The sequence below is a fragment of the uncultured Bifidobacterium sp. genome (genome assembly GCF_959020155.1).
GTDB lineage: Bacteria > Actinomycetota > Actinomycetes > Actinomycetales > Bifidobacteriaceae > Bifidobacterium.
Window position 1 is genome coordinate 1 of the sequence record NZ_CAUERC010000010.1, and the last position, 50,201, is coordinate 50,201.

Genomic DNA, 50,201 nt, shown 5'->3' on the forward strand with positions numbered 1-50,201 from the left:
TGGGCACATGATTTGATTAGAATGGTGAAACGTGACGACAAGCGAAGCAACTATGCAATCCGAGCAGTCAGCCGGATCGGGCGAGTCCATGGCAGCCAAGCGCGCCAGATTTGAACAGCTCGCCATGCCCGCCGTCAATGCACTGTACCGGCAGGCGATGAGGCTGACCAACAATCCCGATGACGCGCAGGATCTGGTCCAGGACACCTTCGAACGCGGGTTCAAGGCCTTCGACTCATTCCAGCCGGGCTCCAACTTCGAGGCGTGGATGACCACCATCGAGCGCAATGCCTACTTCAACCAGTATGCCAAGGCCAAGCGGCGCCCGCAGCGTGCCAACGACTCCACCGGCGAATACGACGACTGGGACATTTACGATGCCGCCGAACATACGTCGGACGGGCTCAAGTCCGCTGAAGAGGAATATTTGGACGCCTTCGCGCCCGAGGAAATCATGGCCGCGCTCGCCAAACTCTCGCCGGAACGCCGGCAGGTGTTCATCGACGCCGCCATCGACGGCAAGTCCTACCAGCAGGTGGCCGATGAGCAGGGCGTGAAAATCGGCACGGTGATGAGCCGCCTGAATCGCGCCCGCACGCAACTCAAGCGTGAGCTCGCCTCGTATGCGAAAGAGCGCGGGTACGTGACTGGTTCGTCGGCTGGTTCACCATCCGCGAAGTTGGGCGAAAACGTTGGTCGAATCGCCGATTCCGGCCATAATGGAAGTAGTGAACAAACTGTTGGTAGCAATGGCGACACGCAAGCCGCAGTGAGACATAGTCATGCGACTGGCGCCCGCACGCCACAACAGTCAAGCAAGCTTTCGGGAAAGGAGATCTGATGAACGATCAGCCGGTAGAGCGTACTCGCCATATCTCCATAACCCGTACGGGGGCCGATGGCATGGTCAGCCAGACCGAAGTGCATATCACGGCGGTGCATCATCGTTCAGTGGATACCGGCTCGGCCTCTGCGTCGGTCCAGGCGGACGTGCATATCGTTACGGAGGGCGACTGTTTTGACCCCCGTACCTGCTGCGACGAGCGTGAACAGGCGTTGATTGCCGCGTTGCGTGCCTACTTGCGCCCGGATGTGGCACCCGAATGTCTGATAGCCCGGCTCAAGGCCACGCTTGATCACTGCTGCGGCGAAGATAAGTAACGACATATACAACAAGGCCCGTCTGATGTATCATCAGACGGGCCTTGAGCGTTCCATAAGAAACGCGAAGAATCAGGCGTTAGGACGCTTGCCGTGGTTGGCGGCCTTCTTACGACGATTCTTGCGCTTACGTCCGCGCATGCCCATGATGGACTCCTTTGCTGCAGTAAAAAAATAAGCCTTCGGAATTATGCCACATGAGCACGACGTGATGCAACACGGGTGTCCATGTGGCGATGAGCGTCAGGCTTGGCTATTCGGTTTTTCAGATTTGTTCGGCGTGGAAGGTGACCACGGTGGTGTAGTCATCGCCCGGCTCGAGCACAACCAGATCCTTGCCGGTGCGGAAGGCGTCGGCGTAGGCGGTCATCGGTTCGACGGCCACGCCGGCCTGACGAGCCTTCTCGCCGATTTCGTTGCCGGTGCACACCTGCCAGGAGTTGATGGTCTTGTCGCCAGTCAGCGTGACCTTGATGCCGTCGGGGCGGGTGAACACGGCGGAAGTGCTGCCGTCTTCACCGCGGTTGGTGATATCGGTCCAGGCATCGTCGAAGCCACGTCCCTCCAGCGTGGGGTTATCGCGCAGGTCGAAGATGCCGGAAACCGGCTCTTCACCGGTGGGCAGCAAGTGTTCGTCTACGGTCACGTGGGTGTCGCAGTGCAGCTCAAGACGGCAGGGCTCGTTGTCGGCGGTAATGGCCTGACCGGTGGCGTGCTTGCCGTTGGCCAGCCACGGGTGGATGCCAAATGCCCACGGTGCCTTCACGCTGTCGTTGTTGTGCACGGTGAAGGTTTCCGTGAGACCGTTCTCGTCAAGTGCATAAGTGGCGGTGATGGTGATATCAAACGGGTAGCCGGCGATGTCGGGGGAGCGCCAGGAGAGCGTCACGTGTGATTCCTGCAAATCAACGAGCTCCCACATGTAGCGGTAGGCATAGCCGTGCAGGGAGGATTGGCGGTCGAACTCGTCGATCGGCATCTGGTAGTCTTCGCCATCGAAAGAATACTGACCATTGGTCACTCGGTTCGGGTACGGTGCCAGCACCCAGCCGTTGCAGCAGGGAATGACCTTGTTCGGGTCGAAGGGGACGATGAGGTCTTCGCCGCGCCACTTCAGCTCGCGCAGGCTGGCACCCAGTTCGGTGACGACGGCACTCCATTCGCCGGACGAGATGACATATTGGTTACCAGTGCGAGGCTTCAAAGCCATAGTGCACACTCCTTTGTGGAACAAATTGTTATCGCTCACAATCGTATCGCATAAGTCCCAAGACGCGGCGGCACATAAGGATAAAAAATTGGCTCCCCTCTGGAGGGGAGCCAGCGTAACAGAACTACTTCTGGACTACTTCGTAGCGGACCACAGTGGTGTAGTCGCCGTTGGGGGCGAGCGTCACCAAGTGGTCACCAGTGCGGAAGGCATTGGCCGGGGCGGTCATCGGCTCGACGGCGATGCCATACGGATGCTCGGCGAACGGTGCGCCAGTGGCGGTGTAGCACTGCCAAGCATTAATCGTCTCATCGCCAATGATTTTCACTTCGATACCGTCCGGGCGGGTGAATGTGGTGGTGGTCGTACCATCGGCGGCACGCTCCACGTCAACCCAGGCATCATCAAAGGCGCGGCCTTCGAGCGTCGGGCCATCGTTCAGGTCGTAGATACCGGTAACCGGTTCGGTGCCGGTGGGAATCAGCGCCTCGTTCACCGTCACATGACTGGCGGCCTTAATCTGCAGGTGGCAGGCGGCGGAGTCGGCATCGCGTTCGGCGGCAGTTGCGCCCTGCTTGCCGTTGGCCAGCCACGGATGCAGGCCGAGAGCCCACGGTGCCGGTTCGTCGCCATCATTGCGGGCATTGACGGTCGCGGTCATGCCGTTGTCGCCGAGTTCGTAGGTGACGGTCACGGTCACATCGAACGGGTATCCGTCCAGGTTGGGGAAGCGCAGCGAAAGCGTCACGGCGCTATCGGTCAACGATTCAAGCTTCCACATGTAGTGGTAGGCGTATCCGTGGTTCGCATTGTTGCGCGGTGCGGGATGATATTCGTTAACCGGCGCGCAGTAATGCTTGCCATTGAAATCGTATTCGCCGTTTTCGATGCGGTTTGGCCACGGGGCCAGCACATAACCGTTACAGGTGGGGGTCAGGTCGTTGACGCCGAACGGGCAGAAAATTTCCTTGCCTTGATAATCGAATCGGCGAATCTTGGCGCCGAGTTCGCAGATGACGGCGGAATAATCGCCATAGTGAATCGAATACTGATTTCCGGTGCGTGGTGTTTTACTCGTCATGGAATCACTCCCGTAGTGAGGTTGGTGGGCCGGTAGCTCCTGCTATCGCTGGCCCCAGTCTAGCGCGTCTCCTCTATCGAGGCGGGGATTGGCGATATGCGGCATATAATAAACAATTCGTATAAACACGGTAGCAATACGTGGAGTGACGAGTCTCACACCATCATGCGAGAAGCACGTGGATTCCTTGGAAACCGGTGATTTGTGGGAGACGCGGAAAAGTTGTGACGGCAGATTCCTGTAATCCCTGCCTTACACTGGAAAACACTATTGACGTTCAGGAGGTTCCGATGACCAAAAGCGTTGTGCTCGCTGATCCGCGAGGCTTCTGCGCGGGTGTGGACCGTGCGATTCTTACCGTACAGACCATTCTCAAAGCCGCGGAGGCTTCCGGAAAGCGGACGCGCGAGGATGGGCTGCCCCCGGTATATGTGCGCCGGCAGATCGTGCACAACAAGCATGTGGTCGAGGACTTGGCCGGGCAAGGCGCGGTGTTCGTCCAGGAATTGGCGGAGATTCCGGATGCTGCTGCCCAAGCGGGTATTCCGGTGGTGTTTTCCGCCCATGGCGTATCTCCGGTAGTGAAGGCGGAAGCCGGACGTCGTGGCATGCATGTGGTGGATGCCACCTGCCCTCTGGTGGGTAAGGTGCACCGTGAGGTGCTGCGTTTCGTGCGCGAGGGGTATGAAATCGTCTATATCGGGCATAAAGGTCACGATGAAGCGGTCGGTGTAGTGGGGGAGAGCCCCGAACACGTGCACTTGATCGAGCATGAATCGGATGTCGATTCGCTGGATTTTGCGCCCGACACCAAGCTGGTGCTGCTCTCGCAGACCACGTTGAGCGTGGACGAGACCGCCGATACCATTGCCGCGCTGAAGGCCAAATTCCCTTGGATTCAAGAGCCGCCGAGTTCGGATATCTGCTATGCCACGTCGAATCGTCAGGCTGCGGTCAAACTGGTGGCCCAGCAGTCCGATTGCGTGGTGATTGTCGGATCGGCCAACTCCTCGAATTCCGTGCGACTGATGGAGGTGGCGCAGGAGGGCTTGGGGGAGCGCGGCAAAGCGTATCGCGTGGATGATGCCAGCGAGCTTGACCCGGCATGGTTCGAGGGTCTGGAATCCGTAGGTATCTCCTCGGGTGCCTCCGTACCGGACGAACTGGTGTCCGGTGTGATTGACGCTCTGCAAAACTTGGGCTTCACCGGTATGAAGTCCGTCGAAACCATCAAAGAAAACATGCACTTTGTGCTGCCGGCGGAGTTGCGCAGGAAGAAGTAGTCATTCTTGGCTCCCCTCCGTGAGGGGAGCCAAGAACGGTCACCACGTGCCGATTGGTGCGGCAACGGCGTTCAAGACCTTGAGCAGGTCCTGTGGATTCACGCCCACAGACAGGCCTCGCTTGCCGCCGGAGACCAGAATTTGGTCGAATTGCAGGGCGCTTTCATCCAACACAGTCTTATGACGTGTCTTCTGGCCTAACGGCGAGATGCCGCCAACCACATAACCGGATTCACGCATCGCCACCTTGGGATCGGCCATAGAGGCCTTCTTGGCACCTACGGCTGCAGCCAAGGCTTTCAAATCCATATGACCGCTCACCGGTACCACGCCCACCACGCGTTCGGCACCGGTGTCCGCCATCAACGTCTTGAACACCTGATGCTCGTCGAAGCCGAGCTTGGTGGCCGCCTCCACGCCGTAGCCGTCATCCATATGGTCGTTGGAGTGCTCGTATTCGTATACGTGGAATTCCACGCCCGCCTTCTCCAGTTGGACTGTCGCCGGAGTGGAACCCGCGCCCTTATCATGCTTGCTTTTCTTTGCCATGATTACCGTTCTACTACGAAGAAACCCCCGCACAAGGCGGGGGTCTCACAGCTTAGTTCTCAAACGAACCGTAGCGGCCTAGACCGCAATGGTTCACTCGGAGATCTCAGCGAAGTACAGCAGGGTACGGATCATGTTGGAGGTGAAGCCGTACTCGTTGTCGTAGAAGGACACGGTGCGAGCCAGGGTCACGCCATCAATGGTGTTGACGTCGGTCTGGGTCGGGTCGAACACGCCACCGTGGGTGTCGCCGAGGATGTCGGAGGAGACGATGCCCTCATCGTTGTAGCCGTAGTAATCGGTGTCGGAGAAGGCAGCCTTGAAGGCGGCGTTGATCTCGTCGGCGGTGGTCTCGGTGTTCAGAACGGTGGTCAGCTCGGTGACGGAGCCGTCCGGAACCTGGACGCGCTGGGCGTGGCCCTGCAGCTTGCCGTTCACGGACGGAACGACCTTGCCGATGGCCTTGGCAGCGCCGGTGGAGTGGGCGATGGTGTTGATGGCGGCGGCGCGCAGGTTGCGGCCGGTCTTGGTGCCACGCGGGCCATCGAGCAGCATCTGGGTGCCGGTGTAGGCGTGGATGGTGGTCATGAAGCCGGCCTTGATGCCGAACTTCTCGTCCAGCAGCTTGACCATGGCGGCCATGGAGTTGGTGGTGCAGGAACCGGCGGAGACGATCACGTCGGAAGCCTTGAGGATGTCGTGGTTCACGCCGAACACAACGGTCGGGGTGGTGTCATCCTTGGCCGGGGCGGAGATCAGGACCTTCTTGGCGCCAGCGTTGATGTGAGCCTGGGACTTCTCGGCGGAGGTGTAGAAGCCGGTGCACTCGAGCACGTACTCAACACCGTCGTTCTTGACCCACGGAATGTTGTTGGCGTCCTTCTCGGCGTAGACCTTGTATTCCTTGCCGTCGACGATGATGGAGTCTTCGGTGGCCTTGACGTCAACCGGAGTGCCATCGTCATGACGGAAGGTGCCGTGGGTGCTGTCGTACTTCAGCAGGTAAGCCAGGGTAGCCGGGGTGGTCAGATCGTTGATGGCGGCAACTTCAATGTCACCAGCCTGGCCGCCGCGAGCCTGCAGCTCGAAGATGCGACGGAAGGCGAGACGACCAATGCGACCGAAGCCGTTGATACCAATCTTAACTGTCATGTAATTCTCCCTTGTAGGGTGGCCTTGGCGCGCTTTGGCGCACCGGGCCATTGTTTACCAACAGTTGCTACTGTAATGCCGACTCTGTACACATGGCAACGTTTCAGCGTGCGTTTTGGGCAAAAATGCCGTATTTTCTGTGAGCGCTCACAATTCGGATTGCCCGCAACCGACATGTGATTTTTCCTCTCCTTTGGAGGAATGTCTCGAATCATCATGAGCAAGCGCGCGGCATGCAAGTCAGCGAACCAGCAGCTTGGACACTGCGGTGTCCAGCTCGCCGATATCGCCGCCAAATTCGTGGAATCGACTCACCTGAGGCAACGCCACCTCGATGGGGAAGGTGACGATCAGTGTGCCGTGCTCCACGCTGATGGCCGCGTCCACGCCGTCGCGGAACTCGTTGCTGACCCCCTGCACCACCGTATTGGTCAGCGTGCCGTCTTTAAGCTCATATTTCAGCCCCGGCTCGTTCACGCCAAGCGAAACATCGGAGTGGGAGAACGCAGACACCATGCGGCCGTCCTCGGGCACCGGATGCGCGGGGAACGAAAGCCTACCATCGGTGATGGCCGTGACGATGAGCCCATCACCATACAGATACCCGCTTGCCCCATGCCGGGCCAATAATGCCATCAGTTGAATGCCGGAAATCGTATGGTCAATGCGGCCGCCCAAACCGCCATAGACATGGAATTCGCGGCAACCCGCCGACCAACCGACCTTCAGCGCGGAGAGCATGTCCGGATCGTCCTTCAGCGCGGGCAGCGCGATGGTGCGCACATCGGTGCGGGGCGGCCGGCCCTCCAGCGAATCGAAGTCGCCCACCACCACATCGGGCACGATACCCAACTGGCGCGTATGGTCGAGCCCGCCATCGGCCGCAATCACATACGCGCCGGCCGGCACCACGGGCGTGCCCGCATAGTATTCGCCCGCACCAAAAATCACGCATACCTGAGTCATGATGCCTACTGTAGCCGGTATCCACCCATCGGCCGGGAAAATGCTGATAGGCTACGCATCAGAACAGTAGTCGATAGGCGCACAGGCAGGGGAGCGGAGCGATGGCACAGATCACCGAGGCAAGCGAACGGCCGATTCTCAAATCAAAGATATTCCTCTACATCACCGAATTCTTCTCCGGCATGTCCGCTGATCTACTTCATCTCGATCAAGGCCAAGCGCATCGCCTGCGTGGTCAGCGCCGTGATCTTCGTGGCCACGTCCTGCGTCTCGCCCCTGACCGGCTTCGCGTTCTGGGAAACCAACCTGGCCTATGAGGGCGAGTCCATCTACAACTACCTGCAGGTCAAGAACCTCTCCGACCGCACGATCCTGTCCACCAACGTGCTGTTCGGCGTGCAGTCCGTCACGATGAAAGACAAAGGACTGACAGGTATGTACTACGACACGGCCCTGGCTGCGCCGGCGCTCGCCGACAATGCCAATTCCGCGCTGATCCTCGGCATGGGCACCGGCACCTACGCCCGCCAGCTGAAGCAGTATTATCCGAAAATGAACATCACCGGCGTGGAGATTGACCAGAAGATCACCGATCTGGCCGGCGAATACTTCGATGAGCCCGCCGACATCCCCGTGACCACGTATGACGGCCGAGCCTGGCTCGCCGCCTCGCATGACAAGTACGACGTGATCATGGTCGATGCGTATCAGGACATCACCATTCCCTTCCAGATGAGCTCCACCGAGTTCTTCACCATGGTCAGAGAGCACCTGAACCCCGGCGGCGTGATGGTGGTGAACATGAACATGATCTCGGACGGCCAAGGTTCGATCAACGAGGCGTTGAGCGATACCATCGCCAGCGTGTTCGGCAATGGGAACACACTGACGGCCGACGTGCCGAACACCACGAACCGTGAACTGTTCGCCAAGAAGCCGGGTTCCGGCTCCGAAGAGAACTCCATGCAGCAGGCCTCCAAGGCGCTCAACCTGCGTGAGACCACCTACGAGCGCACCGGCAGCGAAGATCTCGAATGGTATATGGAAGAGGTCGCCTCTCGATTCCGGAAGGTGAACGAACCGGACTCAGCGTCGACTATTCTCACCGACGACAAGGCGCCGGTCGAAGTACTCGGCATGCATGCCATCGATCAAATCATCGCCGATGAGGCCGGCCCATATCGGCAGATTCTCAAAGACGAAGGCTTCGGCGGTCTGCTGCGCGCCGTGCAGTAGGTTCGACACACGGACCGCGAATGTCCGGGCGTATGGTAGACTTTCTATTTGGCTTGAGAAATCAAGAAAGCGGGGCAACCCCACCTGGAAGCCTTTCAAGGCCTCGGGTTCAAGGCAAACAGCCTAGCGATTGCGATATACAACGCGTAATCAGGAATGACGCAAAGAACTGATATGCGTCTGCAGAAGCTGAGCGCATATTGGCGCGGGCTTTGGCTTGCCATGAACCCAAAGCATTGAACAGGACTCCAGCAAAGGCCCTCGCCACGGAATTGAAGTAGAGGATTGGAGTCATCATCAGCGACGAACCACGTATTAACGACGAGATTCGCGTCCCGCAGGTACGCCTGATCGGCCCGAAGGGCGAGCAGGTGGGCGTCATCGCGACTTCCGTCGCGCTGAACCTGGCCAAGGAGGCAAACCTCGATCTCGTCGAGGTGGCCCCGAACGCGAAGCCTCCGGTCGCCAAGCTCATTGATTACGGCAAGTTCAAGTACAACGAGAAGATCAAGGCTCGTGAAGCTCGCCGCAACCAGAGCACCGCGGAAATCAAGGAGATTCGTTTCCGCCTGAAGATTGACGACCACGATTTCGACGTGAAGAAGGGCCATGTGACCCGCTTCCTTAACGGAGGCGACAAGGTCAAGGTCACCATCATGTTGCGCGGTCGTGAGATCTCCCGCCCGATTGGTGGCGTGGAACTGCTGCAGCGTCTGGCCGACGATGTCGAGGAATACGGCACCGTCGAGTCCAAGCCGAAGCAGGAGGGCCGCAACATCATCATGACCCTTGCGCCGAAGGGCAAGAAGGTGCACACCCAGTCCGAGCAGCGTCGTCGTGGCGCCGAGTCCCGCGCCGAGCGTCAGGCTCGCCAGGCGGCTCGTCTCGCGGCCAAGCAGGAGTCTCAGGCTCAGGCCGCGGCCGACGCGCAGTCCGCGATTTCTCAGAAGACTTCCGACAAGAAGCAAACCAGCAAGGAGGGCAGCAATGCCGAAGATGAAAACTAATTCCGCCGCTTCCAAGCGCGCCAAGATCACCGGCACCGGCAAGGTGAAGCATGTCGGTTCCGCCATGCGCCACAACCTCGAGCACAAGTCCGCTCGCAAGCGCCGTGAACTGTCCGCCGACGATGTGCTGCGCGGCGGCCAGGCCAAGAAGCTGCACCAGCTTCTGCAGAAGTGAGCATAGGGCTTACCCGGAAATAACAAGACTTTAGAAAGCTGAGGAATAGATTATGGCACGTGTCAAGCGCGCAGTGAACGCCCACAAGAAGCGTCGCGTTGTTCTCGAGAGGGCTTCCGGCTACCGTGGCCAGCGCTCCCGCCTGTACCGCAAGGCCAAGGAACAGCTGCTGCACTCCTTTAACTACAACTTCCGTGACCGCAAGGCTCGCAAGGGCGACTTCCGCAAGCTGTGGATCCAGCGCATCAATGCTGCCGTCCGCGCTGAGGGCATCACCTACAACCGCTTCATCCAGGGCCTGCGTCTCGCCGGCATCGAGCTGGATCGTCGCGCTCTGGCTGAGATCGCCGTCTCCGACCCGGACACCTTCAAGACCATCGTGGACGCCGCCAAGGCCGCCCTGCCTGAGGACGTCAACGCTCCGGTTGAGGCCTGATTGCTTGAAGTCGTGACTTCACACTAGAAACCCCGCTTCCGAGCGGGGTTTCTTTGTACCATGGGCACTATGACCAACGGATTCACCAGACTCACCGAGCAGTTCCTCGTCCACATCGGCGTGGAGCGAGGGCTCGCCACGGCCACCGTCACCGCCTACGAATCCGACATCGCCAAATACATTGATTGGCTCGAAACCCGCGGCATCCACGAACCGGACGCCATAACCAAACAAGACGTCGAAGACTACATCGCCGCCCTTGACCAGGCGGGGGAGTCCGCCCGCTCCAAAGCCCGAAGACTGGCCTCGATCCACGAATTCCACCGTTTCGCGCTCGGTCAGCACGCGGTGACGGCGGATGTTTCGGCCGCAGTCAAGGCGCCCAAAGGCGCCAGCACCCTGCCCGACGTACTCACCGTGGACGAGGTAACCCGTCTGCTCGACGCGGCGGCAGTCGGCGGCTCAACCGATCCGGTGGTATTACGGGACAAGGCCCTGCTCGAATTCATGTACGCCACCGGCTGCCGCGTCTCGGAAGCCACCGGTGCGAATCTGGACGACATCGACCTGGACGAGCACATCGCGCGACTCATGGGCAAGGGCTCCAAGCAGCGGCTTGTGCCATTGGGCAGTTACGCATGCCGGGCCATCACCGCATACCTCAATGCGGGGCGTGGCGAGTTGGAACAGCGCTCCAGCGCCAAGATTCCCGAGAGGCGCGCACTGTTTCTCAACAAACGCGGCAAGCGCATCTCGCGGCAATCGGTATGGGAAATCGTCAAAGCAACCGGGGAGCGGGCCGGCATCACCAAACCACTCCATCCGCACACCTTGCGCCATTCCTTTGCCACGCACCTGATCCAAGGCGGCGCGGACGTGCGCACCGTGCAGGAACTGCTCGGGCACGCCAGCGTGACCACCACGCAGATCTACACGCACGTAAGCCCTGAAACCCTGATCGAAACGTATCTGACCTCACATCCCAGAGCGCGGTGAGACACACCATTTTGCGACGCGTCCGCCCATAGCGGAATCGCGGCGGGGGAGCACCAAAGTCGGCCGGAAATTCAAGGCGTGACAATACAGTACATAACAGCGAACCGTCAGCCAGGAAGAGGTATTCATGCTGCAGATCAAATCGATCTCGAAGCGCTATAAAACCGGTGATTTCGTTCAGCAGGCGCTTGACAAAGTCAGCCTGAACCTACGCGACAGCGAATTCGTCGCGATTCTGGGTCCCTCGGGTTCCGGCAAGACCACCTTGCTCAACATCATCGGCGGCCTCGACCGGTATGACGACGGCGATTTGGTGATCAACGGCATCTCGACGCGCCAATACAAGGATCGCGATTGGGATTCGTACCGCAACCACACCATCGGCTTCGTGTTCCAGAGCTACAATCTGATCCCTCACCAGACGATTCTGTCGAATGTCGAACTCGCGCTGACGATTTCCGGCATCGGCAAGGCCGACCGTCGCGAACGTGCGCGCAAGGCGCTGGAGAAGGTCGGACTCGGCGAACACATCAACAAGAAGCCAAACCAGCTGTCCGGCGGCCAGATGCAGCGCGTGGCGATCGCCCGCGCACTGGTCAACGACCCGGACATCGTCCTGGCCGACGAGCCGACCGGCGCGCTCGATTCGGACACGTCCGTGCAGATCATGAACCTGCTCAAGGACGTGGCCAAGGACCGCCTCGTGGTCATGGTCACCCACAACCCCGAACTTGCGGAACAATATGCCACGCGCATCGTCAACCTGCGCGACGGCGTGATCCGCTCCGACTCCGACCCGTTCGTCGTGGACGAGACGGCCGAACAGCCGGCCGTGTACAAGACGATGGGCCGCGCGTCGATGTCGTTCGCCACGTCGCTGGCGTTGAGCTTCAACAATCTGAAAACCAAGAAGGCGCGCACCCTGCTGACCTCGTTCGCCGGCTCGATCGGCATCATCGGCATCGCGCTGATTCTATCGGTGTCGACTGGCGTGAACACATACATCAGTGACATCCAGCGTGACACGATGACCGCCTACCCGATCACCGTCGACTCCCAGACCTTCGACCTGAGCAGCATGATGGGCGGACAGATGGGCGGCGATGACGGATACGGCGGCAAGACGCACAAAACCGACGGCATCTACCCGGACGACCGCAGCGTCAAGCAGGCGTCCAGCCTGACCAGTTCGATTACCGAAAACAACCTGACCCGCTTCAAGAAATACCTGGATAATTCCAAGAGCGAGATTCACCAGTATGTGGGTTCCACCGGCATCCAGTACACATATGACGTGAAATTCTCCGTGTTCGACCACGACCCCGACGGCACGCTGGTCAATGCGGACGGCGTGACGATCGGATCCAGCGACTCTGCCTCGATGGCCTCGCAGATGGCGTCCACAAGCTCGTCCGGCATGTCCGGCACCTCGTCGATCACCTCGCAGCAGATGTCGATGCTGACCGGCAAAACCGATGAGAACGCCGCGCCCGACTCGTTCAACGAGATCATGCCGGGAGCGGACGACAGCAAGCTCGTAGGCAAGGTTATCACCGACAACTACCAGGTGGTCAACGGTTCATGGCCGAAGTCCAAGGATGAAGTGGTGCTGGTGCTTGACGACAACAACAGCGTGCCGCTGACCACGCTGTACGAGCTCGGCCTGCTGCCCGCCTCCGATTACCACGAGATGATGTCCAAGCTCAACGCCGGCGACAAGGTCAGCACTCCACAAGACAAGATCGACTATGCTAAGGCCCTCGATCAGACGCTGTACATGATTCCGGCATCCGACCAGTACGTCAAGGGCGATGACGGCCACTACCGTTTCATCGGCAACGACAAGGACGAAATCGAACAGCGCCTCGAAACGGCCACCAAACTCAAGGTGGTGGGCGTCGTCAAGGCGAAGAAGGATGCTTCGGCCACGCCGTTGGCCGCTGGTGTGGGGTACGCGCGCGCTCTGACCAATGATTTGATCGACCGTGCGGCCTCCAGCGCCATCGTTACCGATCAGAAGGCCAACCCGAACACGAACGTGCTCAACGGCATGACGTTCTCGCCCTCGGACGATGCCACCAAGGTGGCCGACGCGCGCACCTACGTGGCTTCGCTGGGCGTGACGCAGAAGGCGAACATGGCCAAGTCGATGATGAGCGCCGGGCAGCAGTCCGGTACGGGCGCATCGGACGCCGCTGGTGCTGGTGCTGCAGGTGTCGCTGGCGCGGCGGGTGCCGGCGATCAGGCCGCCGCCATGGCCGCGATGAGCGAACAGCAGCTCGCCGACAGTTTCGACGCGTATATCGCCACGGCTTCGAACGACGTGCTTGTCGCGATCTACGACCAGTACGTGTCGACCGGCACCTACGACGACAACCTCGCCGCATTCGGTGTGGTGAGTCGTGACGCGCCCAGCTCGATCAACATCTACGCCGACAGCTTCGAAGACAAGGACCACATCGCCGACGCGATCACCGACTACAACAACACCGTCTCGAAGAAAGACAAGATCACCTACACGGATTACGTTGGGCTCATGATGAGTTCGGTGACCACCATCGTCAACGTGATTTCCTACGTGCTTATCGCGTTCGTGTCCGTCTCGCTGATCGTCTCCTCGATCATGATCGGCATCATCACCTACATTTCGGTGCTGGAGCGCACCAAGGAAATCGGCATCCTACGCGCAATGGGTGCCTCGAAGCACAACGTATCCCAGGTGTTCAATGCGGAGACCGGCATCATCGGCCTATGCTCCGGCCTGTTGGGCGTGGGCTTGACCGTGCTGCTCAATATTCCGATCAACGCCGTGCTACACCACTTCATCGGCAATGCGGACGTCAATGCCGCCCTGCCGGTGACCGGTGGCGTGGTGCTGGTGATCCTAAGCGTGGTGCTCACGCTGATCGGCGGCCTGATTCCCTCGCGTAAGGCAGCCAAGCAAGACCCGGCCACCGCACTGCGCACCGAGTAAGCGCATCGACATAGTACGAGACGAGATCCATAAACCTCGGAACACTGGAATACCAGCGGCAAAACGGTGTTCCGAGGCGAGCCCGGCGAGTACATTAGGATGGGCGAGCAGGTATTCCCGACAAAGGGGGCGAGGGCAACGATGGACGACTGGCGAGATACCCGCGATAAAGACAGCGCATTCCGTCAAGGAACGCTGCCTATGACAGGAACGTATGTCGTTGCACCCCCAGCGAACCCGGATGTTGATAAGGTAGACAGTATGCCTACCGATTTGCTTGGACGTGAATACGAAACCTTCCCCGCACCCGAACCGCTGCAACAGCACGGTCCGGCGCGTGTCATTGCCATGTGCAACCAGAAGGGTGGCGTAGGTAAGACCACCAGCTCCATCAATATTGCCGGTGCGTTGGCCCAGTATGGCCGCCGCGTGCTTATCGTCGATTTCGATCCGCAGGGTGCCGCCACTGTGGGACTGGGCGTCAACGCGAATACCGTGGAGAACACGATTTACACCGCGCTGTTCGATATTTCCGTGGACCCACATGATGTGGTGCAGCACACCGCATTCGAGAACATCGATGTGATTCCGGCGAACATCGATTTGTCCGCCGCCGAGGTCCAGCTGGTCACCGAAGTGGGCCGAGAGCAGATTCTGAACAGCGTGCTGCGCAAGCTCAAGTCGGAATACGATCTCATCATCGTCGACTGCCAGCCATCGCTCGGCCTGCTCACCGTGAACGCGCTTGCCGCAGCTGATGGCGTGATCATTCCCGTGGCCGCCGAATTCTTCGCCTTGCGCGGTGTGGCCCTGCTTATGCAGTCCATCGAAAAAGTGCAGTCCCGCATCAATCCCGCATTGGAAGTGGATGGCGTGCTCATCACCATGTACACCAAGACACTGCACTGCGAAGAGGTCTGCCAGCGCGTTTACGAGGCGTTCAGCGAAAAGGTGTTCCACACGTTCATCTCCCGCTCCATCAAACTGCCCGATTCCACGGTTGCCGCCGCGCCCGTGGTGGTCTATGCCCCTGAGCACAAGACATCAAAGGAATACCGTGAGGTGGCACGTGAGCTCATTGCTCGCGGCATCGTGGCGTAACGATTATTTCGATAAACGATGAATGAGACTTCCCTTTCTCGGCTCCCCTCTCTGAGGGAAGCTGGCTCGCGTAGCGAGGCTGAGGGGAGCTCCGCGGAAGCCGAAATCAGCACGGAGGAATCCGCCACTTCCGGCTTCCGGGTCAACCTCGAAGTCTATTCCGGTCCGTTTGATGCCTTGCTCGGCATGATCGCCAACAACAGACTCGAGCTGACCGAAGTTTCCCTCTCCTCGATCACCGAGGAATTCCTGACATACGTGCGCGGGCTCGATTTCACAAAAAACATGGATGAGGCCAGCGCCTTTCTCGATATCGCCTCTATTCTGGTCGAGGCCAAAAGCGTGGCGATTCTGCCCGGCGGCGAAGACAGCCAGCACGACGAGCAGAGCCTCGAAGTGCTGCGCGAACGCGATTTGCTGTTCGCCCGACTCCTCCAATACCGCGCCTACAAGCAGGCCGCAGGTGATTTCCGGGCGCGTATCGCCGCCAACTCCGGCCGATTCCCACATCCGGCGGCCATGGACGAGGGCGTTGCCGCCATGCTGCCTGAGCTGGTATGGACGCTGACTCCGCTCGAACTCGCCCAACTGGCCGCCCAGGTCATCGCCAACGCGCCCGCCTCCGAAGTGTCGATCCATCAGCTGCACGTACCATTGGTCGATCTTCGGGCCCAATCGCTGGTGGTGCGCGACCGGCTGATCGCGGCATTGGAATCCAAGGGCGACCAGTCGATGTCGTTCAGCGAATTGACCCGGGACTGCGCTTCTCGTATTGAGGTGGTGGCTCGGTTCATGGCCGTGCTCGTGTTCTTCAAACAAGGTGTGCTGCAGTATCAGCAAGATGGTCCGTTTGCCGAACTGCACCTGAGGTGGGTACCCGGCGTAGACGAAACGATGAGCGACGTGAACATTTCCGAAGGCGATTTTGCGTAAGGACGGCGATTGGTGACTGAACGGATTGACGCAACGAATGCAACCGAACACATGGCGGATGCCGAATCGACGGCTGAATCCGCAAAGGCCGCGGTGAGGGGAGTGGAGGAGACGCGCCCCGAATACGTGGATTTCACGGTAGACGATTTTCCCGGCGGGCTGCCCGCCTGTCTGGAAGCGATTCTGATGGTCGCCGACCAGCCGCAGACCGCCACCGAGCTGGCCCGTATTTTGGCATTGGACCGCAACACAGTCGAAGAGGCATTGCGAGCCCTGCACGATGACTATGAGGGCGATGAATCCCGTGGCATCCGCCCGCGCGGCTTCGAACTGCGCCGCACCGCTCGCGGCTGGCAGTTCGCCAGTCGCGCCGCGTTCGAGCCGGTCGTCTCATCATTCGTCACTGACGGCCAGACTGCGAGACTCAGTCAGGCCGCACTGGAGGCGCTTGCCATCGTGGCCTATCGCCAACCCGTCACCCGAGCCCAAGTGGCCGCGATCCGCGGTGTCAACTCCGATGGCGTGATTCGCTCGCTCACGGTACGCGGCCTTATCAAGGAAGACGGCGTGGACCCCGAATCCCGCGCGGCCCTCTTGGTCACCTCCGAATTCTTCCTCGACCAAATGGGCCTGAAGAGTCTCGACGAACTACCCTCCCTAGCGCCGTTCCTCCCGTCCGTCGCCGAAATGACACAGTCGAAATCGGAAGATACGGACGTGATTTCGTAGCGATTGGGGCCCGCTACCTGGCCAATATTCGTGCGCTGGACCATCCAATATGTGATTTATGGTCATTGTGACTATAAGTAGTGCTATGCTCTCAATGCAGGGAGAACAACCGGTATGGAAAGAGGCATGGCATGGGATTCGGCAATGTGTCCGAGCGCCGCAGCGCACCGCCACAGGTCGGCGTGTCAGTGGTGATTCTGGCACTCGGCCCGGAAGGCGATACCGGCAACAGTGCCGCCGATTCCGGCAATGCCGCGAACTCGGCCCATTCCCGTCTCTGGTTGCCCCTGGTCAAGCGCGTCCGTCAGCCGTTCCTGGGCTGCTGGGCGTTGCCCGGCGGTGACCTGCGCTCCGACCGGTCGTTGGAACAGTCTGCCTACGCGGCCCTCGAATCGACCACAGACCTGCACCCGCGATACCTCGAACAGCTGTACACCTTTGGAGGCCCGACCCGATCCCATGGCGGATTGCCCATGGTGTCCGTCGTGTACTGGGCGCTCGTCGGCCAGACCGAGGCCGCGGGCTTCGAGGACGGTGACAACGTACGATGGTTCCCCGAAGACGAACTGCCCGAGCTGGCGTTCGACCATCGCCAGATCATCGACTACGCGCTGCTCCGCCTGCGCTCCAAAATCGAATACTCCGACGTGGCCACCCGACTGCTCGGCCCCACGTTCACCCTGCGCCAACTGCACGGCGTCTATGAGGCGATTGGCGGCGAACCCCTCGACTTGGCGAACTTCCGCCGCAAAATGCTTGCCTCGGGCGACCTTGAAGACACCGGGGAGAAGATGCGTGAAGGCCGCCAACGACCGGCCACCGTCTACCGCTACATCCCCAAACGACCTGTCGAGAACGGTACGCCCCACGAATCCGATGGCGACGACATCATGGAACTGTCCAGACAAGGCGAGCGTGAAGACGCTCTCGACGCGCTGATCCCATCCGCGCGCATCTGATTTTTCCCGCCGACCCGATTCGGGCCGGCATCACAGACGTATATAGGAAAGGAACCACTATGACTGCACTATTCACTGCGCCGTCCGTTGACGAGATCATCGCCAAGCTGGGCGCGCAAAGCACCTGCGATGCAGGACTGACCCAGGACCCATGGCACTTCGACACCACCACACCCAGCTACGGTCCCGGTGCCTCGATGCTCGACCGTCTGCCCGCCAACGCGCCGCGCCAGCAGGTGCTGCCGGACGAATACCGCAAGGCCTCCGACGAGGAACTGCAGCAGCGCATCTCCGACGCCAAGCAGCGTCTCGGCTCCAAACTGTTGATTCTGGGCCACTTCTACCAGCGTGACGAGATCATCAAGCACGCCGATTTCGTGGGCGACTCCTTCCAGCTGGCCAAGAACGCCACCGAACGCCCGGACGCCGACCACATCGTGTTCTGCGGCGTGCACTTCATGGCCGAAACCGCCGACATCCTTTCCACGCCCGAACAGAGCGTGACCCTGCCCAACCTGTCTGCCGGCTGCTCGATGGCCGACATGGCCAATATCGACCAGGTCCAGGAATGCTGGGACCAGCTCGGCGAGATCTGCGGCACCCAGCCGGACTCCGATGGCTTGCAGCAGATCATCCCGGTCACCTACATGAACTCATCCGCCGCACTGAAGGCGTTCTGCGGACGCAACGGCGGCATCGTATGCACCTCTTCCAATGCGCACGCCGTGCTGGAATGGGCGTTCGCCCGCGGCAAGCGCGTGCTGTTCTTCCCGGACCAGCACCTGGGCCGCAATACCGCCCGCGCCATGGGCATTCCGCTGAGCGAGATGCCGCTGTGGGATCCGTTCAAGGCACAGGGCGGCGCCGCCGATCCGGCCGATTACGCCCGCGCCAAGATGATTCTGTGGAAGGGCTTCTGCTCCGTGCACCAGCGTTTCACCGTCGAACAGGTCGAACGTGCCCGCAAGGCATACCCGGGCGTCAAGGTGATCGTGCACCCCGAGTGCTCGATGCAGGTGGTCGATGCCGCCGACGGTACTGGCTCCACCGCGTACATCGTCAAGGAGATCGCCAACGCGCCCGCCGGATCCGCCATTGCGGTGGGCACCGAAATCAATTTGGTGAACCGTCTGGCCGCGCAGTACCCGGACAAGACCGTGTTCTGCTTGGACCCCGTGGTCTGCCCGTGCTCCACGATGTACCGCATCCACCCGGCCTACCTGGCTTGGGCTTTGGAGAACCTCGAAGCCGGCAACGTGGTCAATCGCATCACCGTGGACGAAGACACCGCCCGCGAAGCCAAGGTGGCACTGGAGCGCATGCTGCGCGTTCACCCGTGATCCATCCCTGACGCCCCTCGTACATGAGGGGAGCTGTCCGCGTAGCGGACTGAGGGGAGCAGATGACGCAAAAACAGAGGAAAGCAACACAATGAGCAACACTGAAATCGTCGTCGTGGGCGCAGGCGTCGCCGGACTGTCCGCGGCACTGGCCGTGGCCGGTACCGGACACGACGTGACCTTGGTAACCAAGGCCGAACTGGTGGAATCAAACACCTATCATGCGCAGGGCGGCATCGCCGCGGCCATCTTCTCCGACGACGACCCGAAGCTGCACGCCGCCGACACCATGGCCGCGGGCCACGGCCTGTGCGACCCGAAGGCCGTGGACATCCTCACCCGTGAGGGTGCGGAGCGCGTCCGCGAGTTCGCCGCGGCCGGCGTCCACTTCGACCGCGACGCGCATGGACACATGCTGCGCGGCCTGGAAGCGGCTCATTCGCGCGCCCGCGTGGTGCATGCCGGGGGAGACGCCACCGGCAAAGTGTTTGAACTGGACGTCTCCGCCATGGTACGCAAGAACCCGCGCATCCACATCATCGAGAACGCCTTCCTCAAAGATCTCATCGTGCGGGACGGCCACATCGCCGGCGTCCACCTGCTGATCGACGGGCAGGACAAGGATCTGGCCGCCGACCGGGTGATCTTGGCCGCCGGTGGAGCAGGCCGTATGTACCCGTACACCACCAATCCGCCGGTCGCCACCGCGGACGGCCTCGCCGCCGCATGGCGTGCCGGTGCCCAGGTCGCCGATCTGGAGTTCTACCAGTTCCATCCCACCGCCATGGCCGTGGGCGAGCACTTCCTCGTCTCCGAAGCCGTGCGCGGCGAAGGTGCGGTGCTGCTGGATGAGCATGGCCACAGGTATATGAAGGACATCGATCCGCGCGCCGAACTCGCGCCGCGTGACGTCGTGGCCCGCGAGAACTTCCGTGTGATGCAGGCGCAAGGCGGCAAGCCCGTGATGCTCGACGTCTCGCCGATGGCCCGCGAGAACCCCGACCTGGCCAGCTTCCTGGCCCACCGATTCCCGACCATCGACGCCTATACGCGTTCGCTTGGCTTCGACTGGAGCAAGGAGCCGATTCCGGTGGCGCCCGCCGCGCACTACTACATGGGAGGCATTCGCACCGATCTGAACGCCCGGACCTCCATTCCCGGCCTGTATGCGGCCGGCGAATGCGCTCGTACCGGTGTCATGGGCTCCAACCGTCTTGCCTCCAACTCGCTGCTCGAGGGGCTCGTCTACGGACGCCGCGCCGGTCTGGCCGCCGTCGCGGACGGTGACGACGCGGTCTGGGCACCCGAACCGTTCCTGAACTCCGCCACCGGTGCCGTGTTCGGCCATGCGCCGATTACGCTGGCTGCTCCTGTTGCCCCCGCCACTACGGCTGCTGCTGACGATACCGCCGCCGACAAGGTGTGGAATCGTACCCGCATCCAGAACACCATGTGGCATGGCGTCGGCGTGCTGCGCGACGAGGCCGGACTGAAAACCGCCATCGCCGAACTCGGCCAAGGCCTCGCCGCCGCAAACGCCCAGGCTGATGTAAACGCCGATGGTGCTGCAAGCAGCGTTGAGGCTTTGGAGAACCGCAACATGCTCACCGTAGGCTATGCGGCCGCCACCGCCGCGCTCGCCCGCACCGAGTCGAGAGGCGCCCACGCCCGCACCGACTACAGCGAGCCAGTCGACAACTGGGCCCACTCCGTCGCCTACATCAAGGACTGACCCATGCTCACATCACACATCATCCGCGTCGCCGTCGAAGCGGCGCTCGCCGAAGACGCGCCCTACGGCGACATCACCTGCGAGACCACCATCCCCGCGGACGAAACCGGCTCGGCCCACCTCACCGCGCGCGAAAACGGCGTGATGAGCGGCATCGACGTGTTCGCCGCAGCCTTCGCCGCACAGAACCCGGCCGTCACCGTCACCGCCGCCATCAAGGACGGCGAGCGATTCCAGCGCGGCCAGATACTCGCCACCGTGAAAGGCCCGGTACGTGACCTGCTCACCGCCGAGCGCATCGCCCTCAACTTCACTCAGCGCATGAGCGGCATCGCCACCATGACCGCCGCCTTCGTGGACGCGGTGAACGCCATCTACGGCGACGATTATGACGGACCCGTCACCCGGCCGCGCCGCTACGAGCGCACCCGCATCGTCGATACGCGCAAAACCACGCCCGGCCTGCGCCCGTTCGAGAAATACGCCGTGGTCTGCGGCGGCGGCCACAACCATCGCTACGGACTGTCCGACGCGGTCATGATGAAGGACAACCATCTGGCGGCGCTCGCCGCGCGCGGCATCGACCTGGCCGGCGCGATCCGCCACGTGCGCGAACAGGTGGGCCACACCACGCATATCGAAGTGGAAGTCGACCGCCTTGACCAGATTCCCGCCGTGCTCGCCGGCGGAGCGGACACCATCATGCTGGACAATTTCTCGCTCGACGACACCCGTCGCGGCGTGGAGCTCATTGACGGCAAGGCCATCGTGGAAGCCAGCGGCAACATGAGCCTGGAGCGAGTGCCAGCCGTGGCCGCCACCGGCGTGGACGTGATCTCCGTGGGCGCGCTCACCCACTCTGTGCGCAGCATCGACCTCGGATTGGATTGGAACTAGTCATGGCCGATACCCCCAACGCATCCGGTGAACCCGGCGAACTGTACCTGGACGCCGCCGCCACCGAATCAGTGAGCCCGGCAGTCATCGAGGCCATGACCCCGTTCCTGACTGAGGCCTACGCCAATCCGGCCAGCGTGCACCAGCCCGGCAAAACCGCGGCCCGCGCGCTGGACGCGGCTCGCGCATCATTTGCCGCGGCATTGGGCGCCCGGCCGGATGACGTGATCTTCACCTCAGGCGGCACCGAATCGGACAATCTGGCCATCAAAGGCATCGCCATGGCGCGCATGCGCAAACTGGGCTTGCGGCCGGTCTACGGATTCGCCGAAGCCGATGGCGAACAGCCGGCAAATTGTCGCCCGCGCATTATCATTTCCGCTATCGAGCACCCGGCCGTGGCCCAATCGGCGGCATGGCTGCACGAATGGTTCGGTTTCGAAGTCGTGCGCATTCCCGTGGATGCGCAAGCGCATCTCGATCTCGACGCACTTGAACGCGAGCTCGACGGCGAGGCCGGCGAACGTACCACGATGGTCTCCACCATGCTGGCCAACAACGAGGTCGGCACCGTGGAACCCGTGGAGGAACTGGTCCGCATCGCCCATGCGCACGGCGTGCCCATCCATGTAGACGCCGTACAGGCCGCCGGCCAGATTCCGATTCGTTTTCGTGACTGGGATGTGGACGCCCTGTCCGTATCCGGACACAAATTCGGCACCCCCAAAGGTCTGGGAGCGCTGCTGGTACGCGGCCGCACACCCATCGAACCGGTGCTGTCCGGAGGCGGGCAGGAACGCGGCCTGCGCTCTGGCACGCAGAACGTGGCCGGTGCCGTGGCGCTCGCCATCGGACTCAACGAATCGAATGCGCGCATGCAGGCGCAGTACCGTGAGTTGGTCGCGTCCCGAGACATGCTCATCGACGCGGTTCGCCGGGTCGCGCCTCGCGCCGACCTGACCGGCGACCCCGAACGCCGTCTGCCCGGTCACGCCTCCTTCATCTTCCCCGGCGTCACCGGGGAAGCGCTGCTCGTCGACCTGGACGCGCGCGGCATCGCTGCCTCATCCGGCTCGGCCTGCGCCATCGGGCGCCACGAGATTCCTGCCACGTTGCTGGCGATGGGCCTCGAACCGTCCATCGCCAAATCGGCATTACGCATGACCTTCCGCAAGCCGCTGACCCGCGAACAAGTCGAACGCATCAGCTTGGCCATCGAAGAGTCCTACACCGACCTGACCCGCCATTAAATCTGACGCCACTTACCAGAAAGGAAACGACGTGAGCACCACCACTTCAGCGCAACCCGCGCAGCTCACCCGCAACGAGCGCCTCGACCGGCTGCCCTTCAACAAGGCGCACCGCAAACTCCTCGTCGCCTCCGGCATCGGCTGGGCATTCGACGCCATGGACGTCGGCCTCGTCTCCTTCGTAGTCGCCGCCATCGCCGCCGACCCGCACTTCAACCTCACCCCGACCGAAAAGTCATGGGTGCTGTCCATCGGCTTCGTCGGCATGGCCATCGGCGCGGCAGTGGGCGGCTTCATCGCCGACCGCGTGGGCCGCAAAACCGTGTTCACCGCCACACTGATTATCTTCGGCATCGCCAACGGTGCCATGGCCCTATCTTGGTCACTCGGCATGCTGCTCGGCGCCCGACTGATCATCGGACTGGGCTTGGGCGCGGAACTGCCGGTCGCTTCCACGCTGGTCTCCGAGTTTTCGCCGACCAAACAGCGCGGCCGCATGACTGTGCTGCTGGAATCGTTCTGGGCCGTCGGCTGGATCGTCGCCGCCATGATCGGCTACTTCGTGATCCCGAACACCGGCGACTGGGGCTGGCGCTGGGCGCTGGCCATCGGCGCGCTGCCACTGCTCTACGCAATCGTCACCCGCGTGCACATCCCAGAATCCGTGCGATTCCTCGAAGCCAAGGGTCGCGAAGACGAAGCCGAAAAGGCCGTGCGCTACTTCGAGGAAGCCGGGGGAGTAGCCCCGGTAACCTCTCCCAAGGGCAAGCCGCTGCCGAAGATCAAGACGCGCGAACTGTTCGGCTCCAAGTACCTGGCCCGCACCATCGCCATCTGGGCCACGTGGTTCTTCGTGAACTTCTCCTACTACGGCGCGTTCACATGGATGCCGTCGCTGCTCGCCGACCAGTTCGGCTCCCTGACCAAGTCATTCGGCTACACGCTCGCCATCTCCATCGCCCAGCTGCCCGGTTACTTCCTAGCCGCCTGGCTGGTGGAGGTCTGGGGCCGCCGCAAGACGCTGAGCATCTTCCTGGCCGTCTCCGCCGTGGCCGCCTTCGCGTTCTCGCAGGCCGGATCTGTGGCCCTCGTGCTCGTGTTCGGCATGCTGCTGTCCGCCTCCAACCTCGGTGCGTGGGGCGTGCTGTACGCCGTGACCCCGGAAATCTACCCGACCCGCCTGCGTGGCGCGGCCGCCGGTGCCGCCGCAGCGGTGGGCCGCATCGCCGCCATCATCGCGCCGCTCCTCATGCCGTGGTTCCTGACCCTGTCCGGCGGCAACAAGGCCGTGGCCTTCATCATCTTCGCCGCCGCCTTCATCATCGCCTGCGTCGCCGCCCTCTGCCTGCCCGAACGCAAAGGCCTCGATCTCGAAGACTGACGGAAGTCGATGACGGGAGAACAGATATTTGCCTGATTACCGGCAGAACCCCCGCGTCCCGGCGAAAGGGACGCGGGGGTTCTGCCGTTTGAAGGCCGTAAAAACGGCAGAAATCCCGCGAGGGGTTCGTCGAGACGCGGGAGTTCTGCCGTTGTGAGGTGCTTTTCTATGTTCCGACATAGTCAAGGTGTGCGAGTACCATCGTGACGGTTTGTGTGTAGGTATGAATAAACACCTCAGAGTAAGTACTTAAGTACTCGAGAACGCAAGTACCGAACGATTACGCAAAAGAATCAGTATTAAGAGAGGTTTCGATGGCGGTTCGTGGAGATATCCGTAATGTGGCGATTGTGGCTCACGTCGATCACGGCAAGACCACCCTGGTCAATGCCATGCTTCAGCAGTCGCACGTGTTTTCCGAGCGTGAGGAAGTGCCGGATCGTGTAATGGATTCCAACGATCTGGAACGCGAGAAGGGCATCACCATCCTCGCCAAGAACACGGCCGTGGAATACACCGGTCCGCTGGCCGCCAAGTACGGCCACCCGGAGGGCATCACCCTCAACATCATCGACACCCCCGGCCACGCCGATTTCGGCGGCGAGGTCGAGCGCGGCATCTCCATGGTTGACGGCGTCGTGCTGCTCGTGGACGCCTCCGAAGGCCCGCTGCCGCAGACCCGCTTCGTGCTGCGCAAGGCCCTCGAAGCCAAGCTGCCGGTCATCCTGTGCGTGAACAAGGTCGACCGCCCCGACGCCCGTATCGAAGAGGTCGTCGGCGAAACCTCCGACCTGCTGCTCGGCCTGGCCGACGACGTGCAGCACGAGGGCATCGACCTGGACCTTGACCAGCTGCTTGAAATGCCGGTCATCTACTGCGCCGCCAAGGCCGGCTACGCCTCCGTGAACCAGCCCGCCGACGGTGGCCTGCCGGACAACGACAACCTCGAGCCGCTGTTCGAAACCATCATCTCCACCATCCCGGCCCCCGAATACGAGGAGGGCGCCCCGCTGCAGGCTCACGTGGCCAACATCGACTCCTCCGACTTCCTCGGCCGACTCGGTCTGGTCCGTATCTACAACGGCACCCTTGAGAAGGGCAAGACCTACGGCCTGTCCCGTGTGGACGGCTCCCTCGAGAACTTCCGCGTCTCCGAACTGCTGCGCACCCAGGGCCTCGAGCGTATCCCGGTCGAATCCGCAGGCCCCGGCGACATCGTGGCCGTTGCCGGCGTTAACGACATCATGATCGGCGAGACCATCGTCGACCCCAACGACCCGAAGCCGCTGCCGCTCATCCATGTGGACGATCCGGCCATCTCCATGACCTTCGGCACCAACGACTCCCCGCTGGCCGGCACCGAGGGCAAGGACCACAAGCTCACCGCCCGCATGATCAAGGACCGTCTGGACCGCGAGCTCATCGGTAACGTGTCCATCAAGGTGCTGCCCACCGACCGTCCCGACGCTTGGGAAGTCCAGGGCCGTGGCGAGCTGGCGCTGGCCGTGCTTGCCGAGCAGATGCGCCGCGAAGGCTACGAGCTGACCGTCGGCCGTCCGCAGGTGGTCACCAAGAAGATCGACGGCGTGATCAACGAGCCGATGGAAAACACCACCATCGACGTGCCGGAAGAGTACATGGGTACCGTCACCCAGCTCATGGCCGACCGTAAGGGCCGTATGGATGGCATGACCAACCACGGCTCCGGCTGGGTCCGTCTGCAGTTCACCGTGCCGTCCCGTGGTCTGATCGGCTTCCGCACCGCGCTGCTTTCCGCCACTCGTGGCACCGGCATCTCCTCCTCCATCTCTGCCGGCTACGCGCCGTGGGCTGGCGCCATCACCATTCGCCAGAACGGTTCCATGGTTTCCGATCGCAAGGGTATCGCCACCCCGTACGCCATGCAGCGTCTGCAGGCCCGTGGCAACTTCTTCGTCGAACCGCAGTCCCCGGTGTATGAAGGCCAGGTCGTGGGTGTGAACAACAAGCCCGACGAGCTGGACGTGAACATCACGCTGGCCAAGCACATGACCAACATGCGTTCCTCCACCGCTGACGTGCTCGAAACCCTGACCCCGCCGATCAAGATGAGCCTTGAGGAGTCCCTGGACTTCGCCAACGAGGACGAGTGCGTGGAAGTCACCCCGGAGTCCATCCGCGTGCGCAAGATCATCCTCGGCCGTGAGGACTGGTACAAGTGGCGCGCCAAGCAGCGCCGCCAGAATGCCGCCCAGCAGGGTAAGTGATTTGGTGCGGCTGTAGCCGACCATTCTCTCTAGCTCCCCTCTCTGAGGGGAGCTAAGTTTATTCCTCACCAAGTCATATCCCCACCTATACTGAAACGCATGACTGTGAAGAGCACTACTGAATTGCGTCCGTGGTCGTATCGCCAGAACGCGCTGGTCAAATCGTTGATCACGATTGCGGCGGGCGTGGCTTCCGCCTTTGTGGGCACGTTCGCCCACCGTATGGGTGCGGAACTGAATATTCCGTATGGTCTGGTGCTGGCGTTTCTGCTGATCGGCCTATCGACATGGTGCGCCCGTTCGCGCATGGGCGCGGTCGGACTGGCCCTGCACCTCATCGCCTCCTCACTGACCGCATGGGGCATGGCGCTGACCACCACATCCGGCAAAGCGCTCATCGTCGCCGGATTCCAAGGCGACATGCCGTTCTTCTCCCAACATGCCGGCTACATCTGGCTGTACGGCCTGATACTGGTCCAAGTCGTCCTGCTCATTCTTCCCGCCCGCTGGTTCGTTATTCCCACTCATTCTGAATCGCGCGCGTAACTATATATGGCGGCACATTTCCGGGAATGCGTCGCGTATCGGCGGGCGTAGGGGATTACGGCCGCTACCATAGAACTTTATGGCACGCATGAAACTGTTTTACTTGGGCCCGGAGGGCACCTTCACCCATCAGGCGGCAATGACGGCCGCCGACCAGTTCGCCACACTCGGCGACTTCGACCTCATCGCTCTGCCCGACGTGCCCGCGATCATGCAGGCCGTACAGTCGCGCCAAGGCTGGGGCGTCATCGCATGGGAAAACAACGTCGAAGGCTATGTGGTCCCGAATCTCGACGCGCTGATCGACGCCCCCAACGCGGCCGGCTTCGCCCGGATCAGTGTGGACGTGGCCTTCAACGCCTTCACCGTGCGCGGCCACAGCATCTACGACTGCACCGGCAACCCCGTCAGCGCCCACCCGCACGGTCTGGCCCAATGCACCCGGTTCATCGCCGAACACCATTTGCAGCCCGAACCCGCATCCTCCAACGCCGCCGCCTGCCGCGACCTGAAGCCCGGCCGCGTGGCGCTCGGCCCCAGCATCTGCGGCGAACTCTACGATCTCGACACCCTCGCCGAACATGTGCAGGATTTCGATGGCGCGCACACCGAATTCCTTGTCATCGCCCCGCGTGATGTGGTCCAGGAACTCAACGCCCGCGCCCACAGCAATGACGCCGGCGACTTCGAAACCATCATCACCTTCATCCCGCTGGTCACCGGCCCCGGCGTACTCGCCGACCTGCTGGACGTCCTGCGCGATGCGGGACTGAACATGACCAGCTTCATCTCGCGCCCGATCAAAGGCCACGACGGAACCTACAGCTTCATCGCCACCCTTGACGCCGCCCCCTGGGAGCCGAGATTCCGCACCGCACTGGAAGAGATCGCCGGACACGGCGACTGGGCAAAAACCCTGGCCGTCTACCCACGCCGCGAACGCCCGAACCCGCCGGTCGACGCCTGGATGCTGCCCGAGGGCGGCGTCCACATCACCAATCGCGCGCCGGAAGGCTGGCAGTACACCGAGGAAGCAAGGAAGGAACTGCTGTGGTAGATACAGTCGGAATCGTCGGACTCGGATTGATCGGCGGCTCGCTCGCACGCCGCCTGACCGAGCGCGGCGTGCGCGTCGTCGCGTGGAACCATCGCCCGCACCCCTACGCCCAGGCCGAAGCCGATGGCATTTTCTGCAAGAGCACGCTCTCCGAACTCATGGATGCCGAGCCGGATGTGGTCGTGCTGTGCAATCCGCTCAAGGCGATGCCCGCAATCCTCGCCGCCCTGGCCCCGCTCATGGGCGACCATCCGAACACCACGCTCACCGACGTGGGCTCGGTCAAGGGCATGGTCCGCGATCAGGTCAAGGCTGCCGGGCTGGGGAAGTGCTACGTCGGCGCCCATCCGATGGCCGGCAACGAACTGTCCGGCTGGCAGGCCGCCGACCCGCATCTGTACGACGGTGCCCTATGGGCCATCACCGTGGACGAGTCCACGGACTACCGCCGCTTCCTCGACGTCGCCGCGATGATCACCAAGGACGTCGGCAACCGCGTCATCGTCGTGGACGACGAAACGCATGACAAGGCCGCGGCGATGATCTCCCACATGCCGCATGTGGTGTCCACCGCGCTGATCAACGAACTGGTCGCCAACCCGGACCGCAACATCGCCGCCGCGCTGGCCGCCGGCTGCTGGAGGGACATGACCCGCGTGTCCCTGACCGACCCGGACCGCACGCGCGCGATGGTCGAGGAAGACTCGCTGAACGTCGAAGCGCTGCTGCGCCGCATGGCGGCACGTCTGACCGATATGGCCGACCAACTGCACGCTGGTGCCGCCGGCGAGCAGGATGTGATGGGATTCTTCGCCGAAGGCGACCCCTTCCGCCGGTACAAGGCCGCCGTGACACATGCCGGCATCACCGCTGCACAAGACGGTACGGCCACCGCTGCGCCGCAAGCCGGCACAACTGCCGCCGGATTCCCGGAACGCGAGCTCGCCGTCCCCGAAGCCGGCTGGCAGCAGACCCTGCTGTTCTCCGCACGCCGAGGAGAAGCCATCACCGGCTTCGTCCATCCACGTCAGGCCATCATCCAACTGCGCCCCGCCATGTAACTGCGTACCGCCATGTAGGCCCGTGCGCAGGTTCCCCTCGCCGCCTGTCACGAAGAAGGCCGCGCGAGGGGGATGAAGTTCCCGCTTGTTTTCGTGAGAAGACCGTGTGGCTCCGCTGTTCGAAAGGCTCAAAGGAGTAAGGTAGTCTGTACCGTTTTTCGGGAAACGCATCGAAGTTGATGCGGCGAATGGTTAAGGGGGATGATGACGTATGACGTTACCAAGGCAGATTCCGGCCGGTGCCCGCGTGGTGGTGCGCATCACCGACGGCATTGACCCGGTCGACCACCGTATGAAGTTCCGCGACTATGTGGGTCACGTGGTTTCCTGGGACGGATACACGTTGGAGATGGTGCGTGACGCCGCCGCCAATGGTTCGCGCCCGGCCCAGAACGTGACCATCCATCAGGAACAGATTGCCACATTGAAACCCGTGCCGGAGCGGCGCAACACGCCACCCCGGCCGTAACCCAAGGCCATAAAGAATTCGGAGGAGAACGAGAGTGTCATCTACGCAGTTCGACGGCGATATCGACTCCTTCGTCTCCTATCTGAAGTCCAACCGCGGCCTGTCAGCGAATACGCTCAAAGCGTATCGCGCGGATCTCACGGCATGTCTGCACCTGTTCGAGCTGCGCGGCGTGACCGATCTGAACGAGATCACGCTGGATGATCTGCGTAGCTGGATGGCGGTGGAATCGCGCGATCACGCCCGCAGCAGCATGGCCCGCAAAACCGTGGCCGTGCGCGGGTTCTTCGCGTGGGCCTATGAGCATGGGGTGACCAACACCGACCCGGCCGCCACACTGATGACTCCCTCGATTCCCAGCACGCTGCCCGCGGTGCTCACCGAATCTCAAGCTGAGCAGTTATTGGATGTCGCCGAACAGGCCGTTGCAACAAACCAGTACAAGGGCGATGGGGGAGCGGCAGCCGCGTCCGGCAGTGGCAGCGGCAAGGCAGTCGGCAAGACAGCTGATAAGTCAGCCGACACCGTAAACCGCAACGAGGCACCCGCCCGTGCAGACAAGCGCGACAGCGCCCGAGTCGTCGCCGAATCGCAGCGCAACGCCGCGATTCTCGAACTACTGTATGCCACCGGCATCCGTGTCGCCGAACTGGTGTCGATGGATATCGTTGACGTCGACTTCTCCAATCGCACCATCAAAGTCACCGGCAAAGGCAACAAGCAACGCGTGGTGCCGTTCGGACTGCCCGCCCAGCGTGCGCTGGAGACTTGGCTTGAACAAGGGCGGCCTGTACTGGCCCGTACGGCAACGGATGCAGCCAAGTCCCGTGCTACCAACGCCCTGTTCCTCGGCGCACGAGGCGGCCGTATCGACCAACGCATAGCCCGTGACATCGTACACAGAGCGGCCCGAGAGGCCGGCGTACCGGACATCAGCCCCCATGCGTTGCGCCATTCGGCGGCCACGCACATGCTGGACGGCGGTGCCGATCTGAGGGAGGTGCAGGAGATGCTCGGGCATTCCTCCTTGAAAACTACACAACGCTATACGCACGTCTCCATCGAGCAGCTCAAGAACCGTTACGGACAGGCCTTTCCCCGGGCATGACCACTATGTGGGCATTGGTTAACAAACTTAGCAAAGACCGAACCTAGCCGGTAAAAGCCCCCGAATTTTACATGGGTGTAACAAAAATACGCTGCTTGTCTCCCAAGTGCGCAAAAATGACAGGTAACAGCAACGGGGTTGGGCGTCCGAAGCGGCGGGAAGCGTAAGTGTCCCGACGATGAGGAAATCCGACCCCGTTCGCATGAGGCGAGGCTGAAACGCTTCGCAACCTAATGAATAGGAGAAATCATATGAAGAAGAAAGCTCTTGCTTTCGCTGCCATGGCTTGCTCCGTGGCCATGCTGCTGAGCGCCTGCGGCGGTTCCAACAGCAACGCTGCCTCCGGTGACACCGCTGGCTCCAACATCATCACTGCGTACAACTCCGAACCGCAGAATCCGCTGATCCCGGGCAACACCAACGAAACCGGCGGCGGCAAGCCGGGCGACCTGCTGTTCTCCCGTCTGGTCTCCTTCGACAAGGACGGCAAGGCTTCCAACGAAGTGGCCGAGTCCATCACCCCGAATGATGACGCCACCCAGTACACCATCAAGATCAAGTCCGGCTGGAAGTTCACCGACGGCACTCCGGTGACCGCTGAGTCCTTCACCAAGGCCTGGTCCTACGTGGCCAACGTCAAGAACGCCCAGAAGTGCTCCTCCTTCTTCTCCACCATCAAGGGCTACGATGGGCTCCAGGCTGATGGTCTGAAGGGTGACGAGCAGCTCTCCGGCCTCAAGGTCGTGGACGACACCACCTTCACCGTCGACCTGAACCAGTCCGACTCCGTGTTCCCGATTAAGGTCGGCTACTCGGCCTTCGCCCCGCTGCCTGAGTCCTTCTACAAGGACCCGAAGGCCTTCGGCGAGGCTCCTGTGGGCAACGGCCCGTACAAGTTCTCCAAGTGGGACCACAACAAGGAAATCGCCCTCGTCAAGAACCCCGACTACAAGGGCAACGAGGACGTCAAGAACGATGGCGTGACCTTCAAGGTCTACACCGACGACTCCGCCGCCTACCGCGACATTCAGGCCGGCAACCTCGACGTGATGGAGTCCGTCCCGGCCGCCTTCACCAAGACCTTCAAGACCGACAAGAAGGTCCAGGCTTACTCCGAGGCCGGCTCCGTCATCCAGACCTTCACCATCCCGTCCTCCCTTGACCACTTCAAGAACGACGAGGAAGGCCAGCTGCGTCGTCAGGCCATCTCCATGGCCATCAACCGTGACCAGCTCATCGACAAGGTGCTCAACGGCAACGCCACCGCCGCCACCGAGTTCACCTCCCCGAAGACCCCGGGCTACTCCGACTCCCTCAAGGGTGCCGACAACCTGAAGTTCAACGCCTCCAAGGCCAAGGAACTGTGGGCCAAGGCTGACGCCATCTCCAAGTACGACGGCCAGCTCACCTTCTCCTACAACGCCGATGGTGGTGCCAAGCCGCTTTACGACGCCGTCGTGAACCAGCTCAAGAACAACTTGGGCATCGACGCGGCCACCAACCCGATCCCGACCTTCCAGGAATTCCGTGACGCGGTCACCAACCGTCAGATGAAGGGCGCCTTCCGTACCGGCTGGCAGCCTGACTACCCGTCCGCCGAGAACTACCTGTGGCAGCTGTACTCCACCGCTGCTGCTGATGGCAACGGCTCCAACGATGGTGACTACAAGAGCCCGGCCTTCGATGACCTGTGCAAGCAGGCTGCTGCCGCTTCCAGCACTGATGACGCCAACAAGCTGTACCAGCAGGCTGAGGAAATCCTCCTCAACGACCTTCCGGCCATCCCGCTGTACTACTCCAACGCCTCCGGTGTGGCTTCCCTCAACGTGAAGTCCGGCTACGCCTTCGATTGGCAGAACCTCCCGACCTACACCGAGATGTCCAAGAAGTGAGTCTGACTCACTGAACGGATACCGCTAGGTAGTTCGGAAATAAAGGGCGAGGATCGCAAGATCCCCGCCCTTTTTGTTGTGTGCGGGGTGCTTGCTCACGCCATCGGGAACCAAGTTAAAGGATCCACTATCCGACCGCAACCATGGACATATCCACCAGCATTGCCCAATCTCAAACCTTGCGTTAACGCAAATTTACATATCACAGTCCGGGCATGCGGTAAACTGTCGGAGTATTTATCGACCGGCGGGGGCGTACTATACCCTTTCTGGCCGGTCTAGGAAATAAGGAGCAACCGTATGGGTAAGTATCTTCTGCGACGCATTCTGCAGATGATTCCCGTGGTTCTCGGTACGACTCTTCTGGTATATGCCCTTGTATTCGCCCTGCCGGGCGACCCCGTCAAGGCCATGTTCGGAGACAAGCCTGTCAATGAGGCCGTCGCAGCCCAGATCCGCGCAGAATACCATCTCGACCAGCCGTTCATCGTTCAGTACTTCATCTACCTGAAGAATGCACTGACCCTGAACTTCGGCGATACCTTCGCCGGCCAGCCCGTTCTCGACGAAATCACCCGCGCCTTCCCGGTCACCATCAGGCTCGGCTTGATGGCGTTCGTGTTCGAGGCGATTTTCGGTGTGGTCTTCGGCATTATCTCGGGCCTCAAGAAGGGCAAGTGGTACGACACCGTTATCCTGATCGTCTCTCTGCTGCTTATTTCCGTGCCGACCTTCGTCACCGGCTTCGTCATGCAATATGTCTTTGGTATTCAGTGGGCGATATTGCCGGTGACGGCAGGCGCCGACCCCGGCTTCCTTGATCTGCTCATGCCGGCCATGGTGCTCGGTTCGGTGTCGATGGCCTATATCATCCGACTGACCCGCTCCGAAATCTCCTCCAACATCGCCGAGGATTACGTGCGCACCGCACGCGCCAAGGGCATGTCGAACGGTCAGGTCATGCTGCGCCACGTGCTGCGTAACTCCCTGATTCCAGTCGTCACCTACCTCGGCCAGGACATCGGTGCCCTGATGGGTGGTGCCATGATCACCGAGCAGATCTTCAACATCCACGGCATCGGCTTCCTCACCTACCAGTCCATTCTGAAGGGCGAGGCAAACCTGGTGGTGTCCATCGTCACGTTGCTCATGCTGATTTTCGTAGTGTGCAACCTCGTTGTCGACATGCTGTACGCGGCCCTCGATCCGCGTATCCGTTACGCGTGATAGGGAGGAGTGAGTCACATGGCAAACGAAACCACTGAAAACGAGCTCAACCAGACCGGCGAGCCAGGAACCGAATACTTCATGGAAACCCTGCCCGGTCAGGACCGTTACGTAGCTCCTCTCGACGAGACCCCGTTGCAGGACGTCGATTCCGTCGACGAATCCGCACCGGCCACCAGCATGTGGGCCGACGCATGGCGAACCCTGCGCCGCAACCCGTTGTTCATCATCTCCGGCTTGCTGATCCTGTTCATCATCGTGGTGGCCATCGCCCCCGGTCTGTTCACCAAGCAGGATCCGAACGCCTGCGATCTGGGCAACTCCTTGAGCCCCGCCTCCGCCGGACACCCCTTCGGCTACGACCTGCAGGGCTGCGACGTGTACACCCGCGTGGTCTACGGCACCCGTACCTCACTGTCCGTCGGCGTGCTCTCCACGCTGCTGGTCGTGATTGTCGGTACCCTGATCGGTGCCGTCGCCGGCTTCTTCGGCGGTTGGGTCGACGCGGTGCTGAGCCGTATCACCGACATCTTCTTCGCGCTGCCTATGCTGCTCGGCGCCATCGTGGTGCTTCAGATGTTCAAGACCTCCAAGTCCATCTGGAAGATCGTGCTGGTGTTGACGCTCTTCGGCTGGGTCGGCGTATGCCGTATCGCCCGAAGCGCCGTGCTGGAATCGAAGAACCTCGAATTCAACACCGCCTCCACGGCCCTCGGCTCCACGCCTGCCAGGAATCTGTTCCGCCATATCCTGCCGAACTCCTTGGCCCCGATCATCGTCATCGCCACCACTTCGCTGGCCTCCTACATCGTGGCCGAAGCAACCCTAAGCTTCCTTGGCGTCGGTCTGCCGACCACCACGGTGAGCTGGGGTGGCGATATCTCCAGCGCACAGACCAACCTGCAGACCGATCCGATGGTGCTGTTCTACCCGTCCGCCGCACTGGCCATCACCGTGCTTGCGTTCATCATGATGGGCGACGCCGTCAAGGACGCCCTCGACCCGAAGAGCCGTACGGCCTGAGTGAGGGGAGTGGAGAATCATTATGACTGACAACACCAACGCCAAGATGCTGGCTATGCAGAAAGAGCATGGTCCGCTGCTCGAGGTCAAGGATCTGGCCATCGACTTCACCACTGACACCGGCAAGCCGGTGCATGCGGTGCGCGACGCCAACTTCACCGTCTACCCCGGCCAGTGGGTGGCCATCGTGGGCGAATCCGGCTCCGGCAAATCCACCTCCGCCATGGCTGTGCTGGGCCTGCTGCCCGGCACCGGTCACGTGGTCAACGGCTCCATCAAGCTTGACGGCGAGGAAATCGCCGGCGCCAAGCAGAGCGAGTTCGACAAGCTGCGCGGCACCAGGATGGGCCTCGTGCCGCAGGACCCGATGAGCAACCTCAACCCGGTGTGGCGCATCGGCACCCAGGTCAAGGAAGCACTGAAGGCCAACAACATGGACGTGGACCATGAGAAGCGCTCCGCCCTCGCCAAGGCCCTGGCCGGCGACGAGGTCGAAGTCAAGGGCAACGACGACGAGACCTTCCTCGGTGCCAAGGAACTGCCCGAGCTCATGACCGAGGCCAAGAAGGCTTTGACCGAAGCCGGCGTGTCCGGCGAGGCCTTCGACAAGGCCGTCGCCCGCTTCACCAACGAATGGGTTCCGGGCTCCGAAACCCGTTGGCGCGTGGCCGACGACCTCATCAAGGCCGGCGTGGCCGACGATCAGGCCTGGTACCTCGCCAAGAAGTACGTCATCGGCTCCACAATGGATGACCGTATCGCGGGTCTGCTGTCCGAGGCCGGTCTGCCCGACGCCGCTACCCGTGCCCGTCAGTTTCCGCACGAGTTCTCCGGTGGTATGCGCCAGCGTGCGCTCATCGCCATCGGTCTGGCCTGCCGCCCTGACCTGCTGATCGCCGACGAGCCGACCTCCGCCCTCGACGTGACCGTGCAGAAGCGCATCCTCGACCACCTGCACATGCTCACCGACTCGTTGGGCACCGCCGTGCTGTTCATCACCCACGATCTGGGCCTTGCTGCCGAGCGCGCCCAGCACATTGTCGTGATGTACAAGGGTCAGGTCGTCGAATCCGGACCGTCCCTGGAAGTGCTCCAGCACCCGCAGCACCCGTACACCAAGCGACTCGTGGCCGCCGCCCCGTCGCTGGCCTCCCAGCGCATCATCTCCGCCAAGGAGCGCGGTGAGAACGCGGACGCCCTGCTCGATCACCACATCGCCGGCGAAAGCACGCTTGAGAAGAGCGAGCACATCATCACCGTCGACCACTTGACCAAGGAATTCAAGCTGCCCCGCAAGAAGGAGATGTTCAAGGCCGTCGATGACGTGTCCTTCTCCGTCAAGCGTGGCACCACACTGGCCATTGTGGGCGAATCCGGTTCCGGCAAGTCCACCGTGGCGAACATGGTGCTTCACCTCCTGAAGCCCACCTCCGGCAAAGTGTTCTATGAAGGTCGCGACACCTCCACGTTCAAGTCCAAGGACCTTCTGGGCTTCCGCCGCCACGTGCAGCCGGTGTTCCAGAACCCCTACGGTTCGCTCGACCCGATGTACTCCATCTTCCGTTCCATTGAGGAGCCGCTGCGCATCCACAAGATCGGCGACAAGAAGTGGCGTGCCAACCGTGTCAAGGAACTGCTGGACATGGTCGAGATGCCGGCTTCCGTGATGGGCCGTTACCCGAACGAGCTCTCTGGTGGCCAGCGCCAGCGCATCGCCATCGCACGAGCCATGGCTCTGGACCCGGACGTCATCGTGTGCGATGAGGCCGTGTCCGCTTTGGACGTGCTGGTGCAGGACCAGGTGTTGCGCCTGCTCAACGATCTGCAGGCCGAAAAGGGCCTGAGCTACCTGTTCATCACCCACGATCTGGCCGTGGTTCGTCAGATCGCCGACGAGGTTGTGGTGATGCAGCACGGCAAGCTCGTGGAGCATGCCACCACCGACGAGGTCTTCGACCACCCGCAGAAGCAGTACACCCGAGACCTGCTCGACGCCATCCCCGGCGGCAAGCTCCAGCTTGGTCTGGACTGATAATCTGCGTTTGAGCGCATTGTATTGGGTTCTTTCCATCCGTGGAAAGAACCCAATATTCGTATGTGCAGGTTTGCATGATGGTTCGCGTGGGACGAAAACGCAAAAATCGGTGTTTTCCCGATGTTGTCCCACAATTTGTGGGACAACATCAACATCAATCGATAGACATGAGTGTTGTCCCACAGCAGATTTCTCACGAAGCCCGGAATTACGCCATTCTTAGTGTGGTCGATAATTACTCATGCTGTGGGGCGTGGGACGACCCGCGAAAATCGTCGATTTTCGGATGTTGTCCCACGGAATACGTCATACCTCGTATGTGATCGTGAGTGGGGCGTGATCGGACCAGCGTTTGTCATACGTGGGAGCCTTGTCGATGACGAATCCGCGTGCGGTCTCCGCCAGCTCGGGCGTGGCGAACTGGTAGTCGATTCTCCAGCCGACATTGTTGTCGAAGGCGCGCCCTCGTTGGCTCCACCATGTGTACGGCCCCTGAATATCACCGGCCAACGAACGCATCACATCCACGAACTCGTATTCGTCCAGCCATTTGTCCACGTAGGCACGTTCTTCGAGCAGAAATCCGGCGTGCTTCTCATTGGCCTTGGCGTTCTTGATATCAAGCGGCGTGTGCGCGATGTTGAAATCGCCGCATAATACAGCCTGCTTGCCGCCATGTGCGGCTTCATCACGAAGCGCGCCCATGCGGGCCAGCATAGTGTCCAGAAAACGATACTTCTGTTCCATTTTGGTCGGATCATCGGTGTTGCCGGCATGTATGTACACGGATGCCACGGTGATCGTATAGCCCTCAGGCGTTTTGACATCGGTTTCGATCCAACGCCCCGAATCCACATCCTCGCTCAGACCTGGCAGACCATATCGCTTGTCAAGCACTTCCAAGTCGGTGAGCAGCCCGACTCCCGCGCGGCCTTTCACCCGGCAGACCTCGTTCATGGCATGGAGGTCGGCCGGCGCGTCGATTTTGCCGGCGGTGGCGTATTCGAAACCAAATTCATCGAAAATAGAATCGACATCGTTCTGAGGCGCGCGAACCTCCTGTATGCACCAGACATCCGGCGCATGCTTGCCGGCCCAATCCTCGATGCCCTTGCGCTTGGCCGCACGAATGCCGTTGACGTTAGACGTGGTAATGGTGATGGTCATGCGGCCATACTATTGTGGCCTCCCTACGAATCGAACCGGACACCGGCGGCCGCGATGCTCAGCTTTCTCTAAGCCTGAGTGCTAGTGTTAGCAAGGTTGCAACCGTTACATGAAACGAGGAATTATGGGACTGTTCGGATTCGGCAAGAAGAAGAGCAAGAAGGAAGCCGAGCCGGCCGTTGAGCCTGTCGATGAAGACAAGGTGGCTGCCGCAGAAGCGAACGCTGCCGCAAAGGCCGAGAGCGCGGAGACCGTGCTCGCCGAGCCGGCCGACGAATACCAGGGCCGCGGCGAAGAGCGAGGCCCGTGGGACGTCAACGATGAGGACGTGCCCGATTATGACGATTATCTGGATCTGGGCGCCTACTACCTGCCCTTCCTCCAGGGCATCCAGCTGCGTATCAAGGCCAACCGCGCCACCCAGCAAGTGCTTGGTTCCACCATCACCTTCGGCTCCTCCAGCCTGGAGATCGAAGCCTTTGCCGCACCCAAGACCCTGGGACTGTGGGATGACGTTCGCGGTGACCTGCTTGAAGCCAACAAGGCCGCTTCTGAAGTGGACGGTGTGTTCGGCACCGAACTGAAGCTGCCGGTCAATGTCAAGGGCGGCAAGACCGTGAACACGCGCATCGTTGGTGTGGACGGCCCGCGCTGGATGCTGCGTGGCATCTTCTCCGGCAAGGCTGCTATCGATCCGGACAGCCCGGAGACCGAGGCGCTGAACAAGTTCTTCGCCGGCATCGTCGTCGAGCGTGGTGAGGAGCCTTTGGCGCCGCGCGATCTGATCCCGATGCATCCGCCGGTCGCCCCCGCTGAGCGTAAGGCCGCCAAGGCCGCGGCCGAAGCCGGCGAGGCGAACGGCAAGGAACACTTCAAGGACATTCCGGACAACAAGCCGAAGGGCCCGTTGAGCCAGGACCAGCAGACCGAAGTGAAGACCACGCTGTCTCGCGGCCCGATGTTCTCCGAAGTTCGCTGATTTATAGGAAGAGACTTGGCAGACAACAAACGCACCGGCCTGTCCGCTCTAGCCGACGCCGGCAATGAAGGCGAGGATTTCTCCGTCATCGACGCCATCGGTGGCCCGCGTGGCGTCATCGAATCCATGCTGCCTGGCGTGGTGTTCGTCGTACTGTTCGTGGCCACGAGCAATCTGAATCTCACCATTGCGGTTTCGGCCGTGTTGGCGGTATTGCAGGTTATTGTGCGACTGATTCAGCGCCAGTCGGTAATGGGCGCGGTCTCTGGTCTGGTGGCGGTAGGCATCTGCCTGATTTGGGCATGGCAGACTCATGAGGCCCGCAATTACTACATCTTCGGATTCATTACCAATGCTGGCTATGCCGCGTTGCTTGCCGTGTCGCTGATTGCGCGCGTGCCCGGACTGGGTTTGGTCGTCGAATTCATCCGTAGCCTGCCCACCGAGCATTTCAAGGCATGGTTCCATGACTGGATGGACGACAAGGCCCTGAAACGCGCCTATATGATTGTCACCGGCCTGTGGGTCGGTCTGTTCCTGCTGCGGCTGGTGGTGCAGGTGCCGCTGTATCTGACCAACCATGTAGCTGCACTCGGCGTGACCCGCCTGCTCATGGGCATTCCGTTCTGGGCATTGGCGATTTGGGTGAGTTACCTCATTATTGCCACGCCGATGCACCGGCATAAGGTCGCGGCTAGGAAGATACAGACTGAAGTCGCTGTTGATGCCGAACTCGAACCGAGCGCAACCGGAAAGGACGATGATGCAAGCTGAAGTTCGTATCGAACGATACGCCGACCAAGGCCGCTGTGTGGCCCATATCGACGGTCGTGTGGTGTTCGTCCGCTTCGCCTTGCCCGACGAACTCGTGCGAGTCGAGCTTGACGAGCCCCACGACCGGGACGACCGGTTCTGGACCGGCGAAGTCGTCGAGGTTCTCGAGCCGTCCGAAGACCGAGTCACCCCGGCATGGCCACTTGCCGGTCCCTTGGCGATGGGCGGGGGAGTGGGCGGCGCGGATCTCGTGCACGTCTCTTTGCCCGGCCAGCTCAAGTGGAAGGCCATCACCGTCTCCGAACAGATGAGCCGACTCGGCCATATCGACGTGGCCGTTCCCATCGAGCGCATGCCCGGCGACAAGGCAGCCGGCGGCCTCAATTGGCGTACCCGCATCGAAATGATTGCCGACGACAACGGCATGCCATCCATGCGCCGGCGCGGCACACACAACCGCGTGGCCATCGACACCATGCCGCTTGCCACGCGTACGCTGCTGGACGTCGCCAAGCGCGAACACGTGTGGGAAGGCGGCTTTGAACCCGGCTCCCAGATTCGTCTTTCCGTGCCCGAACCGCGCGGCGAGATCGTCGATACCGCGGCAGCAGACGACAATTACGCCGTACTTGTGGACGGCGAACTGCGCGCCGGCTCCCAGCTGCTCACCGAACAGGTGACCATCAACGGCACGACCTTCGACTATCAGGTTGACGCCAACGGGTTCTGGCAAGTGCATCGCCAAGCGCCGATTGCCCTTGGTACGCACGTGATCAATCTGGTCAACGGGCAGCTGCAGTCAGCGGCGGACGCCGTAATCTGGGATCTGTATTCCGGTTCCGGCCTGTTCACCCTGCCGCTGGCCACAATGACCGGTGAACGCACCCGCATGCTCAGCGTTGAAGGCGCGCGTGTGGCCGTCAAGAACGCCCAGCGCAACCTGCGTGCCATGAACCTGAACGACGTGGACGCCCGCGCGGGTGATGTCTCGCGCACGCTGGACCATGTGCCGGCGCATCTGGCCAAGCCGAATGTCGTAGTGCTTGATCCGCCGCGTGCCGGTGCTCGTGCCAAGGTCTGCTGCCAGATTGCCGCGGCCGGCGCATCCAGCGTGGTCTACATCGCCTGTGATCCCACCAGCCTCGCACGCGACACCGCGACACTCATCGGCGAAGGCTACGAGCTCAAAGACATCCGTGCCTTCGACATCTACCCGATGACCCACCATGTTGAGACGGTGGCCCTGTTTACCCGCTGACAGGTGAGCATATGACACGACGAATTCTCGGATTGCTGGCCTGCATGGCGGCTGTGTTGTCCCTGGCCGCCTGCACGCCGGCCGGTAGGGCGGTCGGCGATACCCAAGACAGCATGCCGGAAGTCGCCCACGATTCCACACATCCCACGGATGTCACAGTCGGCTTTGTGGGGTCGACTGACACCGCCGCAGACGAGTTCGTCATCAATGCGCTGTCTGATGACAAACTCAATGTCTACTATGCCTCGCTCGAAACATCCGCAAGCTCGGCAAACGCAACTGATGGTGTATCCGGTGAAACCGAATCTTCTGACGCCGGCACTACCAGCGAAAACGGTGCCGATAGTATGGATGCTCATACTGGCGTCGACAAGAATGCGGCCACCGCACAGCAGGGTGTTGCCGATTTCGTAGCTCGCGCGGTCAAAATCGTGGTTATCAGCGGCATCGACGTTACCGACGCCAACCGGGAGAGCTGGAACCAGACGTTGACCAATGCGCGTGAAGCCGGTATTCCAGTCGCTCTCATTGATCCAAAGCATGCGCCCGAAGATGAACTGCTGTACGCCGTCATCCTTCACCTCAACACCAACAGTGCCGATTCTGGCGACACTGCCGATACCAAGCCAATGACTATTACTGACGCCGTGCTCACCATCACGCGCGACGAACCCCACGAACGCGAGATCAAAGTCACCGTTTCCTGAGCCGAATCAGGCCCTTGAAGCTGAGAAAGCACCCTGAATCATCCCTGAGCCTTAGCGGATTGCGGAACAAGACGCGGTAGGCTGGGGAATATGAGTGCAACAACAGCCGTGGAAATGCCTGAGATCGGAGCAACCGGTCTTACCTCCAAAGAAGTGGTGCAACGTATCGAAAGTGGCCAATCGAATGCGGTGAAAACATCCACCTCGCGTTCGGTTCAAGATATCGTGCGAGCCAACGTGTTCACGCTGTTCAACGGCATCATCTTCGCCGCGATGGTACTGGTGCTGATCACCGGTTCCTGGAGGGACGCGGTGTTCGGTTTCGTCATCATCATCAACACGGGCATCGGCATCGTCACCGAACTCAGGGCCAAGCGCACGTTGGATAAGCTTTCCATCCTTGTGGCCTCCGAATTCCTCGTGCATCGTGACGGCAGGGACGTGGAGGTGCCCCACAACGAGATCGTGCTCGACGACCTGCTGTGGATCCGTGCCGGCGAACAGGTGCCGGCCGACGGGCAGATCATCCAGACCTGGGGACTGGAACTCGACGAATCCATGCTCACCGGCGAATCTCGCACCGTGCGCCACAAGGTGGGGGAGCAGGTGTATTCCGGCGCCACCGCGGTCTCCGGCATGGCATTGGTCAAGGTCAATGCGGTCGGCAGCCATTCCTACGCCGCCACGCTCACCGCGCAGGCCAAGGTATACAAGAAAACCGTGTCCGACCTGAACAAGGGCATCAACACGATTCTGAAATTCATGACCTTCCTCGTGGTACCGCTGTGCATTCTGCTGATTCTTTCGCAGATTCATACGGTCGGCGGTTGGGGCACGGCACTCTCCACCGGCGAATGGCGGCAAGCCGTGGTTTCCGCGGTCGCCGGCGTAGTAGGCATGATTCCCGAAGGCTTGGTGCTGCTGACTTCGCTGAACTTCGCGGTGGCCGCCATGCGTCTCGCCCGTCACAATACGCTGGTGCAGGAGCTTGAATCCGTGGAGACACTGGCTCGCGTGGACGCGCTGAACCTCGATAAAACCGGCACGATCACCGATGGCGGCATCGCCTTCAACCGGCTCGTGATGCTCGGCTCCGCCAATGCGACTGCGGAACAGGCAGCCACGCAGTCTCTCTACGACTGCTGCAACGAAGAGCAGCCCAACGGCACCGGCCAAGCCGTACTCGCCGGGCTTAAGGCCCAAGGATATGGGGCAGGTGCGGTTGAGTCTCGTATCCCGTTCTCTTCGGCGCGCAAATGGAGTGCGGTGCGTAAATCCGGCGAGACCTGGTACATGGGAGCGCCGGAGGTTATTATTTCTGCGCTTGAGGGTGACTATTCGTCGGTGTTGCAGCAGGTTAACGAGTATGCCAATGACGGCAACCGTGTGTTGCTGGTTGCGCGGTCTACAGCGCCCCTCAGTCCGCTTCGCGGACAGCTCCCCTCGGAGAGGGGAGCCGAGAAGAGCGAGCTGGCTTCCCTCTCCGAGGGGAGCTGTCGCCAAAAGCGACTGAGGGGAGCAGTTGAGGGAGCCAATGTATCTGACGACCCGCAGCTCGACCCCAAGGCTGAGCCGATGGCGTTGGTGTTGTGCTCTGAGAAGATTCGCGAGGACGCCGAGCGGACGCTCGCTTGGTTCCGTGAGCAGGGTGTGCGCTGTCGTGTGATTTCCGGCGACAATCCAGTGACCGTGGGTGCCATCGCCCGCAGAGTGAAACTCACCGGCGACCATGAGCCGGTGGCGATGGACGCGCGCGAACTGCCTGAGGACGTGAACGAACTTGCCCGCGTGCTCGAAAACGTCGATGTGCTCGGCCGCGTGCTGCCCGACCAGAAGAAGGCCATAGTGCAAGCGCTGCACACGCAGAACCACGTGGTGGCCATGACCGGCGACGGCGTCAACGACGCGCTCGCCATCAAGGAGGCGGACCTTGGCATCGCCATGGGCAATGCGGCACCCGCCACCAAGGCCGTGGCCCAGGTGGTGCTGGTGGATTCGAAGTTCTCGCACCTGCCGGACGTCGTGGCGCGAGGCCGTCAGGTCATGGCCAATATGGAGCGCGTGGCCAGCCTGTTCCTCGTCAAAACCGTGTACTCCGCGCTGATCTCGCTCGGCGTAGTGCTGACGCAAATCCCATACCCATACCTGCCGCGCCATATCACGTATATCGGCGCTCTCACCATCGGCATGCCCGCGTTCATTCTGGCGCTCGCGCCGAACACGCGCCGCTATATTCCGGGATTCCTCAAGCGCGTGGTCACGTTCGCGCTGCCGGGCGGCATCGCCACCGCGCTGTCGGTGTTGCTGGCTTCATGGACCCTGCCGAACGTCATGGGCTGGGATGTGGTGAACAATGACGCCGATCTGTCGGCTTTGCGCGCCACCAGCGCCATTATTCTGTTTTTGATGGGCGTGTTTGTGCTGGCCCGTGTGGCGAGGCCGCTCAACAGCTGGCGAGGTGCGCTGGTCGCGGGGTTCGCGGCGGCCGGCATCATCGGCGCGTTCATCCCGTTCGTGGCGAACTTCTTCGCGCTGATTCTGCCTACCGGCACTGCGTTGGTGGCCACGCTGATTGCGTTGGGCGGCGCGGCCATGATTTTCGTGATCTGTCTATGGCTGGCTCCGCTGGTCGGCAGAATATTCGGCAATCTACTGCGCCAGCACGGTTTCAATATCTAATAGCGGCGAATTGTCTCACACTTCAAGCCGACACGCCAGAGCCTCGGTAACGTGCCCGTACCATGTGTAGCGGATAATCAGCGGCATCATAAGCCGATTCATGATTTCGGAGGAAGCATGTCCTTACGCGACGACCAGCTGGCTACCCTCAAGGCAGCCGGCAAGGACTTCGATTACTACAACATCGCCAATCTCGACGGCATCGATCATCTGCCGTACTCGCTGAAGGTACTGGTCGAGAATCTGGTACGCAACATCGACGGTGCCAACATCACCGACGAGCACGTCAAGACCCTGCTCGACTGGGATCCGAACGCCGAACCCAGCCACGAAATCCAGTTCACGCCGTCCCGCGTGATCATGCAGGACTTCACCGGCGTGCCCTGCATCGTGGACCTCGCCACCATGCGTGACGCGGTCAAGGACCTCGGCGGCGACCCGGAGGTCATCAACCCGCAGGTCCAGTCCGATATGGTCATCGACCATTCCGTGCAGATCGACAAGTACGGCATCGCCGACGCGGTCCAGCAAAACATGGACATCGAATACCAGCGCAACGGTGAACGCTACCAGTTCCTGCGCTGGGGTCAGCAGGCATTCAAGAACTTCCGCGTGGTGCCGCCGGGAACCGGCATTATCCACCAGGTCAACATCGAATACTTGGCCAAGGTGGTCATGAGCAAGGCCGAGGCCAACGGCAACACGCTCGCCTACCTCGACTCCTGCGTGGGCACCGACTCGCACACCACCACCGAAAACGGTCTGGGCGTGCTCGGCTGGGGCGTCGGCGGCATCGAGGCCGAGGCCGCCATGCTCGGCCAGCCGATCTCCATGCTCGTGCCGCGCGTGGTCGGTTTCAAGCTCACCGGCTCCATCCCGGAGGGCGTTACCGCCACCGATGTGGTCCTGACCATCACCGACATGCTCCGCAAGCACGGCGTGGTCGGCAAGTTCGTGGAATTCTACGGCGAAGGCATCGCCTCCGTGCCGCTGGCCAACCGCGCCACCATCGGCAACATGGGCCCCGAGTTCGGCTCCACCTGCGGCATCTTCCCGATTGACAACGTCACGCTCGACTACCTGCGCCTGACCGGCCGCTCCGAAGAACAGGTCGCGTTGGTCGAAGCCTACGCCAAGGCCAACAAGCTGTGGGGCGACGCCTCCGACCCGGATTACGTGGAACCGCAGTACTCCGAATACGAGGAACTCGACCTCGGTACCGTGGTGCCGTCCATCGCTGGCCCGAAGCGCCCGCAGGACCGCATTCTGCTCTCCGAAGCCAAGGAGATGTTCGAGAAGACCGCTCCCGCCTACGAGACCGAGAAAACCGTCAAGGATCCGGTGGCCGTGTCCACCGACTTCCGTGGCGATTTCGACATCGAAAACGGCGACGTGGCCATCGCCTCGATCACCTCATGCACCAACACCTCCAACCCGTCCGTGATGATCGCCGCCGGCCTGATCGCCCGCAACGCACATGCCAAGGGCCTTAAGCCCAAGCCTTGGGTCAAGACCTCGCTGGCCCCCGGCTCGCAGGTCGTGGCCGACTATCTGAAGGCCGCCGGCCTGCAGAACGACCTCGACGCGCTCGGCTACCAGCTCGTCGGCTTCGGCTGCGCCACCTGCATCGGCAACTCCGGCCCGCTGCTGCCCGAGATCTCCGAGGCGATCAACGCCAACGACCTGACCGTCACCGCCGTGCTCTCCGGCAACCGCAACTTCGAAGGCCGCATCAGCCCAGACGTCAAGATGAACTATCTGGCCTCCCCGCCGCTGGTCATCGCCTACGCGCTCGCCGGCACGATGGACTTCGACTTCGAAACCCAACCGCTCGGCACCGACGCGGACGGCAATGACGTGTACTTGAAGGATATCTGGCCCACCAACTCCGAGGTCGCCGCCGTGGTCGACGGCACTGTGAGCCGCGAGATGTTCCTCAAAGACTACGCCTCCGTGTTCGACGGCGACCACCGCTGGAAGGGCCTCGACGTGCCGGAAGGCGAGCTGTTCGCGTGGAACGACAAGTCCACCTACGTGCGCAAGCAGACCTTCTTCGACGGCATGAAGGCCACGCCGGACCCGGTCGCCGACATCCACGGCGCCCGCGTGCTGGCCCTCCTGGGCGACTCGGTCACCACCGACCACATCTCCCCGGCAGGCGCGTTCAAGGCCTCCGGACCGGCCGGCAAGTACCTGACCGAGCGCGGCGTGGAGCCGAAGAACTTCAACTCCTACGGTTCTCGCCGAGGCAACCACGAGATCATGGTGCGTGGTACGTTCGGCAACATCCGCCTTCGCAACCAGCTGCTCGCCTCCGTGGGCGAGGAGGTGACGCCCGGCGGCTTCACCTACGACTTCCTCGCCAAGAAGCCGACCACGATCTTCGAAGCCTCCCGCGACTACATCGACAACAAGGTGCCGCTCGTGGTGCTCGCCGGCAAGGAATACGGCACCGGCTCCTCGCGCGACTGGGCTGCCAAGGGCACGGTGATGCTCGGCGTCAAGGCCGTGATCACCGAAAGCTTCGAGCGCATCCATCGCTCCAACCTGATTGGCATGGGCGTGCTGCCGTTGCAGTTCCCGGCAGGCGAATCCTATGAGTCCCTGGGCCTCAACGGCACCGAGACCTACGATATCGCCGGCGTCGAGAAGCTCAACGAGGGCGTGACCCCCAAGACGGTCCACGTCACCGCCACCCACGAGGACGGCTCCAAGACCGAGTTCGACGCGGTGGTCCGCATCGACACGCCCGGTGAGGCCGACTACTACCGTAACGGCGGCATCCTCCAGTACGTGCTGCGCAACCTCATGAAGTGACTTATTCTGGCTCCCCTCTCTGAGGGGAGCTGTCAGCGAAGCTGACTGGGGGGGGAGTAAAGGTCGGTATCCACCAACGGATGCCGGCCTTTTTCATGCACGTCAGTATGCTATACTGTATAGCATCTTTGGAATGGAGGTTGCCATGACCATGGTCCAAATGAACGTTCGCATTGATGCGAAACTGAAGAACGAGGTCGAAGAAGTCCTCAAGGGCAAAGGCGTATCGGTGAGTGACGTAATCCGGTCGCTGTGGTTGTACATCGCCGACCGCAAGGAAGTGCCGGCCTTGGAAACGACCGCCGAAGAGCAGGCCCGCGAGGAGGAAAAGCAGCGCAAGCTGAAACTGATTCGAGAAGGTGCCGGATACGTGCACAAGGAACTGGTCAAGGCCGGACTGATCTCAGAAGACACCGACCTCATGGAAGGCCTTACCTACAAGCAGTTCCGCGATGAGATAGCTGACGAACGGCTGAAGGAATACAGGCATCAGTCGGACTATGCGCGTTATTTGGAGAAGGAGCGGAGTCTGTCATGAGGCAGTCAAAGCAGGTGTCGATCTTGTGCGACACCAATATCCTTATTTATTACATGCTCTGTACGCCTCGGTTCATCAAGGATGTCATGAAACTGTTCGAGCGATGCGTCGAGCGGGAGGTAAAGCTGTCCTGTGCGTCACTGTCGCTGAAGGACGTGTTCTACATCACCCCGGAACGATTCAAAGAACGATTCATGAATGACGAATCCATGGTCGTTGCGACCACCGCCAAGCTGATATTGCCGGAGGTGGCATGGTCGGGAATCAGCAAACTCAAGGAGCTCATGACAATCGTGCCGATTGGCGCGGAGGAATGTGAATTGGCGCAGTCGTTGCGGCACGCGCATAACGATTTCGAGGATGACCTTATTATCGCCGCCGCACAACAATCCGGGGCCACCTATGTGGTGACGTATGACAAAAAACTAGCCAAGCATTTTCCCGAATATTGCAAAACGCCGGCTGAAATCGTGGCGGCGCTGGCATAGACAAGCGTGTGGCTCCCCTCACGGAGGGGAGCCACCAATGATGTGCCGGCTACTGCGCCTGCAGACGGAACTGCTTCCAGATGTCACTGAGCTTCTGGCCGTTACGCGTGCGCTTCCACACGTCCAGACCGCCGCCGCGACGTCCTCCGGCGGCGGCACGGGCCGCGGCGGTCGGAGTCGGATATTCGGAGCCGTCATCCAGACGGAGACGACCGTTTTCGGTGACCGTGGCAAACCAGCGCTCGCCCTTGCGCGGCCGATCCCACACCAGACGCTCGCCCGGCACCAGAAGACCCGCGTCAATCACCTGCCGGATCGTGACGCGCCGCGAACTATGAGACGGCCGTGGAGAAGTCTTCGACAACTCATCGACATTCTGCTTGGTCAGATCACGGGCGTCCTTGTCATACCGGATGCCCCAGTATTCCACGATGAGTCGGACCGACTCTTCCTGCCGCGCCTCCAGCAGGGCAGGTGTGCAGTCAGCGAAATCCTTCAACTGATTGGTCAGCGGGAAACGACGTGAATCCGCGCGCAACAGCATGCGGTCGCGACGTGCCGGATATTCACTCAACCTGTCCAACTGATCCTCAGGGCCCTGCACCAGCGCCATATTGCCGAGTCGGTACATCCAGAAATCATGCTGATCCTGCGGCCAGTCCGCAAACGATTTCGACCGTTCGATATCCAACGGCATAATCGGCAGCGCACTGAACCGGCGTGGTCGATCCAACTGCATGCCGGCCTTCTGCTCGTTGGCGCGAATCAGCAGCAGACGGACCAAATCGCCGTCACCCTGCATCTCGCCATGCAAACGGACCAATGCGCCTTCACGGTCGCCGTCCGAGACATGCAACCCGTTCACGCGCTGGACCAAATAGCCCTTGTCAAGATCACGGATGGCGGCGTTCGCATAACCGCGCCGCTCCAACGCTCCAGTGCGATTCAGCGTGCGGATGCCGGTCACCTGTTCCAATGCGGTCAGAATTTCCAGCAGCCGACGCTCGTCATGGGCGCCCAACGATTCCAACGTGGCCGTGGTTCTGGCGATACGCGAGGCACGAACCACGAACGGCGACAAATCGGCGTCGCCCAGCCCGCGATACGAATTGACCAACGCCCACATGGCCACGGGCTTCCACTCGTGGCTGCGGTAATCGTCCAATCCCTCAAGCCGGCTACGCACCTCGGCGGGCAGTACGGTATCGCTGGGGCGCGCGATAATCCGCCACGCCATCGCGTAGGGTGCCAGCACCTGGTTGATGAACGTGGGCACCGTGCCTTTGTCGATGTACGGTTGCAGCACGTCGGCCAGGAAATCCTCGATGAGCTTGTCGGTGGCCGGCTTGTGCGTGAGCACGAGATGCAGATAGGCGAAGAATTCCTCACAGTCATGCGGATCGTCGCCAAGCGGGTCAATGATGTCATCCCAGCGGGCGGCGTACACGTCAAGTTCGGCGGTCGACAGGCTGGCCGTGGCGCGCGCCTTGAACACGTCTGACGGGGTGAGCGGCAGGCCGCGCATGTTCATCACGTCGAAGATGCGATGCGCGCCGTCGAGATCGTCGGTGGTCACGATGAC

43 protein-coding genes are annotated in these 50,201 nt (G+C 61.4%); 36 read left to right on the forward strand and 7 right to left on the reverse strand.

The window, feature by feature from the left end:
• The first annotated feature begins 52 nt into the window (after nt 1–52).
• Both Q5H31_RS04150 and Q5H31_RS04155 read left to right on the forward strand, forming a co-directional pair.
• Nucleotides 53–841: a sigma-70 family RNA polymerase sigma factor gene (locus Q5H31_RS04150; RefSeq protein WP_302457536.1), complete on the forward strand. Its 789-nt coding sequence runs from the start codon at nt 53–55 to the stop codon at nt 839–841.
• Nucleotides 841–1,161, forward strand: coding sequence for a hypothetical protein (locus tag Q5H31_RS04155; protein WP_007054435.1), 321 nt, complete (start codon nt 841–843; stop codon nt 1,159–1,161). Before Q5H31_RS04150 ends, Q5H31_RS04155 begins: the two co-directional genes overlap by 1 nt.
• A gap of 265 nt (nt 1,162–1,426) precedes the next feature.
• Here Q5H31_RS04155 and Q5H31_RS04160 read toward each other — a convergent pair whose 3' ends face one another.
• A complete protein-coding gene (locus tag Q5H31_RS04160; protein ID WP_007054436.1) occupies nt 1,427–2,371 on the reverse strand; it encodes an aldose 1-epimerase family protein in 945 nt (314 codons plus the stop codon).
• 124 nt (nt 2,372–2,495) lie between these two features.
• Nucleotides 2,496–3,452: an aldose 1-epimerase family protein gene (locus Q5H31_RS04165; RefSeq protein ID WP_007054437.1), complete on the reverse strand. Its 957-nt coding sequence runs from the start codon at nt 3,450–3,452 to the stop codon at nt 2,496–2,498.
• 269 nt (nt 3,453–3,721) lie between these two features.
• Here Q5H31_RS04165 and Q5H31_RS04170 point away from each other — a divergent pair, with 269 nt between their 5' ends.
• The gene (locus Q5H31_RS04170; protein WP_269800134.1) at nt 3,722–4,735 is read left to right on the forward strand and encodes a 4-hydroxy-3-methylbut-2-enyl diphosphate reductase; all 1,014 of its coding nucleotides are present in this window, start codon (nt 3,722–3,724) and stop codon (nt 4,733–4,735) included.
• Nucleotides 4,736–4,774: 39 nt separating this feature from the next.
• On the opposite strand, the gene ybaK is transcribed toward Q5H31_RS04170, so the two are convergent.
• The 3 genes from ybaK to Q5H31_RS04185 form a co-directional block, all read right to left on the reverse strand.
• Nucleotides 4,775–5,284, reverse strand: coding sequence for a Cys-tRNA(Pro) deacylase (gene ybaK / locus Q5H31_RS04175; protein WP_007054439.1), 510 nt, complete (start codon nt 5,282–5,284; stop codon nt 4,775–4,777).
• A 93-nt stretch (nt 5,285–5,377) separates the two neighbouring features.
• Nucleotides 5,378–6,436, reverse strand: coding sequence for a type I glyceraldehyde-3-phosphate dehydrogenase (gene gap / locus Q5H31_RS04180; protein WP_007052589.1), 1,059 nt, complete (start codon nt 6,434–6,436; stop codon nt 5,378–5,380).
• 240 nt (nt 6,437–6,676) lie between these two features.
• Nucleotides 6,677–7,402, reverse strand: coding sequence for a thiamine diphosphokinase (locus Q5H31_RS04185; protein ID WP_007054441.1), 726 nt, complete (start codon nt 7,400–7,402; stop codon nt 6,677–6,679).
• 231 nt (nt 7,403–7,633) lie between these two features.
• Here Q5H31_RS04185 and Q5H31_RS04190 point away from each other — a divergent pair, with 231 nt between their 5' ends.
• The 25 genes from Q5H31_RS04190 to Q5H31_RS04310 all read left to right on the forward strand — a co-directional run bounded on the left by Q5H31_RS04190 (nt 7,634) and on the right by Q5H31_RS04310 (nt 37,209).
• A complete protein-coding gene (locus Q5H31_RS04190) occupies nt 7,634–8,638 on the forward strand; it encodes a spermidine synthase (protein ID WP_007054442.1) in 1,005 nt (334 codons plus the stop codon).
• Between the two features lie 284 nt (nt 8,639–8,922).
• The gene (infC, locus tag Q5H31_RS04195) at nt 8,923–9,645 is read left to right on the forward strand and encodes a translation initiation factor IF-3 (protein WP_032682519.1); all 723 of its coding nucleotides are present in this window, start codon (nt 8,923–8,925) and stop codon (nt 9,643–9,645) included.
• Nucleotides 9,626–9,820 (forward strand): 50S ribosomal protein L35, encoded by a 195-nt coding sequence (rpmI, locus tag Q5H31_RS04200; protein WP_007052593.1) that lies wholly within the window; start codon nt 9,626–9,628, stop codon nt 9,818–9,820. Before infC ends, rpmI begins: the two co-directional genes overlap by 20 nt.
• 52 nt (nt 9,821–9,872) lie before the next feature.
• Nucleotides 9,873–10,256, forward strand: coding sequence for a 50S ribosomal protein L20 (gene rplT / locus Q5H31_RS04205; RefSeq protein ID WP_007052594.1), 384 nt, complete (start codon nt 9,873–9,875; stop codon nt 10,254–10,256).
• 69 nt (nt 10,257–10,325) lie between these two features.
• The gene (gene xerD / locus Q5H31_RS04210; protein ID WP_012471804.1) at nt 10,326–11,252 is read left to right on the forward strand and encodes a site-specific tyrosine recombinase XerD; all 927 of its coding nucleotides are present in this window, start codon (nt 10,326–10,328) and stop codon (nt 11,250–11,252) included.
• Nucleotides 11,253–11,379: 127 nt separating this feature from the next.
• The gene (locus tag Q5H31_RS04215) at nt 11,380–14,226 is read left to right on the forward strand and encodes an ABC transporter ATP-binding protein/permease (protein WP_007054447.1); all 2,847 of its coding nucleotides are present in this window, start codon (nt 11,380–11,382) and stop codon (nt 14,224–14,226) included.
• Nucleotides 14,227–14,487: 261 nt separating this feature from the next.
• Nucleotides 14,488–15,327 (forward strand): ParA family protein, encoded by an 840-nt coding sequence (locus tag Q5H31_RS04220; RefSeq protein ID WP_007052597.1) that lies wholly within the window; start codon nt 14,488–14,490, stop codon nt 15,325–15,327.
• An 18-nt stretch (nt 15,328–15,345) separates the two neighbouring features.
• Entirely contained in the window at nt 15,346–16,260 is a 915-nt protein-coding gene (locus Q5H31_RS04225) for a ScpA family protein (RefSeq protein WP_302457531.1), read from the forward strand.
• A 12-nt stretch (nt 16,261–16,272) separates the two neighbouring features.
• Nucleotides 16,273–16,989 carry an SMC-Scp complex subunit ScpB gene (gene scpB / locus Q5H31_RS04230; RefSeq protein WP_041473612.1) on the forward strand — a complete coding sequence of 239 codons (717 nt, stop codon included), beginning with the start codon at nt 16,273–16,275 and terminating at the stop codon, nt 16,987–16,989.
• Nucleotides 16,990–17,120: 131 nt separating this feature from the next.
• A complete protein-coding gene (locus Q5H31_RS04235) occupies nt 17,121–17,948 on the forward strand; it encodes an NrtR DNA-binding winged helix domain-containing protein (protein WP_013410758.1) in 828 nt (275 codons plus the stop codon).
• 59 nt (nt 17,949–18,007) lie between these two features.
• The gene (gene nadA, locus Q5H31_RS04240) at nt 18,008–19,288 is read left to right on the forward strand and encodes a quinolinate synthase NadA (protein WP_007052601.1); all 1,281 of its coding nucleotides are present in this window, start codon (nt 18,008–18,010) and stop codon (nt 19,286–19,288) included.
• Between the two features lie 91 nt (nt 19,289–19,379).
• On the forward strand, nt 19,380–21,020 hold the full coding sequence (nadB, locus tag Q5H31_RS04245; RefSeq protein ID WP_117772907.1) for an L-aspartate oxidase: 1,641 nt from the start codon (nt 19,380–19,382) through the stop codon (nt 21,018–21,020).
• A gap of 3 nt (nt 21,021–21,023) precedes the next feature.
• A complete protein-coding gene (gene nadC / locus Q5H31_RS04250; protein WP_013410760.1) occupies nt 21,024–21,917 on the forward strand; it encodes a carboxylating nicotinate-nucleotide diphosphorylase in 894 nt (297 codons plus the stop codon).
• Between the two features lie 2 nt (nt 21,918–21,919).
• Nucleotides 21,920–23,167, forward strand: a complete 1,248-nt coding sequence (locus tag Q5H31_RS04255; protein WP_202575309.1) for a cysteine desulfurase family protein — start codon at nt 21,920–21,922, stop codon at nt 23,165–23,167.
• Between the two features lie 31 nt (nt 23,168–23,198).
• Complete coding sequence (locus tag Q5H31_RS04260; RefSeq protein ID WP_007052605.1) at nt 23,199–24,548, forward strand: MFS transporter; 1,350 nt, start codon at nt 23,199–23,201, stop codon at nt 24,546–24,548.
• A 314-nt stretch (nt 24,549–24,862) separates the two neighbouring features.
• Complete coding sequence (gene typA, locus Q5H31_RS04265; RefSeq protein WP_007052606.1) at nt 24,863–26,794, forward strand: translational GTPase TypA; 1,932 nt, start codon at nt 24,863–24,865, stop codon at nt 26,792–26,794.
• A 99-nt stretch (nt 26,795–26,893) separates the two neighbouring features.
• A complete protein-coding gene (locus tag Q5H31_RS04270) occupies nt 26,894–27,340 on the forward strand; it encodes an alcohol dehydrogenase (protein ID WP_007052607.1) in 447 nt (148 codons plus the stop codon).
• 79 nt (nt 27,341–27,419) lie between these two features.
• Nucleotides 27,420–28,397, forward strand: a complete 978-nt coding sequence (locus Q5H31_RS04275) for a prephenate dehydratase domain-containing protein (RefSeq protein ID WP_008783121.1) — start codon at nt 27,420–27,422, stop codon at nt 28,395–28,397.
• Nucleotides 28,391–29,458, forward strand: a complete 1,068-nt coding sequence (locus Q5H31_RS04280; protein ID WP_011068024.1) for a prephenate dehydrogenase/arogenate dehydrogenase family protein — start codon at nt 28,391–28,393, stop codon at nt 29,456–29,458. Before Q5H31_RS04275 ends, Q5H31_RS04280 begins: the two co-directional genes overlap by 7 nt.
• A 211-nt stretch (nt 29,459–29,669) precedes the next feature.
• On the forward strand, nt 29,670–29,927 hold the full coding sequence (locus Q5H31_RS04285; protein ID WP_007052610.1) for a DUF6725 family protein: 258 nt from the start codon (nt 29,670–29,672) through the stop codon (nt 29,925–29,927).
• Nucleotides 29,928–29,961: 34 nt separating this feature from the next.
• Entirely contained in the window at nt 29,962–31,035 is a 1,074-nt protein-coding gene (locus Q5H31_RS04290) for a tyrosine recombinase XerC (RefSeq protein WP_007058617.1), read from the forward strand.
• A gap of 251 nt (nt 31,036–31,286) precedes the next feature.
• Nucleotides 31,287–32,927 (forward strand): ABC transporter substrate-binding protein, encoded by a 1,641-nt coding sequence (locus tag Q5H31_RS04295; protein ID WP_302457532.1) that lies wholly within the window; start codon nt 31,287–31,289, stop codon nt 32,925–32,927.
• Nucleotides 32,928–33,227: 300 nt separating this feature from the next.
• Nucleotides 33,228–34,154: an ABC transporter permease gene (locus tag Q5H31_RS04300; protein WP_007052614.1), complete on the forward strand. Its 927-nt coding sequence runs from the start codon at nt 33,228–33,230 to the stop codon at nt 34,152–34,154.
• A gap of 18 nt (nt 34,155–34,172) precedes the next feature.
• Nucleotides 34,173–35,177 (forward strand): ABC transporter permease, encoded by a 1,005-nt coding sequence (locus Q5H31_RS04305; protein WP_015713719.1) that lies wholly within the window; start codon nt 34,173–34,175, stop codon nt 35,175–35,177.
• A gap of 22 nt (nt 35,178–35,199) precedes the next feature.
• The gene (locus Q5H31_RS04310) at nt 35,200–37,209 is read left to right on the forward strand and encodes an ABC transporter ATP-binding protein (RefSeq protein ID WP_061870389.1); all 2,010 of its coding nucleotides are present in this window, start codon (nt 35,200–35,202) and stop codon (nt 37,207–37,209) included.
• A 309-nt stretch (nt 37,210–37,518) separates the two neighbouring features.
• Here Q5H31_RS04310 and Q5H31_RS04315 read toward each other — a convergent pair whose 3' ends face one another.
• Entirely contained in the window at nt 37,519–38,379 is an 861-nt protein-coding gene (locus tag Q5H31_RS04315; RefSeq protein ID WP_302457533.1) for an exodeoxyribonuclease III, read from the reverse strand.
• Between the two features lie 124 nt (nt 38,380–38,503).
• Here Q5H31_RS04315 and Q5H31_RS04320 point away from each other — a divergent pair, with 124 nt between their 5' ends.
• From Q5H31_RS04320 to Q5H31_RS04355, 8 genes are all read left to right on the forward strand, one after another.
• Complete coding sequence (locus tag Q5H31_RS04320; RefSeq protein WP_302457534.1) at nt 38,504–39,358, forward strand: DUF3710 domain-containing protein; 855 nt, start codon at nt 38,504–38,506, stop codon at nt 39,356–39,358.
• A gap of 15 nt (nt 39,359–39,373) precedes the next feature.
• The gene (locus Q5H31_RS04325; RefSeq protein WP_008783114.1) at nt 39,374–40,132 is read left to right on the forward strand and encodes a DUF3159 domain-containing protein; all 759 of its coding nucleotides are present in this window, start codon (nt 39,374–39,376) and stop codon (nt 40,130–40,132) included.
• Nucleotides 40,122–41,390 carry a class I SAM-dependent RNA methyltransferase gene (locus tag Q5H31_RS04330; RefSeq protein ID WP_161519689.1) on the forward strand — a complete coding sequence of 423 codons (1,269 nt, stop codon included), beginning with the start codon at nt 40,122–40,124 and terminating at the stop codon, nt 41,388–41,390. The genes Q5H31_RS04325 and Q5H31_RS04330 overlap by 11 nt, the downstream gene beginning before the upstream one ends.
• A gap of 11 nt (nt 41,391–41,401) precedes the next feature.
• Nucleotides 41,402–42,097 carry a hypothetical protein gene (locus Q5H31_RS04335; protein WP_007055252.1) on the forward strand — a complete coding sequence of 232 codons (696 nt, stop codon included), beginning with the start codon at nt 41,402–41,404 and terminating at the stop codon, nt 42,095–42,097.
• 90 nt (nt 42,098–42,187) lie between these two features.
• Nucleotides 42,188–44,776: a cation-translocating P-type ATPase gene (locus Q5H31_RS04340; protein ID WP_100985104.1), complete on the forward strand. Its 2,589-nt coding sequence runs from the start codon at nt 42,188–42,190 to the stop codon at nt 44,774–44,776.
• Nucleotides 44,777–44,893: 117 nt separating this feature from the next.
• Nucleotides 44,894–47,593: an aconitate hydratase AcnA gene (gene acnA, locus Q5H31_RS04345; protein ID WP_114555089.1), complete on the forward strand. Its 2,700-nt coding sequence runs from the start codon at nt 44,894–44,896 to the stop codon at nt 47,591–47,593.
• A 145-nt stretch (nt 47,594–47,738) separates the two neighbouring features.
• Nucleotides 47,739–48,131, forward strand: a complete 393-nt coding sequence (locus Q5H31_RS04350) for a type II toxin-antitoxin system RelB/DinJ family antitoxin (RefSeq protein WP_013410773.1) — start codon at nt 47,739–47,741, stop codon at nt 48,129–48,131.
• A complete protein-coding gene (locus Q5H31_RS04355) occupies nt 48,128–48,619 on the forward strand; it encodes a type II toxin-antitoxin system VapC family toxin (RefSeq protein WP_007052625.1) in 492 nt (163 codons plus the stop codon). The genes Q5H31_RS04350 and Q5H31_RS04355 overlap by 4 nt, the downstream gene beginning before the upstream one ends.
• Nucleotides 48,620–48,668: 49 nt before the next feature.
• On the opposite strand, the gene Q5H31_RS04360 is transcribed toward Q5H31_RS04355, so the two are convergent.
• A partial coding sequence (locus Q5H31_RS04360) for a hypothetical protein (protein WP_302457535.1) occupies nt 48,669–50,201 on the reverse strand: 1,533 nt, incomplete at its 5' end.

Coding starts and splice junctions, on each gene's coding strand:
- Q5H31_RS04330 (WP_161519689.1), top strand. CDS start 40,122: ATGCAAGCTGAAGTTCGTATCGAACGATACGCCGACCAAGGCCGCTGT.
- Q5H31_RS04235 (WP_013410758.1), top strand. CDS start 17,121: ATGGGATTCGGCAATGTGTCCGAGCGCCGCAGCGCACCGCCACAGGTC.
- Q5H31_RS04185 (WP_007054441.1), bottom strand. CDS start 7,402: ATGACTCAGGTATGCGTGATTTTTGGTGCGGGCGAATACTATGCGGGC.
- typA (WP_007052606.1), top strand. CDS start 24,863: ATGGCGGTTCGTGGAGATATCCGTAATGTGGCGATTGTGGCTCACGTC.
- Q5H31_RS04155 (WP_007054435.1), top strand. CDS start 841: ATGAACGATCAGCCGGTAGAGCGTACTCGCCATATCTCCATAACCCGT.
- Q5H31_RS04160 (WP_007054436.1), bottom strand. CDS start 2,371: ATGGCTTTGAAGCCTCGCACTGGTAACCAATATGTCATCTCGTCCGGC.
- Q5H31_RS04150 (WP_302457536.1), top strand. CDS start 53: ATGCAATCCGAGCAGTCAGCCGGATCGGGCGAGTCCATGGCAGCCAAG.
- Q5H31_RS04285 (WP_007052610.1), top strand. CDS start 29,670: ATGACGTTACCAAGGCAGATTCCGGCCGGTGCCCGCGTGGTGGTGCGC.
- gap (WP_007052589.1), bottom strand. CDS start 6,436: ATGACAGTTAAGATTGGTATCAACGGCTTCGGTCGCATTGGTCGTCTC.
- nadB (WP_117772907.1), top strand. CDS start 19,380: ATGAGCAACACTGAAATCGTCGTCGTGGGCGCAGGCGTCGCCGGACTG.
- Q5H31_RS04350 (WP_013410773.1), top strand. CDS start 47,739: ATGACCATGGTCCAAATGAACGTTCGCATTGATGCGAAACTGAAGAAC.
- Q5H31_RS04320 (WP_302457534.1), top strand. CDS start 38,504: ATGGGACTGTTCGGATTCGGCAAGAAGAAGAGCAAGAAGGAAGCCGAG.
- Q5H31_RS04165 (WP_007054437.1), bottom strand. CDS start 3,452: ATGACGAGTAAAACACCACGCACCGGAAATCAGTATTCGATTCACTAT.
- Q5H31_RS04270 (WP_007052607.1), top strand. CDS start 26,894: ATGACTGTGAAGAGCACTACTGAATTGCGTCCGTGGTCGTATCGCCAG.
- rplT (WP_007052594.1), top strand. CDS start 9,873: ATGGCACGTGTCAAGCGCGCAGTGAACGCCCACAAGAAGCGTCGCGTT.
- ybaK (WP_007054439.1), bottom strand. CDS start 5,284: ATGGCAAAGAAAAGCAAGCATGATAAGGGCGCGGGTTCCACTCCGGCG.
- Q5H31_RS04305 (WP_015713719.1), top strand. CDS start 34,173: ATGGCAAACGAAACCACTGAAAACGAGCTCAACCAGACCGGCGAGCCA.
- Q5H31_RS04335 (WP_007055252.1), top strand. CDS start 41,402: ATGACACGACGAATTCTCGGATTGCTGGCCTGCATGGCGGCTGTGTTG.
- Q5H31_RS04310 (WP_061870389.1), top strand. CDS start 35,200: ATGACTGACAACACCAACGCCAAGATGCTGGCTATGCAGAAAGAGCAT.
- Q5H31_RS04255 (WP_202575309.1), top strand. CDS start 21,920: ATGGCCGATACCCCCAACGCATCCGGTGAACCCGGCGAACTGTACCTG.
- Q5H31_RS04340 (WP_100985104.1), top strand. CDS start 42,188: ATGAGTGCAACAACAGCCGTGGAAATGCCTGAGATCGGAGCAACCGGT.
- Q5H31_RS04225 (WP_302457531.1), top strand. CDS start 15,346: ATGAATGAGACTTCCCTTTCTCGGCTCCCCTCTCTGAGGGAAGCTGGC.
- Q5H31_RS04315 (WP_302457533.1), bottom strand. CDS start 38,379: ATGACCATCACCATTACCACGTCTAACGTCAACGGCATTCGTGCGGCC.
- Q5H31_RS04355 (WP_007052625.1), top strand. CDS start 48,128: ATGAGGCAGTCAAAGCAGGTGTCGATCTTGTGCGACACCAATATCCTT.
- Q5H31_RS04220 (WP_007052597.1), top strand. CDS start 14,488: ATGCCTACCGATTTGCTTGGACGTGAATACGAAACCTTCCCCGCACCC.
- nadC (WP_013410760.1), top strand. CDS start 21,024: ATGCTCACATCACACATCATCCGCGTCGCCGTCGAAGCGGCGCTCGCC.
- Q5H31_RS04215 (WP_007054447.1), top strand. CDS start 11,380: ATGCTGCAGATCAAATCGATCTCGAAGCGCTATAAAACCGGTGATTTC.
- nadA (WP_007052601.1), top strand. CDS start 18,008: ATGACTGCACTATTCACTGCGCCGTCCGTTGACGAGATCATCGCCAAG.
- xerD (WP_012471804.1), top strand. CDS start 10,326: ATGACCAACGGATTCACCAGACTCACCGAGCAGTTCCTCGTCCACATC.
- Q5H31_RS04295 (WP_302457532.1), top strand. CDS start 31,287: ATGAAGAAGAAAGCTCTTGCTTTCGCTGCCATGGCTTGCTCCGTGGCC.
- Q5H31_RS04275 (WP_008783121.1), top strand. CDS start 27,420: ATGGCACGCATGAAACTGTTTTACTTGGGCCCGGAGGGCACCTTCACC.
- acnA (WP_114555089.1), top strand. CDS start 44,894: ATGTCCTTACGCGACGACCAGCTGGCTACCCTCAAGGCAGCCGGCAAG.
- Q5H31_RS04300 (WP_007052614.1), top strand. CDS start 33,228: ATGGGTAAGTATCTTCTGCGACGCATTCTGCAGATGATTCCCGTGGTT.
- rpmI (WP_007052593.1), top strand. CDS start 9,626: ATGCCGAAGATGAAAACTAATTCCGCCGCTTCCAAGCGCGCCAAGATC.